Raw genomic sequence first — 57,671 nt, 5'->3', positions numbered from 1 at the left:
TCCCGTGACGACCGCGGCCTCGTGGCCATTCTAAGCGAAGAGCTGCACGAGAGTCCGGAACTGCGGGCGAAAGTGATGGGATTGCTGCCGGAAGCTGTCCGGTTGAAGGAATCGCTCGAAATGGTGTAAACAAATCTGTGTAAAGGCATTGGAATGAGGAGCATTTCACGTTATAATCGAGTATGGGCATTACATAGTACGAGATGCCGTTCTCGCCAATACACGCATAAGGAGCCGTATCATGGAAAAAACACTTATTTTCGGGCACAAAAACCCCGACACCGACACCATTTGCTCGGCGCTTGCTTACGCCGACTTGAAAACCAAATTAGGCCAAAACGTCGAAGCAGTCCGTCTGGGCAGCGTAAACGGGGAGACGCAATACGCATTGAACCAATTTGGCGTAGAAGCGCCGCGTTTGGTTGAAGCGGTAGCCGGCGAAGCGAAGAATGTGATCCTGGTCGACCACAACGAGCGTCAACAAAGCGCTAACGACATCGATCAAGTGCGCGTTGTCGAAGTTATCGATCACCACCGGATCGCAAATTTCGAGACAAGCCATCCGCTATACTACCGCGCTGAGCCGGTAGGCTGCACGGCAACAATCCTGAATAAAATGTACAAGGAAAACGGCATAGCCATCGATAAAAACATCGCAGGTCTGATGTTGTCCGCGATTATCTCGGATTCCTTGTTGTTCAAATCCCCGACTTGCACGGCAGAAGACGTAGCCGCCGCTCGCGAATTGGCCGAGATCGCCGGTGTGAACGCCGAGAGCTACGGTTTGGAAATGCTGAAAGCGGGAGCCGATCTGAGCGACAAAACGATCGCCCAGCTGATCTCGCTGGACGCGAAAGAATTCCAAATGGGCGCTTACAAGGTTGAGATTGCGCAAGTCAACGCCGTCGACACGAACGATGTGCTTGCGCGTCAAGCGGAATTGGAAGCGGCACTGAACGGCATTATCGCCGAGAAGGGTCTGGATCTGTTCTTATTCGTCGTGACGGATATCCTGAACAACGATTCCGTCGGACTTGCACTCGGTCGCGCGGCTCATGCGGTCGAGCAGGCGTACAACGTCAAGCTGGACGACAACAAGGCGCTGCTGAAAGGCGTCGTCTCGCGTAAATCGCAAATCGTTCCGGTATTGACCGAAGCGTTCAACAAGCTGTAAGTTTCATCATGAAGGCTGCCTGGCGAATATGCTCGGCAGCCTTTTGGCGTTGAACAAGGGTGGCAGCGTATGCAGGTGATTTCAAGGAAGGGAGCGCAAGCGGGATGCAAACTGCGGGAATCGATATCGGTACGACGTCGCTGTGCCTGATCATTGCGGATGTGCTTAGCGGAAAAGCGCTTCGGACGATCACGCGTCCGAACGATGCGGGGCTTGCGTCCTCCCGCAGTTGGGAGGCGCTGCAGCAGCCGGATCGGATTGTCCGGCTCGTGCAATCCATGATTGCCGAATGCGGCGACGAATGGCGGCATGTAGGCGCCATCGGCATTTCGTGCCAGATGCACGGCATCGTCTATGTCGACGGCAGCGGACAAGCGGTCGGACCGCTCGTCACCTGGCAGGACCGGCGCGGCGAGGAGCTTATCGATGCGGGGGGAAGCACGTACGCAGCCCGACTCGAAGCTTTGACCGGCTATCGCCTGGCGACCGGCTACGGGCTGGTCACGCATGCCTACAATGCCGCGCATGGCGAAGTGCCTGCTGAGGCCGTGGCGCTGTGCGCGATCGGCGACTACGTGGCGATGAAGCTTTGCGGCGCGGCCGCCCCCGTGACGGATGCTTCGAATGCGGCCGGCTTCGGGCTGTTCTCGCTCGGAGCGCAGCGATTCGATCTATCGGCGATGGCGAAGGCGGGGCTCGACGCCGCCATTCTGCCGAGGGTGGCCGGTGCCGGCGACACGGCGGGCCGGACGCCGGACGGCAAGCTGGTCGCCTGCGCGATCGGCGACAACCAGGCGAGTTTCCTCGGCGCGGTGAAGACGCTGAAGGGGAGCTTGCTCTTCAATATCGGCACCGGTGCGCAGGTATCCGCCTTCTCGCCGGAAGCGATGGAAGGTGAAGGCATCGAAGCGCGACCTTGCCCGGGCGGAGGTTATCTGCTGGTCGGCGCATCGCTCAACGGCGGCAAGTCGTACGCCCTGCTGGAGCGGTTTTTCCGGGAGACGTGCCGTGCGTTTATGCCGGAGTTTGGCGACGGGCGAAGTTTGTACGCGCGTATGAACGAGCTGGCGCTGGAGGCGATGGCGGAAGCGGGGCCGGACTTCCCGGCGGGGCTTGCGAATGGGCCGCAGGTCGGGACTTTGTTGTACGGGACGCGGCAGTCGCCGGGAGCGACGGGTTACATCACCGGCTTGCGGCCGTCGAACTTGACGCCGAAGCATCTGATCGTCGGATGGATGAACGGGATCATCGAGGAGCTGCTCGGGTTCGTGGAGGCGATCCCGCAGCAGCTGCGTGCCGGCGTGACGTCCGTCAGCGCTTCGGGCAACGGCATACGCCGCAATCCGGCGATGCGGCGGCTGCTGCAAGCGAGGCTGGGGCAGCAGCTATTCGTCGCAGACGTGGAGGAGGAGGCGGCGTTTGGCGCAGCCCTTCATGCGGCGGTGGCTGCGGGCTATTACGACGACCATGAAGCGGCTCTGCTCGGGATGCATAGAGGCTTCGATCAGACCTGACTCGAATAAGCGCACGGGCGTGTCAGGACAGTATCGGCTGGAAACATAGGGGTGGAACTTTTTCGCTGCCAGCCGCGTTTACGAAAGTGGAAGTGATCCGAATATAAAGGAGAGTTACGATGCATCCGCTTTGCAAACTCGGACTGATTTCAGCTTTGCTGCTGCTGGGGGCGGGCGTCCGGCAGCAGGAAGCGGAAGCGAGCTTCCCCTACCCGTCTGAAGTGGCGTTGAAGACGGAGACGCAGGTCTATGAGGCTCCGAACGAAAGGGCCGTATCCGACCTGCGTTTATCGCCCCAAACGGTGTACATCCGGGGGGTCGAGGACTCCCGTGGAACGGACGGTGTAACGTGGTACCTCGTGAACACTTGGCGCGGGGATAAATGGATACGGCTGCGCGACGAAGACTTCGCCGGTCAGGAGCAGCTCGCCGCGACCCATATCGCGCTGTTGGCGGAGACACCCCTGTACGATCGGCCCGACAGCGGCAGTCGAACCAGGATTACGCTATCGCCGCAGACCGTGCCGGCCCTTGCGATTGCCGGTTCGTTTTACAAGATCGACACGTGGCTGGGAGAAAAATGGATTCGCATCACCGGCGACCTGCTGCTCGATGTCCGGACGGAGGAGGAATCGCTCGCGCTAACCGGCGTTACCCCGGTGTTCGACCGCCCCGACGCCGACTCCCGGGTCGTCGCGGAGCTGACGCCGCAAGAGGTCGCCGCCTACGAAAGCGCGGGCGGCTGGTACCACATTCCGACCTGGCTCGGACCGAAGTGGGTGAATCCCCGCATCGCGCTGCCTGCGAAGGCGGATGACGTCAGCCGGACGATCGGGCTCACGCAGGAAACGAAGCTGTACCGATATCCGTCGTTCGAATCGAAGCCGCTCGGGATTGTGGCCCCGCAGCAGGTGAAAGTGGTCGGGCAAGCCGGCAATTGGGTGCGTATCCAGAGCGATTGGCTGGGCGACGTCTGGTTGTATCCGGTTCCCGACCCAAGCGCCTATCGCGCTCCCGTCGAAGGGCAGCCGCAGCGTGTGGCCGCCGAATGGAAGTTCAGGCAGCTGGAGATCGGTTCCTTGGGCGGACATACATACCCGTTATCGCCCTCCTTACAGCTGGAAGGGCTGACGCTGCCCGGCGCCGACGGCACGATTGAAATCGGGGCCATGCCTGTAGGGGAGGCTCTTAAGCTCGGCGTCTCGTTGACGAATACGAGTAAGCAAGCGGTCACCTTGACCGGCCCCGCCGAATTTGAACTGCAGCTGTACCGGATGGCGGGCGAGCGCAAGGTGCTTGTATGGAAGGGGCTGCTTCCGCCGCTGCCCGCGACGTCGATTCCCGGCAACGGCTCTTATTTCCTCGCAGACATTCCGTGGAACCAAAACGACTTGGATGGAAACCAAGTCCCGCAGGGCAGCTACTTGCTGCAGCTGCATGCGGTGAAACCGGTCGATTTCGTCGAGGCAAGCCGCGATGAAGAAGTGCGCCGGCTGGAGATGAGCGGCCGATTTGTTTGGCAGACCTTTGGCATTGTGATAGCTCCGGGAGGCTACCTTGGCACAGGCGGACTGCAAAGCGATCAAGGAAGAAGCCTGACCCGGTAACGGGGCATCCCGAATCCGACGAGAAGGACAGACGTATGCGACGCGTACGGCTGTCCTTTCGTCGGTTAGAGTAAACAGACTACCCTGTTGAGGAGGACTATGCATGCAGGAACTGGAACCGTCACAGGTCCGATCTATATCTTCGCTTGCCGCAGGCTGCCCCTGCTGCAAGCATCATCCGCTAACGCTGGACCGGATCGTTGTGGAAAGAGGTGCGCTGCTCGAAGCGGCGCCTTATCTGAAAGAACGCGGCTACCGCCAGGTCGCTCTCGTGTCCGATGAGAACACCTATCGCGCAGCGGGCGGCAGGCTCGCCTCAGAGCTTGCCGCAGCCGGTACTCGCACCGTACTCGCCGGGGCGAAGCCGGATGCGCAAGGAGACGTCGTGGCCGACGAAGCGGGCTTAATTCGGCTCATGCTCGACATCCCGCAAGAGGGGACCGATGCGCTGCTGGCCGTCGGGTCCGGCACCTTGCACGATATGGTTCGGTTTATCGCCTTCAAGATGGGCAAGCCGTTCATCTCTGTGCCGACCGCCCCGTCTGTCGACGGCTTTACTTCCGTTGGCGCGCCGCTCATCTTCGGCGGAGAGAAAATAACGATTCCTGCGATCGCGCCGGATGCTATCTTCGCCGACCTCGACGTGTTGATCGAGGCACCGCAGCCTCTGGTGGCGGCGGGCTTCGGCGACATGCTCGGCAAGTACACGTCGCTGTTCGACTGGCGCTTCGGCCATCTCGTTCGGGACGAGCCGTATTGTCCGGCCGCCGCGCAAATTACGAAGCAAGCGCTCCTCGCTTGCGTCCGGAACGCGGAAGCGATCGCGGAGCGAAGCACGGAGGGCCTACGCATTCTGATGAACGCGCTGATCGAGTCAGGGCTTGCGATGCAGCTGTTCGGGCAGTCGCATCCGGCGTCGGGGGCAGAGCACCATTTATCCCACTATTGGGAGATGGAGTATTTGCGTCTCGGCCGAAAGCAGCTGCTGCATGGCGCCAAGGTGGGCGTTGCCTGCGCGGTCATCGCGCAGACCTATCACCGGCTCGCCGCGGACGAGTCGTTCGACAAGCTTGCCGCGGGCCACGGCGAAGAGCTGCGGCGCGGTGTGCGCGAGATTCCAACCGCCGATGAACTGAAGCGGCTGCTGCTGCAAGCAGGTGGTCCGGAAACGGCGGATCAGCTTGGCATCGACGACGAATTGCTGTCCAGAAGCTTGCGCGAAGCGCCCCGGGTAAGGCCGAATCGATTCACGCTGCTGCATGCGGTTCATGCATCGGAGCAATCGTCATGTCGTTTATAAACTTAGAGATCCGTAATCTCATCCGTAATCTTATACTTTATAGTAAGCTTAGTCCGATTACCGCCGGCATTTTACTATTGCAACATGATAGAACTAGCAGGAGATAGCGGAACAATGGTGTCTTCTTTAAGGGCTCTACGCTGCATGCAGTGCTGGAAATGCTACCCATACCGCAGCAGAGAAACGGCAAGACTCGTTACCGTGGCTGCCTTTCAAGCACGATGAATAAATCAAGAATCCTGACGTTTTCAGCCAATTTTCAGCCAACGTTCAAGCAGCGCTCAGCTATCCTTCATGTTCGTTTAAGATTGGGCGCCTATACTTCAAAGTGTAGAACAAAAACTAAACGAAAACACAAAGGAGAAATGAACATGAATACGATTGGCAAAAAAATCGCAGCAGGTACGGTAGCAGCAGCTTTCTTACTCGGAGGCGCAGGGTTGTACTACACGCAGGCTTACGCGGCGGACACGGCGGCGGACACGAGCGTGACGGACGGCAGCAGCCAGGCGCAGAAGCCGAATGGCCAGCACGGCTTCGGCAAACGCGGTAATCGCGAAGGAGGCGAGCAAGGCTTCGAGCGCGGCGGGCGCGGAGGCTTCGGCATGAAGGGCGGCATCATCGAGGAAACGGCGACTGTGCTCGGAGTTGAGGCATCCGTGATCCAAAGCGAGCTTCAGCAGCAAAAAACGCTCGCCCAAATCGCGCAGGAGAAGGCGGGTTTAAGCGAAGAGGCGTTCGTGCAAAAGCTGGTCGAAGCGGAGACCCAAAAATTGGACGACGCCGTCAGCGCCGGTACGATCACGCAAGAGCAAGCCGATAAGCACAAAACGGACTTGGCGGATCGTCTGAAGCAGGCGGTTAACGGCACGGGGAAAGGCCCGGGCGGGTTCCTCGGAGGCAAGGGCGGACACGGCGGGCATGGCGGATTCGGAATGTTCGGCAATCCGGAGTCGTTGTCGACCCTGCTCGGCATCACCCAGCAAGAGCTGACTTCGGCCTTGCAGCAAGGCAAGTCGCTGTCTGAAATCGCGCAGGAAAAAGGAATTTCTCAAGATCAATTGATCGCCAAGCTGAAAGAAAACATGGACGAGGCCCTCAAGCAATTCGTCGAACGCAAGCATGACGGCCAAACGCCGCCGGCATCGTCTGCGGCGCCTGCGCCAGCCGAGTCTGCGCCTGCTGCAGCGTCGGGAGCGTAAGCGCGGCCTGACTGCGAATCCAACCTCATGAAAGCTCAAGCGGTCTGCCCAAGGGGCAGGCCGTTTTGTCATGGTCCAGACTTCAGCAAAGTATCCGGCAGCACAGGCGTGAATCGCCGCAGCGGAACTATGCACGTACTCACCAATCGGGGAGATCGCCCATATGTTAGTAGCAGCAGGCATATTGAGAGGGGAGCGTGTGAAGATGGCGTATGACGAGCGTAAAGCGACCGCTTGGGCGCAAGCCTTCCTGCCGGAGGGGGCGGAGTTGATCCGGTACGGGCAGACAGGACATCCCATGTGGGTTGCAGCGGATTTTGACGGGGACGGACGGTCCGAGATTGCGGCTGCGTATCGTAAGGGCAGCGATGCCCATGTTCTTGTTCTAAAAGCGGTCGGAGCGGACTGGCGGCCGGCAGCGGATTTGAAGGGGAACGGTTATTCGGTCAGTACGCTGCAGGCCGCTCCGGTCACCGGCCGAAACCGGATGGATCTTGTCGTCGGCTGGCAGGTCGGGGCTATAGGATCCGAGCTTTCCGTTTACGATTGGCAGGATGGTACGGCGAAGGACGTCGCTCCGGCGGGGGTATCGTTCACGTATGTGGAAGCGGCGGATTTGCCTGGCGCGCACGAACGTGACGGTATTGCAGAGCTTGCGTTATGGGCGCACGACACGGGAGAAGCTTACCATGTTGACGTGTACCGGCTTCAGGAAGGAGAACTCGTTCCCGCCTACGACGTATATCCGTATTATTTTCCGAAGGTCGCCCAGTACTATGAACGGTTGGCGTGGATGTATCCGGGTTATTCGTTCTACGGAGAACATCTGCAAGAGGCCCGGAACAAAGCCCGACAGTCCGAAGCTGGGGATTCCGCACAATCCGGGGAACTCATGCGGGCGGGCGAGCTCTATCCCGCAGCCGAGAAAACAAAGAACGGTACGAAGTGGGGATATATCAATCTCAACGGAAAAATGATCATCTCGCCGCAATACGATGAAGCGAATCCGTTTCAGGACAACGGACTGGCGATCGTCAGTGTGGACGGACGCAGCGGGGCTATCGACCGCCGAAACCAGTACCGCGTAAAGCCGAAGTTTGATTCGATATCCCCGTTCACCGAAGGCCGGGCGATCGCGATCGACCGCGACGGCTTTAAAGTGATCGACGAGCAAGGCTCCGTGCTGACGGCGAAGGCGTACAGCTTCATCAGTCCTTACCGTGACGGGCTGGCAATGGCTTCCGCGCCCGGTTCGGCCGCCGGCCCATACGGTTATTTGAACCTGCAGGGCGGCGAAGCGATTCCTTTCGTATATGAAAGTGCCGGAGATTTCAAGGACGGCAAAGCCGTCGTCAAGGTGAAAGACGGGGAGTATGCGCTAATCGGGCGTGACGGCAATCGTCTGCATACGTACAACCTTGAATATGCCGGTGGCCTTGGGGAAGGCTTGCTCACATTCAAGCGGGAGAAGGGCGGCAAGTACGGGTATATGAACGAGCAGGGCGAGGTTGTCATCGCTCCGCAGTATGTGTTCGCGCAGCCCTTCCGGGACGGGCGCGCGGTAGTAAATATGGAATGGGATCTGGGCGATCGGTACGGATTGATCGACCCGAAGGGCGAATACGTGCTGAAGCCTCAATACAACCGACTGGATCAGCTTGGCGAGCATCGGCTTGCCGTCGGTTACCCGATCGATGCCAGTCAGCCTTTTATCGGATCGAAATATGCGATTGCGGACGACCGCGGGCGTTTTTTGACGAAACCGGTTTTTTACGGGGTTCAGGAGTATGCCCAAGGACTAGCTTCGGTTTACGACGATCGAAACACCTATTTCATCGACACCGGCGGACGTCCGGCGCCGGGACTGCCTTCCGTCCCCGGCAGCGGGACGTTGACGTTGATGGGCCCGCTGATCCAGGCGAACGTCGACCGGCGAACGTCGTATTTGGACGCTGCGGAGCGCGTCGTCTGGGAACCGAGCCAAACGCTGAAGCTGCGCGGGTCGTACGAGCTGCATGAGCTCAAGTATAAGCCGAACCGCGACTATCTCGTTTATTACCCGCAGATCAAGGGCATGCAAAATTCATTGGCGCAGCGAAAAGCGAATCAAAAGCTGGCAGAGCTCTCGCAAGTGAAGCCGATCGGCGAAGAGCAGTTGATCTACAGCTATACGGGCGAATATGAAGTCGCGTTCTTCCGTAAACGGCTGCTCGTGCTGGAGCTTACGGGATACAACTACCCGTATGGCGCGGCACACGGCATGCCCAGCCGGATTTACCCCCATGTCGACCTGCAGAGCGGGCGGTTTTACGAGCTGAAAGATTTATTCAAAACCGGCGCCGACTATGTGAAGACGCTCAGCGCGATCATCGGCGAGCAAATCCGGACCGATCCGAAGTATGACTACGTCTTTCCGGACAGTTACAAAGGCATAGCGCCGAATCAGCCGTTTTACGTCAAAGGGGATGCGCTGTACATCTATTTCAATCCGTATGATATCGCGCCATATGCAGCCGGTTTTCCGACTTTCCGCATTCCTTACTCGAAGATCCGCAGCATTCTCGGCACCGATAAGCCATTCTGGAAGGCGTTTCATCGATAATGCGTGAAGAACGATCGCCGAGACCATTCGGCTGACGCCTGGAGCAGCCGAACGAACCTCCTCGGCGGTATTTTTATGAAGAACATGCTCAACCGGCAACCGGGATTCGTCCGGATGTATAGCGAATGAGGTATACTGTTTAAGCGGCAGCTTGCAAGAAATCGTCCCGGACAGGTTGACCGTATCTTTCTTATTATTTACGATATACTCAATCACTGAATGGCACGAACCCGGCAGCCCGTTATTAGCAAGCATTCGGCTGAAAGACGGGGAATGACCACATGGAAGTTCCGGAGGTTTACCATACACTTGGGGGAATAGAAACATGTATTCTTCGTTTCGAATGAGCGAAGCTTTGGCCGGAGCCATTGTGGAAGCTGCCAAAGAAGTCATCGGGCATGACGTTAATTTCATTAATCCGGACGGCAAAATTATCGCCAGTACCGACAAGCAGCGGATCGGCACGTTTCATCAGGCGGGGATGCAGGTGCACGGGGAAGGGCGGCCGATTGAGGTAACCGCATCCGAAGCTTATTTAGGCTCGCGTCAAGGTATCAATTATCCCGTTATCATTGACGGTCAGCGTATAGGCGTTATCGGCATTTCGGGGGACCCCGACGAATGCCGTTCCCTGGGCTTCCTGCTTACGAAAATTACGGAAGTTCTGATTAAGGAACAAATGCTGGCACGGGAAACGCAGTCGCAGGATGAGCTGCGCTCGGCGGTGACCCGGCTGCTGGTGTTTGGCGAGGCCGCGGAGGAAACGCATGGCTGGCGGGGAAGGCTGAGTCAGCTTGGCGTCGACATGGAAGAGGGCGCGTTTGTCCTTGTCGTTGAAGACCGCAGACCGGGACGAGAACGTTCGGGCAGCGCATATTCCATGCATGATGTCGTCCAGCAATGGCATTTAAAGCTGTATACGTATCTGTTCCCGAATCAATACATTGCGATAGCCGGGCAATCCCGTTATAAAGCCATCGTGCAGGACATATCGGCGCATCCGGCGCACGGGCCGGACAAGCTGACGGTCGGGATCGGCAGTATAGCGGCTTGGGAACAACTTTCTTTATCGTATCGGCACGCAAGGTTGGCTTTGCAGTATGCGGTATCCATCGGCGAGCGGATTTGCGAATACGAATCGCTGGAATTAGGGCTGCTGCTGGCAGGCCTGGATCCGGGGGTGAAGCGGGACTTCGCCGGCAAACGGCTGGGCGGGCTTACTTCGGAAGAGCGGATGCTGCTGAGGACGTATTTTTTGCATAATTTATCGCTTAAAGAAACCGCTGCCGCCTTGTATATGCACAAGAATACGCTGCAGTACAGGCTGGATAAAATCGCGGAAAAAACCGGGCTGGATCCAAGACAGTTCCGCGACTCGGTCAGCATGTACCTGGCGCTGCTGGTTCAAGATGAAGATGTGTAAGCGAGGGGAACATTCAGTACTTGTAACAAAAAGGAGGAGCAAGCTTTGGTACGCGGAACGTTCCGCTTCGGAACCTGTTCTCTTATAATGGGACTATTCATATATAATGGGTCTATTCATCAGGGATAAAGGGGCGGGATCATATGAAAGTCGTGATTGCGATCGATTCGTTCAAGGGCAGTGTTTCCTCCATGGCAGCCAGTACAGAAATCGCTGCAGGCATTAACGAGGTGTACCCGGAGGCGGACAATGTTATCCTGCCGCTTGCCGACGGCGGGGAAGGCACAGTTGAAGCGCTTGTGTCCGCTACGGGCGGCCAGATCCGCTCCGTTCAGGTGACAGGACCGCTTCAGCAGCCTGTACAGGCATCCTACGGTATTCTGGGGAATGGACTTACGGCAGTCATCGAAGTGGCGGCCGCCTGCGGGCTGCCGCTTGTGCCCGTAGAGCACAGGAATCCGCTGCGTACCACCACATACGGCGTGGGCGAGCTCATTCTCGACGCGATCGGTCAAGGCTGCCGCGAGTTTGTGATCGGGCTGGGCGGAAGCGCCACGAACGATGCGGGAATCGGCATGCTTCAAGCCTTAGGCTACCGGTTCACAGATGAAGCGGGGAACGATGCAGGCCATGGCGGGGAAGCCTTGCTGCGCATCCGCAGCATAGATGCGGCCCATGCCTGCCCGGAGCTAGGACAATGCGTATTCAAGATTGCTTGCGATGTAGACAATCCGCTGTACGGACCGGACGGTGCCGCTTATGTGTTTGGGCCGCAAAAGGGTGCGAGTCCAGAGATGGTAGAGGTGCTGGACGAAGGATTAGCCGGATTCGCCGGCGTCGTGCAGAGGGCGTTCGGCGTCAATGTTCAGAACATTCCGGGAGCGGGAGCGGCGGGCGGACTCGGTGCGGCTTTTGCCGTCTTTTTGCAAGGCAAGCTTCAGTCGGGAGTCGGGCTGGTGCTGGACATCATCGGCATGGAGGAGAAGCTGCACGGCGCCCATATCGTGATCACCGGGGAAGGAAGGCTGGATGGACAAACGTCCATGGGGAAAGCCCCTTCAGGTGTCGCCCGGCTTGCGCAAAAGCACGGCATACCGGTCATTGCGCTGGCAGGCGGGGTAACGAAAGAGGCTTCCGGCCTGAACGACTTGGGGATTACCTCGTTTTTTTCCATTGTCAACGGTCCCGTATCGCTCGAACAAGCCATGGAACCTGACGAAGCGCGTTATAATCTGAGGCGCACCGCCGAGCAATTGTTCAGATTGATCCAGGCGGTGAGTCCTGGGTGCAACAATGACAACAACGCAGGTGATAAGGGAAATCGTGCGTGAATCAGGAAGCGAAGCCGCTGGTTGTCATTCATACCCTCTTCCACCATACACCCGTGCATTCCGGGACGGTTTGCAGATTGGCGGCGCTTACTTTGTCCGCGATATCAGGGCCAAAGAAGAACCTCGATAACCGCTCCGCTTCGTCGACGGATGTGAATCGGTAATCCGTTCGAATCCAGGCATGTGAAAATCCGTATTCCGTCTCCAGCGCATGAAAATAACTTGTAAGGAAATCCGGTGGATTCGGTTGTTCGTCGCCGGTTCCGAAGTTTTCCATAATGATTGCCGTTCCCGACGGGCGTAAAATTCGTTGAATTTGCGCAAGGATCGTTTCCAAATGAACGTTCCATCGATCGACCTTGGAATTCGCCGAATAGCAAATCGTCCATCCGGCTGTCACGACATCAACGGAATGATCGGGCAGCGGCAAGCGCCGGTTATCGGCCACACAGGTTTCCCAATTCGTTAGTCCCGTACGCTTCAGTTTGTCTGCGGCGATGTCCAGCATCGCTTGCGAGGCATCTATGGCGACGACCGATTGGACATACGGAGCGAGCAAACAGGATAGTCTTCCCGTTCCCGCGCCTATATCCGCGACGTCCAGATGCTCGAGATTCGGGAGGAGCCTGCGGAAAGTTTCCATGATGTTGTGCCGGCAGTCCTCCCGCGATATGAGTAAATCGTACTGTGCCGCTTCGTTCGTGTAAATGTGGTCATGATCCGGCATCCCTGTCATCCTCCCAGTGCTTAGTCCTGCATCCAGAATGGGGGTTGACCTTGGGTGAAGGTCAAGGCTTTAATTTTTCCGGACGGCGTAGATCACATGGACCCATGGATTCATCTGATGTTGAACGGTAATGAATTCGTGGTTGTGGAACCACTCCAATAGTTTGGAGCGATCCGAGGGGTGTTTATCGGACCGTGCTTGGAAAGGGTTATGGTTATGATCGAACATGAGACCGGATATGCAAATTCGCCCGTTCGGTTTAAGAACCCTGTTCATTTCCTCCAATGCAAGCATTTGCTGCGCCTCGTCAAGGTGGTGAAAAGCAAAAGCGGTGACCACAAAGTGAAACTGCTTATCCAGAAAAGGAAGGGATAGCGCGTTGCCGAGTTTGGTCGGCAGCTGGGGGAACTTGTCCCGACACCGGGCAAGCATCTCCTTGGACTGGTCGATGGCGTGCATGGAAGCGCCTGTTGCCAGAAGCTTGCCCGCCAGATTGCCGGTTCCCGTGCCGATATCCAAACCCGCTTCGTCACGCTGCGGGGCCACCCACTGCCGCATAAATTCCAACACGGCTTCATATTCCTGTGCGGAAATAAACGGACCTGCCGCAAATAAAGGGGCGGATTGATCGTAATCGCCGGCTATGCGGTCGAAGCCCCATTTATCCTGCCATGCGGAGTGGCCTTTTTGATGTTTGAAATCTTCCGCAAGCTGGAACAAATCCTCGAGGTGCAGCCCCTGCTTGGCTTCAAGACGGGCAATTAATTCGTCGGTCATGGCAATGGCATATTTCAGCTCCACCCATTTTGAAACCATGGACATTCTTTGCATTTCAAGATCATGATGCACCTCTGCGGTGTCGCCCTGATCGTATTTATCCAGCAGCTTGCGGATTTGATTCAAGCCCAATCCGATTTCACGGAGTGAAGCGATCATTTGCAGCCGCCAAGCATCATGCTCCGTGTAAGTTCGGTAACCGTTGCCGGTGCTTCTCTGCGGTTTAAGCAATCCTTTCTGTTCATATAAACGGATCGCTCGCGGCGTTACGTTAACACGCCTGGCAAGATCATTAATTTTCATAGAGCCGCCTCCCCCAACTAGTATAAATGATGACCCAAGGTGAAGGTACAGCTGATCCGGTGCGGAAACGAATGGGGGGTGGACGTCGGCCGGAAAAAAAGGGCCGCTTTCGATTGTTGAATGTCGAAAGCGGCCTTCGTTATACAGGCCGGCCCAACGCGTACTCAGCGTTCCGTTATTTGCGCAAAGCGATCAATACGGCCAGCCATACGAGGCCGAAGACGACGGCGAGCCGATCGGCGCGGGTCCAGACAAGCAGCCGGCTGCGGCTCGAGACGAGCGGACGCCGTCCGATTTTTTTCATTTCCATGGCGATCGTCATATTCTCGGCGCGATGAAACAAAGACAGCAGCAGCGGCACGATCAGCGCCGGGATATCCCGTGGCCTGACGGTGCCCGGCTGCAGCGGAGCTTTGCCTCTGGCGCGCACGATGTCCGAGAAGCGCTGCCATTCGTTCAGGATCATCGGGATGAAACGAAAAATAAGCGATACGGCGAGGGCGAACGAATCGACGGGCAGCTTGGCTTTTTTGCCATAGGCAAGCGCCCAGTTTAAGCCTTCGACCATGCGGCCGTACGGCGTCGTGACGGCGAACCATAAGCTGGCGAGGGTGACGACGAACAGGCGGAATACGTTGAAGCCGGTTGTCATCGCCTGCGCCTGGGAGAAACCGATCCGGGGAAATCCGTCTCCCGTCGTTAACGTCACCCCCGCAAGCGTGACCGAGATCGCAAAAAATAATAGCAGCAGGCGGGCGAACTTCAGCAGGCCGGCCCATACCGGCCGAGGCAGGCCTGCGAAGCCGAGCAGCACGGGGATGAGCGCGACCGTAAGGCCGGTCCAGTGCTGCTGCATCATCGTGCCGATGACGAGCAGCACGTACAGCAGCCATTTCGACCGGGGGTCGAGCCGGTACCCGATTGAAGAAGGCGCGCTTTCTGCGGAAATGCGCGTCTGCGCGAGCTTCTCGCCGGCTGTGCCCGCAGGCGGAGCTTGCGCTGCCGGGCTAGCCGGGGCAGCCGCTTCCGCTTCCGGCACGGCCGTGCCCGCAAGCGCGGCGACGATCGCATCAGCCGCCGCTTCCGGCGTGAGCCGGTCGGCCGGCAGACGCAGTCCGTGCGCGGCGAACGCCTGCGCCAGCGCAACGCAGCTCGGCAGGCCGACGCCGGCGTCCTGCAGCGAACCGGGCTCGCGGCATAACGCCTCCGGCGTGGCATCGGCGACGATGCCGCCGTCCTGCAGCACAATGACGCGATCCGCGATAGGCAGGAATGTGTCGAGATCGTGCGTGGCGATCACGATGCCTCCGCGGCTCGCAGCACGTCTGCGGCGTTCGATGAACGCGAGCAGCTCCTGCACTGCAGCCGCTTCCAGACCTGCGGTCGGTTCATCCATCAGCAGCCAATCCGGTTTCGTCGCCGTCGTGCTCGCCAGGGCGAGCCGGCGGCGCTGGCCGCCGCTAAGCGCGAACGGGGAGCGGTCCGGCTCGAACGTGCCGCTATAGTCCCACTCCGCCCGCGCGTCGGCGATTCGCCGCTTGCAGTCCTCGGGCTTCAGCTTATATGGCCGCAGCGAGTATGCGAACTCGTGCCGGATGCTGCGGGCGAACAGCTGTTGCTCGGGAAATTGAAACACGAGACCGAGCCGAAGCAAATGAGCGCTGGCGACGCGGCCTTTCCGCCATAGCGGCTCCCCGTCAAGCCGAACCGCGCCCGAAGTCGGCGTCTTCAACCCGGCGAGCGTCTGCAGCAAGGTCGATTTGCCGGAGCCGGTCCGACCGATCAGCAGCGTGACGGTCCCGTTCGCGAGCGTTAAGTCGACGCCGTTCAGCAGCAGCCGCTGCGGATCGTTCGGCGCGGCGACGGCCACGCGCTCCAAGCTTAGCGGCATGGCGGCACCACCGCCTTCGCCAAGTCGTCCGCATGCAGCGGCAGCTCGCGCAGCGGCACGCCCCGCCGGAGCAGGGCCGCCGCCGTGCGCACGACGAAGGGCGGCTCAAGCGCCAGCCGCTCGCAAGGCGCGGCCGGAATCGCAGACGGCTGCCGTTCGAGCGATTCCGGCCGCTCCGCGCCGTACAAAAACAAGCGCGGCGAGCCGTCGAACGCGAGGGCGCCTTCGTTCAAAGCGATGACGCGCTCGCTTGCCGCGGCTTCCTCCAGCCGGTGTGTGATCCAGACGACCGCGGCGCCGTCCCGGTGCGCCTCGCGCACCGCTTCCAGCACCTGCCCGCGGGCGTCCGGATCGAGCATGGCCGTCGGTTCGTCCAGTACAAGCACATCCGGACGAACGGCGAGCGCCAGGGCGATGTTCAGCAGCTGCTTCTGACCCCCCGACAATTCCCCGATCGGCGTGGAAGCGGGCAGCGGCAGCCTGACGCGCCGCAGCGCTTCGTGCTGCCGCCGTTCGAATTCGTCCGCCGGCAGTCCGATGGCGCCGAGGACGAAGTGAAACTCTTCCTCGATCGTGTCGCCAAGCACCTGCGCATCCGGATGCTGCATCACGCCGCGTACGACGACGCGGCCGCTCGGGATGACGCGGCCTTGGGACAACGGGCAGCTGCCGAGCAATATGCCGGCCAAGGTGCTTTTGCCGCTGCCGTTGGAGCCGGTGACGGCGATCCATTCGCCGGGGCGGATGTCCAGCGAGAAGCCGTTTAATGCCTTGCGCACGCCCTCCGATTCGGAAGCGAAGTGAACGGAGGCGTCATGTATAGAAATCAGAGGGGAGAAAACAGACATAATAAACGACCTTTCCGTATAAAAAAAATGTTGTAGGCACTCTCGAATTGTTAACCACATTGTGTTAATATAGGTTAACGATATAACCATATCAAAAATGAGAGGGTCGTTCAATCATGAAATTATCGCTTCGTGGAATCGTATTTAGTGCGCTCCTTGCCGCTTTATTGGTGCTGTTCGGTTATGTGAGCATCCCGCTGGGCTTCACCCCGGTCCCCATTACGCTGCAAACGCTCGCCGTCATGCTCGCCGGAGGCTTGCTGGGCGCGTGGTACGGCTTTCTCAGCATGGCGCTCGTCGTCGTCCTGACCGCTATCGGATTTCCGCTGCTGCACGGTACGGGAGGCTTGCCCGTATTGTTTGGCCCGACCGGCGGCTACGTCATCATGTGGCCATTCGCTGCGCTGTTGATCGGCTTGCTGCTGCCACGCATTCGCATGAGAGGAGCGCTAGGTTATGCAGCCGCGTTCCTCGTTCTGGAAGTATTCGGCTCCCTGCTGCTGTATGTGACCGGCGTACCTTGGCTTGCTCACGTCACCGGGTTATCGTTCGAGAAAGCCATGATCGCCGGATGTTACCCGTATTTGCTGGGCGATGCGATCAAAGCGGCCGTGGCGACGCTGATCATCTCGCCGGTTCGTCAAGTGTTCCCGCCGGAGCGGTTAACGGGCTCTTCCGGAAGTCGCGTCATTTCTTTAGATTAACGGAAGCAACTAAAAAAGCAAGTGACGGAATTTGTTCCGCCGCTTGCTTTTTTTGGTAGGCGCTGCGTTTATTTCGGCACTTCCTCAAATTGCGGGGTTTTCATGCTGCGCAAAATGCTCACTTCCACCCGGCGGTTCTTGGACCGTCCTTCCTCCGTGTCGTTCGTGTCGATTGGATGGTACTCGCCGTACCCGATGGAACGGAAGCGGGCGGGGCCGATTTGATCGTTCTCGAGCAATATTTTCATAAAATTAAGTGCCCGCTTCGAGCTCAAATCCCAGTTCGTTTCGAATGCGGCGCTGCCGATCGGGACATTATCCGTATGACCTGCCACTTCGACCCGGTAATTCGGGTATTGCGCCAGCATCTCGGAGATGAAGCCGGCAAGCCGTGTAGCTTCCGGTTTTACCGTAGCGGAGCCGGAGGAGAACAAGGCGTTGTCTCGAATGGTAATCATCAGCAAATCGTCGGTCAATTGGGTGTCGAGCTCCGCAGACAACTGGTTGTCCGCTATGTATTGATCGAGCCTTTCCTTGAGCTGCTCCAAATCGTGCTGTTCCTTCTGAAACTGCTTCGCTTGCTGTTCTTGCTGTTGCTGCTGGGCCGTTGCCGGGTTCGACGGATCCTCGTACTTGCTCTTATCAACGTTCGGCGCCACCTGAAGCGGAATCATATTGGACACGTCAAAGGTGCCGGTACCGCCGGCGAAGGCAGAGTTCAGAGAGCGCATGATGCTGTCGTACTTTTTGGAGTCCACCTGACTGGAGGCGAACAAAATAATAAAGAGCGCGAGCAGCAGGGTTAACAGATCGGCGTAAGGGATGAGCCATGTTTCGTCGATATGCTCCTCATGATGCTCGCGGTGCTTTTTTTTACTCATCCCTGTCTCCCGCCTTGCTCTCGTTTTTCTCGTCCCGCTGAGAAGTCGGTATGAAAATCATCAGCTTCTGCTTCACGGCCGTCGACGAAATACCCGACTGGATGGAGAGCAGTCCTTCGACCATCATCAGCCGGATTTCCACTTCTTTCTTCGACTTTTGTTTCAATTTGTTGGCAATCGGATGCCAGAGGACATAACCCGAGAAAATCCCGAGCAGCGTTGCGACGAAAGCCGCAGAGATCAAGTGGCCGAGACTCTCGACATCGTTCAAATTGCTGAGCGCCGCGATCAGGCCGATAACGGCCCCGAGCACCCCGAGCGTAGGCGCGTAAGTGCCGGCTTGGGTAAAAATTTGCGCGCCTGAACGGTGCCGCTCCTGCATCGCTTGAATATCTTCCATCAAGACGTCGTGCACAAAGTCTTGATCGTTGCCGTCAATGATCATGCGCATACCGTTGCGCAAGAACGGGTCTTGAATTTCCTCCACCTTGCTCTCCATCGCGAGGAGCCCTTCGCGGCGGGTGATGGACACCCAGTCCGTGAACAGGTTGATCAGATCCATTTTCGGAATTGTTTTTTGCTCGGTGAAGGCAATCTTTATCAGTTTGGGGAAGCCCTTCAATTCTTCCAAAGAAAAGCCGATAAAGAGAGAGGCCGCCGTTCCTACGAAAATGATCATAAGAGCAGCCGGGTTGACGAGGGCAACGGGACTTGCTCCCTTCAGAATCATCCCCACAATGACTGCCACAAAGCCAAGAACAATACCGATAACTGTTGATTTTTCCATTTCGCTGAAAACACCTTCCGCCTGTTTATTTTCTCCATTTTCATGCATTTTCCAATTACTTCGACAAAAAGTGACAGTTATCCTGCTAGGGAATCCTTAGTTTTTTTGTTTAATTTTTCACATTTGGAATAATTGGAGTATAATGAGAGTTAATATGAATGAAGCAGATGGGCGCAGCCGCCGTTATTTTTCATGGCGGTCAGCCCGCGCGGAACGAGCGTGGCGCCCGGGTCAGCAGGGGAAATTGAAAGAAGACGTTCGCGAAGCGGTCATCCCTTGACGAAGCGGACGATGACCGTAACCGAATGAATGAAGAGAGGGGAACAAAGCATATGCAGGCAAATCATCTCCACGAGAAGACAAGGCTTGGACCGGTCCACTTGAAAGTGAGCGAGCTGGATCGGTCGGTGCGCTTTTATGGCGAGGTTGTCGGGCTGCGCGAGCTGCACCGCGCGTCCGGGAGGGCTGTGTTGACGGCCGACGGGGACGAGTCGCCGCTGGTCGTTCTGCATGAGCTGCCGAACGCTATCGTCATGCCGCGCCGAACGACCGCGGGGTTGTATCACTTTGCGCTGTTGGTGCCGAATCGCCGGGCGCTCGGTCTGTCGCTGCGCCACTTGCTGACGTGCGGCATTCATGTCGGGCATAGCGATCACTTGGTCAGCGAGGCATTGTACATTCAAGATCCGGACAACAACGGCATTGAAATTTATGCCGACCGGCCCCGTGAAACCTGGCGGCGCGACGAGAGCGGCCGTTATGTGATAACGACCGATCCGCTCGACGTGGACGGATTATTGAAGGAGGCGGGGGACTCGCCGTGGGAAGGGCTGCCCGCGGGAACTAGTATCGGGCACATTCATTTTCACGTATCCGACCTGCTTGAAGCACGGCGGTTTTATATCGAGACGTTAGGCTTCGACCTGATGGCGTCACGGGATTCGGCGATGTTCGTCTCGGCCGGCGGGTACCATCATCACGTCGGGCTGAACACCTGGGCCGGCGTTGGCGCGCCGCCTGCTGCGGACGATGCGGCGGGGCTCGCTTATTATACGCTGGTCGCGCCGACGCCCGAAGAGCTGGAGCGGACGACCGCCCGGCTGCGTCAAGCCGGGATCGCGCTGGAGCAGGACGGGGAAGCTTGGTTCGCCCGCGATCCGTTCGGCATTACCGTCAGGCTGACTAGCGAAGAGGCTATCCCTAAAGGGTAAAACCCAATGCGATCATCTTAACGGTACAACTTCGAAACCAAGTATAAAAGAAGAACCTTCAAAACCACTCTCAAAGTGGGATGAAGGTTCTTTTCATCTTCGATGCATGACAAAACCGTCCGGTCCAGGGGGAACGAACGGTTTGGCGATGCGATGTTCAGGCTAAGCCCGGATGCAGTACAAGCGGCTCGTCGCTTCCCAGATTTCGCCTTGCGCGAGCGAGAACAAACCGATCTCCTCGGCCGGCAAATCGACGTTCGGAGCGTTGACGAGATTCGTTTGCGGCTCGGGGCAGAAGAAGCCTTCGGTTGCATTGTTATTCCAGATCATCCAATGCTTGTAAGACGTGCCTGCGTCATAGACGAGCTTGACTCCAAGCCGGGAGTCGGTCAGTTCCATCCGGTTGCGGCCGTTCTGCGGCTCCGCCGTGTAATGGTTATCCATCGGCTCGAAGAACGGCGAAATGCCGCCCGATTTGATCGCTTCTTCTTCCGGCTTCAGCGTCTGGAATCTGCCCGTCGGCAGCATCCGTTCGCTCATCTCGCGACGCCGGCCGATCGTCATTGTAAAGCGGCAGTCGGCTGCGGTGCTGCCCGGAGCGAATGGCGCATTGACCGCTGTATGGAAGGCGAGCAGGCAGGGCATAAGTTCCGTGCCGTCGTTGCGCACGAGCACGTGCTGGCCCAATCCGTCTTCCGTCAGCGTATAGGTGAGCCGGAACGTAAAGGCGTGCGGCCAATAACGGTATACCGGATGGGCGGCGTCAACCTTCTGCGTGAGCGTCACGTAGCTGCTGTTCGAAGTCGTACCGTACGTTTCCACGACCCAGGGAATATTGAACAAGAAGCCGTGCAAATGGTTGCCTCGCGCCGCTTCGTTCACCGGGAATTGATAGGTGGCGCCGTTCCAGGGGAACTTGCCGTCCTCGATCCGGTTCGGCGGGAAAAGCACCGGCATGCCGTGAATCACCGGACGCGCTTTGAAGCTCTCCATCTCCTCAAGCGCAGGTTCGTGCAAAAAGCGGTAGCCGGCCTCCGTATCGCGGAATGCGATCAGATTGGCGCCGATTTCGGGCAGAACAGCCGCTTCGTAACGGCCCGCCTGCAGCCATACCGCCTTCTCGCCTTGATAAGTATCCTCATAAGCTTTGCATGCGAAAGTCACAATAGGTCCCCTCCGTCTAGTCTCGTCCATCCTACATCATAGCGGGTGGAAGGGCAGCTTGCCATTAAAATAACAACCTAAACTATTAATATTTAAACCTCGACGTCCGGCGAAGCGATACGCTCCCGATGCGTGTAAACGTTCATGGACGAGCCGCGGATGAAGCCGACGCACGTAATGCCGAGGTCGTCCGCCAAGGAGAGCGCCAGATCGGTCGGCGCCGACTTGGAGAGCATCACGCCGACCCCGATTTTCGCCGCCTTCAGCACGACTTCGGACGATAAGCGTCCGCTGAACGCGATAATTTTATCGCTCGTCCGCCACCGGTTGCGCAAGCAGTGCCCGAACAGCTTGTCGAGCGCGTTGTGCCGCCCGATATCCGCGCGCGTCGCGAGCACATCGGTGACCGAGCAGAGGGCCGCGTTGTGCAGGCCCCCCGTATTGCGAAAGTCAACCGAGCTTCGCTGGAGCGTCTCCATCAAGCTGTAAACCTGCTCGGGCTTAATACGAATTTGCGAGACCGATGTTTTTGCGGTCCGCACATCGTTTTGAAAATAAAACTGACGGCTTTTGCCGCAGCAGGAACCGATAAACCGCTTGGCGTAATATTCCTTGCCGACGGATTGGGGGCGTATCAATTCGGCGTAAGCGATGCCGCGGTCCTCGTCGACGGACATCGTCTTCAACTCGTCGGCTTGCCGAATAACGCCCTCCGACGCCAGAAAACCGACGACCAGATCAGTCAGCTCGGTCGGCGAGCAGACGATCGTCGCGAATTCTTCGCCGTCCACATACAAGGTTAGCGGGAACTCCTCGGCAATCTCGTCTTCTTGCTCGATTACGCCTTGACCGCTGAATTTCATCATATGCCAATGGGTCGTCAGCTTTCGTGTCATGGACTCGCCCTCCGATCGCTTCAGCCGAGCGTTTCCATTTCGAGCTCGGCGACTCGTTTCTCAACGTAACGCGTATCTTTCAAAGCATGATACGTTTCCGCTTTTTCCACCACGACGGCGGTATTGTATTCGGGGATGCCGGCGAAAGCCTCATACACGCCTTTGGGAAACAGCATGTTGCCTTCCGGCCAATACAGCTCCACATTGCCGGGGGCCACCTCCGCAGTTTTCGCCCGGCCGTGGAATGTGCCGAACTGGTTGTAAACGACAAGGGCATCCCCGTCTGCAATCCCCAGCTTCGCCGCATCGGTCGCATGCAGCAGCACGTCGTAACGGTCCGCAGCATTAAACGGGTCGTGGCTGCCGTAAATCATGGAATTAAATTGCTTGCCGCGCCGCGTCGTCGCGTAGAAATGCCCCTCCGGCTTGCGCCGCTCCGGCAGTTCTACCGGGATCAGTCTGCCGCGTCCATCCGGCGTCGGGCAAATTCCGTCCTCGCACAGCCACGCATTGCCCCATTGGAACACGTCGCCCTTCGCGTGCAGATGCTGGATGCCGTCGTAATTGGGAGCGGCTCTGGCGATTTCCTGGCGGATGCCCGCCGCATCCGTCAAGCCGAGCACAGAGGCGGAATCCGGCCGCACGAGCGCCGCAAGCTCCGCGTAGATGCTCCACTCCGCGCGCGCTTCCGGCATGCGCGGACCTTCGATTTCCGGCGAAAAGTAGACCATCCGCTCGGTGGAAGTGGACGTGCCGCCGCCCGGCTGTTCATAACGGGTCATCGCCGGCAAGACGATCACGGCTTCCCGGGCGTCGACCAGGGTCGAGGTGTTGAGCACGATGTCTTGGTGGACGCGGATGTCGACCTGCTCCAGGCAGGAGCGGACGAAGTCCGGCTCGGGCATCGTCTCGAGGAAGTTGCCGCCGGACGTGTAGAACACCTTCAGCTTCCTCTCATGATCGTCCGGGAGCAGCGCATTCTCGAGCGAGACGCCGACGATGTCGCCCTGCCACTTCGGCAGCTCGAAGCCCCACTCGCGCTCGATCCGCGCGATGTCGTCGCCCTTGAACTCGCCGCCCGGCAGGCTGAACGGATCGGCGCCCATTTCGCCCGAGCCCTGCACGCCGCTATGCCCGCGAATCGGCATCAGGCCGCAATGCTCACGGCCGAGAAACCCTCGCAGCAGCGCCAAATTGGCGACCTGCGAAATGTTATCCGTGCCGAAGCGGTGCTGGGTCAGCCCCATGCTCCAGACGAAGACGGCCGATTTGGCTTCCGCCAGCAGCTCGGCAAATTCCCGCATGCGCGCCTGGCTCAAACCGGAGGAGCGTTCCAGTTCCTGCCAATCCTGCTGAAGCACGTGCGCCTTCAACTCTTCGTATCCGTTTACATGCGCCTTGATGAAGGCGTGATTGACGGCCGATCCGGGAGCTTCCGTCTCCATCTCGAACCAGCTCTTCATGACGCCGTGCATGAAGGCGATGTCGCCGCCGATATGCACCTGGTAGAAATCGTCGGCGAGCTTCGTCCCGAACAGCGCCGATTCCGGAATCGACGGGATCCAGTAACCGTCCATCGCCGGCTCGCGATACGGGTTGATCATGATGATTTTCGTGCCCTTGCGCTTCGCGGCGTACATATATTTGGTGGAGACGGGCTGGTTGTTCGCGGCGACGCTGCCCCAGAAGACAAGCACGTCGGTGCCGATCCAATCTTTATAGGTGCAGCTGGAAGCTCCGATTCCGACCGAGCGCTTCAAGGCCGTCTTGGACGGTGAGTGACAGATGCGCGAGGCGTTGTCGATGTTGTTCGTGCCGATGAAACGGGCAACCTTGGCGGCGGCGTAATAAGACTCGTTCGTGATGCCGCGGGCCGTCAAATAAAACGCCAGCTGCTTCGGGTCGATGGCGCGTATTTTACCGGCGATCGTCTGCAGCGCTTCGTCCCAGCCTACACGGCGGAAGCGCCGCTCTCCCTTGCCGCGCATCAGCGGGTAGGGAAGCCGCCCGAGCTTGCGCAGCTGCGCGCTGTCCAGCTTGCGCAGCTCGTCGATATCGGCGTGCAGCATGTCCGGGCGGATCGCCGGCATCGTGTTGAGCCGCAGCACGTTCAGACGCGTCGTACACAGATGCGGGCCTTCCAGCGTCTGATCGTATAACCCGGACACCCCGAGCGCGCAGCCGTCGCAAACGCCCTGTGTCAGAATGCGGGCCGCATACGGCAAATTGTCGCGGTTCTCCCAGGCGACCTTCAGCGTATCGCGAATATGATGCGGCTTAATTCGTCCCAAGCCGAACGGCATTCGGCTGACCCAAAGCTTCGGGTCGGGCTTCCCAGGCAATTTTATGCGGCCGCTATGTTTCGTTTTTCCCATTGTACGTCCTCCTTAGAAGTGTCGGTCTGGTATAAGTTCAATAAAAAAACCGCCGAGACGTTACTTTTTCGCATGAAAAAGCTTCATCTCCAGCGGTTAGTCTCTAGCAGGTTCGCTGCCAAGCGCCAACGTTTGACGTTATCGGTCGCCGAATTTATTTTGGATGTTCTGATCAAACACGAAGATGGACATGCCGAAATCCTGATCGATGTCGATATCGACGAACAAATCGACGAATGCAGCTCCCAGCAGCTGCTCCATCTCGGTTGGAGGGTGACTGCGGTAAATATCCTTGACCCATTGCGTGCGGGCTTCCCGCAGCATTTGCTTCCCGTCGGCCGCGTTTGCGATAAATTTCTCGACCGGGGAGAGATTGCCTTCCATCTCGCAGATGGCCCAGTTCTTGCAGAAGGTGGTCGTGATCCGGCCCGGGCCTTTGCCCATATGACGCTTTCGGTACGCTTTGACCAAGTTGCTGAATTCGGCTTCGTATTTATTCATGCTTCGACCTCCGATAACCGTTAAACGGGTAACAGGTGCGCTGTCCCATATCTGACGGCAAGCAGCAAGATATAGTCTTAACAAAATAATCTTAACAAGAAAGCGTTACCGTGACAAGACAAGAAAAAACCTCCCGCTCGCACACACGGCGAACAGGAGGGGGCGGGGGACTACAGCAGCGCTTCGATATCGGCTGTTAACGCAGCCGGCGTAACGGGCGGTTCGAAACGTTTCACGACGTTGCCGCTGCGGTCAATCAGGAACTTGGTGAAATTCCATTTGATCTCATTGCCTTCAAGCAGCCCTTGCTGCTCCAGGAACGAGGCCAGCTTGCCGCCGGTCTGCGGGTCGATTCCTTCGAACGGAGCTTGTTCCGTCAAGTAGGCGAACAGCGGATGCTTATTTTCGCCGCGCACCTCGACTTTGTCGAACAGCGGGAAGGTGACGCCGTAATTCAGCGTGCAGAACGTGTTGATTTCTTCATTCGAGCCGGGCTCCTGCGCGCCGAATTGATTGCAGGGGAAGCCAAGGATTGTCAAGCCGCGGTCTTTGTACGTTTCGTACAGCTGCTGCAGCTCGTTGTATTGCGGGGTGAGTCCGCACTTGCTGGCCGTATTGACGATAACGAGCACCTTTCCTTTGTATGCCTCTAAAGAAACTTGCTCTCCGCGGATGTTGTTGGCTTTAAATTCGTATACGCTCATGGATTATTCCTCCGTTGTTTTGAGATGGACTTGCTCCAATAAGGAAGTGAGACGCAGACGCAGCGCTGTCGTTTCGTCTTCCGTCATGCCGGTGACACAAAATAGTTTCTCGGGAAGGTCGTAGGCCTTCTCTTTAAGCGCGGCGCCCTGCGGCGTCAGCCGGATGCGCACGTTCCTCTCGTCCTGCGGGTCGCGTATGCGGGTAAGCAGCTTCAAGGCCTCCAGCTTCTTCAAGAGCGGGGTCAGCGTTCCGGAATCCAGGTATAGCCGTGCGCCAAGCTCCTTGACCGTAATGTCATCCCGTTCCCAAAGCGCCAGCAGCGCTACATATTGCGTATACGTAATGCCCAGTTCGTCGAGGTGCGGGCGGTACAGCTTCGTAATTTCGCGAGCGCACGCATAAACAGCGAAGCAGAACTGATTCTCGAGCTTCAAAAGTTCATCGCGATTCAGGATTTGCAAACCTCCTTATATTAGATTGCTTGAAATTAAATTGTATAAAATCTATTTACTGAAACTACTTTACCATCCGTAATGAGCGAAGTCAATGTTTACGCTGCGAACGGTGTGAATTTGTATCGAACGACGTTTTCCCGACAGGTCCTATCCATCATAAAAAGGGCAAAGCATGGCGCCCTGCGCATGTAACAGTTGCATTAGAAAAATACGGATGGTATAGTGGAAAATGACCTCAGAACCCAATTGTTATTTTGGTCAGTACAGGAGATGGATAAATGGATCCTAAAAAAACGGCGATCTTGGATGCGGCGAAAAAATCGTTCTCGCTTTTTGGCTACAAAGGCACGACGATGGGGCACATCGCCAAAATCGCAGGAGTCGGCAAAGGTACTTTGTACTTATATGTGACAAGCAAGGAAGAACTGCTGAACGAGATTGTCAGCGTCTTGGTGGAAGATATGAAACGAACGGCGGAGGAAGCGATCGGGCAGGGCGCCACCGTCTTTGAGAAAATCCACGGGGCCATCTACGCCGCGCTTATGTTCAGGAAGGAACAGGAGCTGCTCATCAAGCTGGCGCACGAGGTGAACGAATTCGGCAGTCAGGTGACGGAGAACGCGCTCGACCAGATCGAGAATCAAATGGTCGACTACATTTCGCAGCTGATCGAACGCGCGGTCAGCACCGGGGGGATGAAGCCCTGCGATCCGAAAATTACCGCCTTTATCGTCTATAAGCTGTATCTGGCGCTCGTTTACGATTGGGAACGGCAGCATCCGCCGCTCACGGATGAACGCATTTTGGAGCTGCTGCAAACGTATCTAATGAACGGCCTATCCACGAAATAGGCTGCTTTTTTTCATCATCTTTTATGCGGAGGGGTATTTATGCGCTTTATTCGACCATTGGTTTATTCAGTGATGGCGGTGGCCATCGGTACGGGAGGCTTTCTGCTCACTACGAAGCAAGTAAACGGAAGCACGCAAGCCGGAGCTGCCGTGCAGCCGACAGCTTACATTGAATCGAACGAGGTTAGCGCCAGCTTTAAGATCGGCGGCCGCGTTACCGAGATTCTCGTGAAAGAAGGGGATACGGTCAAGAAAGGCCAAGTGCTGGCGCGTCTGCAAAGCACGGAGCTTGAGGCGAAGGTGGCGCAGGCCAAAGCGGCCGTGGCGCTCGCCCAGGGCAAGATTGCCGAGGCGCAGGGCGCAACCGCTACCGCTCAGGCGAAGAAGGCGCAGGCGATCGCCGGCGTGACGGCTACGGCCGATGCGGCGGATCAGCAAATCGCCCAGGCCGAAGCGGCGGTGAAGGCGGCGCAAGCGAAGGTCGACGGGCTGCGTAACGGCGCCCGTCCGGAAGAGAAGAAGCAGGCCGAAATTCAACTGCAGGCGACCAAGGAAGTGTACGCCCTCGCCGAGCAAAACTTGAAGCGGATGCAGGCGATGCTTGCGGAAGGCCTTGTGGCGCAGGCCGACGTCGATAAAGTGAACGTGAGCTATCAGGAAGCGAAAACGAAATATGAGCTGGCGCAGCAGCAGTACAACCTCGCTCAGCAAGGGCCGCGTGAGGAGGAAATACGCGCAGCGGAAGCGCAGCTGGAGCAGGCCAAAGCGGCGCTCGGCCTCGCCCAGGCAGGCCGCGAGCAAGTAGCCGTGCGCGAAGGCGACGTTGCCGCAGCGAATGCGGCCATACAGCAGGCGCAGGGCGCTGTGCAGTCGGCCGGCTCCGCCGAGCAGCAGGCCAAGGCGGCGCAGGCTGAAGCGGAAGCGTATCAGAGCTACACCGAGCTTATCGCGCCAAGCGACGGAGTGATCCTGGCGCAGGGTGCACAGCCCGGCGAACTGGTCGGCGCGGGCTTCCCGGTTTTTACCATTCAAGCGACAGACGGCCATTGGGCGAGATTTTATATGACCGAGACGTCGCTCGCCGGACTGAAGAACGGAGACCGCGTCAAGCTGAAGCTGATCGCGACGGGGCAGGAGCTCGAAGGCAAGATCCAGTCGATAGCGGCGGCACCGGATTTTGCGGTCAAGAAAGCGACGCAAACCGCGGGCGAGACCGACGTGCGCTCGTTCGGCGTGAAGGTTGAGCTGCCGCAGCTTCCGGAAGCGGCTGCGATCGGCATGACGCTGCAGTGGAACGGTAAAACGGAAGGGTGATCGGTCGTGACGGAGCTTAAAGTAGGCGGCGTCATTGCCGACGAGTGGAGACACATTATCAAAGACAGGCGGCTGTTCTTAATTCTTTTCATCGTGCCGGTCATGTATACGCTGCTGTTCGGCTCGCTTTATACCCACCACAAGGTGACCGAGATGACGACGATTGTCATGGACGAAGATCAAAGCCCGCTCAGCCGTCAAATCATTCAAGCTTTCGAGGAAAGCGAATCGTTCCAGGTGACGCGCGAGGCGCATACCGAGGAGGAGGTCAGGCGAGCGATCGCCTCCGGGGAAGCGAAGGTCGGGTTGTTCATTCCGAGCCGGTTCGAAGCGAGCTTGAAGCAGGGCCAGACGCTGCCGCTGCTCACGTGGGTCGACGGCAGCAACATGCTGTACTCGAATTCCGCGACCAAGGGCGCGAACGAAGTCATCACCACGTTCAGCATGGGCCTGTCAGCCAAAAAAATGAAGCTGCAGCAAGGCCTGCAGGACGAACAGGTGGCGAACGTGCTGTCGCCGATTCCGTTTCGCTATCGGGTACTGTACAACCCGACGTTTAATTACAGCGACTTTATGATGTACGGTCTGGTCGGAGCCATTTTGCAGCAGGTGCTGTTTCTCGGCATTTCGCTGACCGTCACGCGGGAGAAAGACGGCGGGACCTGGCAGCGTTATGCGGCATGGAAACGCGATCCTTGGCGGATCGCGTACGCCAAGACGGCGCCTTATTTCCTGATCAATTTGTTTAACACGACGATTGCGCTGCTGATCGCGTCGTATTTATTCGGGGCGCCGCTTGCCGGCAGTTTGTTCGCCGGGCTGGCGGTCGTGATGTCCTTCACGTTCGCGGTGTGCGGGATCGGGTATTTGATCAGCATGTTCTCGGGCAATCAGCTCGGGGCGACGCAGACGGCGATGCTGATCGCGGTGCCTTCGTTCCTGCTGTCCGGCTTTACCTGGCCGTTCGAAGCGATGCCGAGGGCGCTGCAGGTTCTGGGGCATCTGCTGCCGCTGACCTATTTCCTGGACGGGGTGCGCAGCGTATTCGTGAAGGCGAACGATTACAGCGCAATCGGTTACGATTGCCTGGCGCTCGTGATGATGGGACTCGTGACGTTCATGGCGGCGATGCTGCTGACGCGCTTTGCCGTGTTTCGCAAGACGACGCCGGAGGATGCGGCTGCGCCGGTTGCGGTTCGCGCCGAGCCTGCGGGAACGGGAACCGCAACCGGAAACGGAAGCGGGCTTACCCTATAATATTGAGGGAGATGGAACGAGAATGAACCGAAGAACATTTGCGGGCTTTTGCGCCGCACTTTTGATTGCTGCCGCTGTCCAACCGGCCGTTTATGCCGAGACGGTAACGGAAGATCCGAAGCAAAACCTGTACTTGAGCGCCCCGGTCCTGGAGACGGTCGCTTCGATCGACTTGCCGTCGGTGCTGGAACGTGCGTTGACGGACTCGAACAACCTGCAGCTGCTCCTGTTGAAATATGCGGCGTTAAACTCGAAGGAGCAGGATTTAAAAGCACAGCGGGAATCGCTGGTAGGCGGCTCGTTCACAGGCGGACATTTACCGGATACGCCCGAGGAGATGGTCGCCGGGATGAATGCGCAAGGAGTAGCCGTCGATCCGGCGGACAACCTGTGGCTCGGGCCGGTGACGACCGTCACGAATAAGGCGATCAATCAGCTTATCCAAGGCATGGGTACGATGAGCGCCGGCATGAATGAGATCATCCAGCAGCAGCGCGAGCAATTGAAGACGACGGCGCACCAGTTGAGCACGGACCAACGCAACGCGCTGCTGCAGAAGGACGAGGCGGTTGAAGCCATCCGGCTGCAGACGACCGCCCAATACGTGCAGCTGCTCGGCTTGAAGAAGCAGCTTGCCTTTATGCAGGATTACGCTTCCGTGCTGGACAAAGAAGTGAAGAAAGCGATGCTTTTCCGCGAACAAGGGCTGGCCTCGAACGAAGACGTGCTGACGGCGACCAAAGCGCTGAACAAGCACAAGGACGAGCTCGCCCTGCTGAACCAAAATTACAAGCTGGCGCTGGTGCAGCTTTCGTTCGACATCGGGATCGCGTACAATCCTTCGCTGGAAGTGAAGGACATCGCGATCGTCACCGTAGAACCCGTGCAGCGAGCGGATACGGAAACGATCCTGAAGAACGCCTATCAGATGAAGATGAGCGCGAACAATATCGACGAAGCGGCGTGGCAGCAGTCCAATACGGTAACCCAAAATACGTATGGGGGCAACTATTTGAGCGTAAACCTGGCGATTTCGGGCATGAAGAACGAGCAGACGCAGCTGGAGCTGACGAAGAAAATCGAGGCCGTGTACACGGAAGCGGAGAACGCCTATCTGGCCTATACGACGGAAGCGCGGAATACGGCCGAAGTGAAGGCGGACTTGAATAAAATGAAGGTGCGTTACGACGCAGGCGTCCTGTCCAGGCACGATTTGCAAAAGTTCGAGCTGAAGGTGCGCGGGCAAGAGACGACGCTGGAAGCCGCGAAGCTGAAATATTTCGTCCTTCGCGAGAAATCGCGCGCGATGGAGAAAGGGTTTATCTCGTAATGGGAAATGGGCTGTGCCGGGCTGATCAAGCCGGCGCAGTCTTTTTTTTGTGAGCGGCAGCGCCGGGCCGGATACGTGCCGCCTGCCCGGCCCCGGCATGCCTTCGCTTGAAGGCATGCCGGGGCTTTTGGCACGGAGCGGAGGCGACTTCTTTCGCTTGCGCGGTTGCCTTTACTGGAACCGGCGCCGGTATTCGCGAGGCGTCGCGCCGACATATTTCACGAAGCAGGAGGTGAAGTAGGCGGCTTGATTAAACCCGACGTCGTCGGCGATGCGCGTGATCGGCAGATCCGTTTGCAGCAGCAGCAGCTTGGCCTGCTCCAGCCGGTAATGCATCAAGTATTCGAACGGCGAGCAGCCGAACTGCTTCTGCATGCAGCGCGCGATATAAACCGGATGAAAATTCAACGCTTCGCCAAGCGCCTGAGCCGACACGTTCTCGTGGTAATGCTGCCGCAAATAAGAGGCCGCCTGATCGGCGCATCTGGCGGAGGACGCCGTCTCGTCGGACTGCCAGGACTCATGCAGCCGCTCCAGCAGGTTCTGAAACAACGTCTGCTGTTTCCAGCGGGACAAGCTGTCGGAACGGGCGCCCAGTTCGATCATCTGATCCATAAGCGCGAACAGCTTGGCCGGCTTCGGGATATGAAAAGATTGGGGGATATGAAATTTGATGGTTTGCGGAATGAAAACCCGCAGCCGATCCGGAATCTTTTCCTCCCGGTCATCGCTCGTTTCCGATTCGTTCGGATCAGACACGCGCCACTCGCCGGACGTTTGGAAGTGGAGCCAATAATACAACGTTTCCTCCTGACAGGGTGCCGTCGGATAATGATGTTTATCCGGGCGCAAAATCAACATGTCACCGGCTGAAACCTCGTATTTCCGGTCTTCTTCGGCGATGTACAAGCAGCCGCTGCGCACAAGCAGCATATCGAACACACCGATATTCCGACGGTTCGGATGTTTGAAGCCCGGCTCGTTCGCCGCGAAACCGTTCACAATGAAATAGGGCATCGGCGGGACGGACAACTGTAGCACAGACAGCGCTTTCACCCCCTTACTATAGGCATGTAAAGTTTGAATTTTAATAGTTCTGGTTGCAAATATGATATATGAATCCCAGTATACCATCTATAATGTGTAATGACGACAGGAGGGATTTACGGACATGACGGATACGCACAAAAAAATGACCTTATGGGCGCTTGCGTGGCCCGTTTTTATTGAAATGTTTTTGCAATTTTTGCTCGGGACGGCGGATACGTTTATGGTAAGCCGCATATCCGACGATGCGGTGGCCGTTGTCGGGATCTCAAACCAGCTGTTTAACGCGGTGACGATTTTATTCGCCGCCGTGGCGGGCGGAGCCGGCGTGCTGATCGCTCAGCGGATCGGGGCGCAGCGGAACGAAGATGCGCGCAAGATCGGCATCATGACGGTGAAAGCGTCGATCGTGATCGGGCTTGGCTTGAGCGTGCTTCTTTACTTCGGCGCGGCCCGCGTAGCGGCCTTGCTGCAGCTGGAGGTGTCGCTGCTGCCGCTTGCCAAGACGTATATCGCCATCGTCGGGGGCGGCATGGTTTTGACGGCTGTGATGTCGACGCTCAGCACCGTCATCCGCAGCACGGGCGACACGCGCACGCCGATGTTCGTCGCCATTGGGATGAACGTCGTTCATATTATTCTGAACTATTTGCTGATCTACGGCACATTCGGGTTCCCGGCGTTAGGTTTGGAGGGTGCGGCCCTATCCACGGTCATGAGCCGATTGGTCGCTTCGATAGTGCTGTTCATCGTTTGGGCCGGTGCCTTTTCCCGTCGGCTCGAGTGGAGCGACTGGAAGCTGTATGACCGCCCGATGTTTCGCGAAGTGCTGCGTATCGGTTGGCCGCTGGGCCTGAACATGGCCTCCTGGTTTTTCTCCCAGCTGGTCATTTATGCGTTCGTCGCCAAATTGGGCGCGTCGGCCTTAGCCGCAAGAACGTATATGAATACGCTGGAATCGTTTTGCTTCCTGCTCGGCTTCTCGGTGGCCTTGGCCGTCCAAATCCAGATTGCCTATTTATACGGCGCCGGGCGCAAAGAAGAGGCCTACCGCAGCGCATACCGGGCAACCGGCAGCGGTTTGGTTATCGTCTTGATCGGTGCGCTGCTTCTTTATGTATTAGGCGAGAGCATATTGTCGTTCTTCACTCAAGATGCGGGCATCTTGGCGATCGGCTTGTCGCTGCTCGGGTTGAATTTGATTTTACAGCCGGGCAAAATGGTCAACATGGCGGTGGGCAATGCTTTAATCGCGATCGGGGACACCCGCTTCGTCGTATATAACGGCTTTTTCTCCATGTGGATCGTCGCCGTAGGGCTGTCCTATGTGCTCGGCATTCAGTCGGGGTGGGGCTTGATCGGCATCTATGCGGCGATGATCGCCGACGAATATTTGCGCGGCTTGCTCGTTACCGTCCGCTGGAGCAGCAAAAAAGCGCTGAACAAAGCCTTGACGCCTCCGGACGCGGCTCAAGTTGCCGTTCATCCTTAGCTTCGTTATAATTAAATAAGCGTATCGGATAAGAAGCATATCCGATTAGGTCAACAAGAGGCTTTATACCGGAAGAGGAAGACCGGGTAAAGCCTCTTTCCTATGTGAAGCGCATGCTGAAGAAGCCGAAGGAGGAACCGAACATGAGTTTGATCGCGGACTGGGTCCGATACGGGCCGGAAGGAGCGTACACCGGGTATGCGGCAAGACTGGCTACGGCACAAACGCCGCTTCCCGCCGTTATCGTGCTGCAGGAAATATGGGGCGTGGACGAGCATATCCAGGACGTCACGCGGCGTCTGGCGCAAGCGGGCTACGCTGCCTTCGCACCCGACCTTTTCGCGAAGGACGGCGAACGATTGCCGGCGCTCGGTGCCGGTCAAATCGAGGCGGCGAAGCAGTTCCTGAACACGCTTCCGCCGTCCGCATGGCGCAATGCGGAAGAACGGGATACCGCGCTGGCGCGGCTCCCCGAGCACGAGCGGTCGGGGATCTCCGCTACGCTGAACCGGCTCTTCGACCTGGGCGGGCTGCAGGACGCGTTTCGCACGCAGGCTGCCGAAACGGCCGTTTACTTGCGCGAGGTGTGCGAGCACTCGCGGGGACAGCGCGTCGCTTCGGTCGGCTTCTGCATGGGGGGCGCACTGTCGGCGGCGCTGGCCGTGAGGGACGAGCAGCTTGCAGGAGCCGTCATTTTCTATGGCTCGGCTCCAGCCCTGGACGCGCTGTCCTCCATCCGGTGTCCGGTGCTTGGTTTATACGGAGAGAACGATAAGCGGATTACGGACGAAGTTCCCGCGTTCGCCGAGGCGATGGAGCAAGCGGGCAAACGCTTCGACTACCGGATTTATCCGGACGCCCCGCACGCCTTCTTCAACGATACGCGCCCGAGCTACCACGTTGCATCGGCCAGAGCGGCCTATGCCGAGACGCTTCGATTTCTGCAGGAGACGCTGAGCTAGGATGCAGCCTCTGGAGCCGCCCTTCATGCGGAGCCGGAGGCTGCTTTATTTAAATCTGCCGGAAGAGCGAATCGGGCGCGCCATGATACCGTTGAAAAGCGGAATGTCACCGCGTATAGTTGGAATGAAGAACCAATTTTCCAGTGAATAAAAAAGGATGATGATGATGCCGTTAGTTGACATGCCGCTTGCCCAATTGCGTACCTATGAGGGCCGCAACCCCCGGCCGGCCGATTTTGAAGCTTATTGGAACCAGGCGCTTGAGGAAATGAAAGCGGTAGATCCGCAGGTGGAGCTCGTGCCCGCCGAGTTTCAGGTCCCGTTCGCGGAATGTTTTCATTTATATTTCAACGGGGTGAGGGGCGCTCGCATTCACGCCAAATATGTCAGGCCGAAGCAATCGGAGGGACCGCATCCGGCCGTCCTGCATTTCCACGGGTACACAGGCAGCAGCGGCGACTGGACGGATAAGCTGGCGTATGCGGCGCTCGGATTTTCCATCGCGTCCCTCGACGTTCGCGGACAAGCCGGCTTGTCGGAAGATTCGGGCGGCGTCTTGGGCAATACGCACCACGGTCATATCATTCGGGGCTTGAACGATCCGGACCCGCACAATCTGCTGTTCCGCCACATCTTTCTCGATACGGCGCTGCTGGCCTCCGTCGTCATGGGCTTCCCGGAAGTCGACGAGGCAAGAGTCGGCGCCACCGGATGGTCGCAAGGCGGCGCGTTGACGATTGCGTGCGCCGCCCTCGAACCGCGTATCCGCAAGGCGGCGCCGGTTTATCCTTTCCTGAGCGACTACAGACGCGTCTGGGAAATGGATTTGTGCAAAGACGCTTACGCCGAGCTGAAGACGTTCTTCCGCCATGCCGATCCGCAGCATATTCGGGAGGACAAAATTTTTACGAAGCTCGGTTATATCGATATTCAACATCTGGCGTCCCGCGTCGGGGCGGACGTCCTCGTCGGCGTCGGATTGGCCGATACCGTGTGCCCGCCTTCGACGCAGTTCGCAGCGATTAATAAGATGAAGACGACCGTCCGCACGGAAATTTATCCGGACTTCGGCCATGAGAACTTGCCGGGGATGCATGATAAAATTATTCGTTTCTTAAGCGCGTTGTAAAGCTCCAGAAGGTCAACGGTGCAGAGCCGGGCTTTCCCTTGGCGGGAGGCTCGGCTCTTTGGTTTGCTTCGGAAGGGGTATAGCCGTATCGGTGCAAGGGAACGCTGAAATATTGCGGGAAAGAAGAGCGGGAAAGGATGAGGGGTATGGCGGAAGCCGGCTTTCGGATAGAAAAAGATTTTTTGGGAAGCAAAGAGGTTCCTATTCATGCATACTACGGTGTACAAACGTTGCGCGCGGTAGATAATTTCCCGATCACGGGCTACCGGATTCACCGGGAATTGATCGTGGCGTTGGCGATCGTCAAGAAAGCCGCAGCCCTTGCCAATATGGAAACCGGGCAGTTGAAGCCGAAGTTCGGCGAAGTGATTGTGAAGGCAGCCGACGAAATGATAGCAGGCCTATGGCACGACCAATTTATCGTTGATCCGATTCAAGGCGGCGCCGGCACTTCGATCAACATGAACGCCAACGAAGTGATCGCGAACCGCGGGATCGAGCTGCTTGGCGGGGAGAAGGGCAACTACTTCATGCTGAGCCCGAATACGCACGTCAACATGGCGCAGTCGACGAACGATGTATTTCCGACCGCGATTCATATTGCGGTGCTGCGTATGCTGGACCAGCTGATGGCCGCGATGCACGACCTGCACGAGAGCTTCCGCGCGAAGGCCGTTGCATTTGACGGCATTATCAAAATGGGCCGCACCCACCTGCAGGACGGGGTACCGATCCGGCTCGGCCAGGAATTCGAAGCGTACCGGCGGGTGTTCTCCCGCGACATGACCCGAATCGGTCAGGCGCGGCAGCATTTGTACGAAATTAACATGGGCGCGACCGCGGTCGGCACGGGACTGAATGCCGACCCCCGCTATATCAAACGGGTGGCCGAGCTGTTGGCCGAGCTGACGGGTTACCCGCTTGTGAGCGCAGAGCATCTGGTGGACGCTACGCAAAATACGGATGCTTACACGGAAGTGTCCGCGGCCTTGAAGGTATGTATGATCAACATGTCCAAGATCGCCAACGATCTGCGGCTGATGGCTTCGGGCCCCCGGGCCGGACTGAACGAGATTAACCTGCCCGCACGGCAGCCGGGATCGTCGATCATGCCCGGCAAGGTGAACCCGGTGATGTGCGAAGTTGTGAACCAGGTCGCCTTCCAAGTGATCGGTAACGACCATACGATCTGCCTGGCTTCGGAAGCGGGGCAGCTCGAGCTGAACGTCATGGAACCGGTGCTCGTCTTTAACCTGCTGCAGTCGCTCGGCATGATGACACAGGTGTTTAAAGTATTCAAGACGCACTGCCTGGACGGCATCGAGCCTAACGTGGAGCTGTGCCGCAATTACGTGGAGCGCAGCGTCGGCGTCATTACGGCATTGAACCCGCACCTCGGGTATGAGCCGGTTGCGCGAATCGCGCGCGAGGCGATCGAGACGGGCAAATCGGTGCGGGAATTGTGCCTTCTCTACGACGTGCTTCGCGAGGACGAATTAAACATCATCCTCGACCCCTATGAAATGACGAAACCCGGCATTGCCGGCGCGTCGCTGCTGCATACGGAACCCCCGGCAGGAAGCGAAAAGCCGAAGCCGTGAGCTTCAATTGAATAATGACCGAAGCCGACCTCGCCGGAGAAGTCGGCTTATTGACGCTGGAAATGGCGTTTATCGCCAGAGGCGCATGCCGCGGCGGTTCTTGGCAAACAATAAGGCCGATGTGAATCGTTACCTTCAAAGGAGAGAGAAGGTTTGAATCGGGCCCTACCATTACTTCTGTGCGTTTGGTTGCTGCTTGCAGGATGATTACCCGCCCCGGCTTCGGCTGAAGCGGGTAACGCCGCGCCTCCGACCCGACAACAAGCCGATGCGGAGCTGCTCATGGGCTTGCAAGAGGAGGGGGTGTACCTGCTCATTGAAAAAAAGGCAAACCGTCTGTCCCTTATCCACAACGGACGTGTCTATCGCTCGTTTCCGGTGGCGACCGGACGCCGCAGAGAGCTGACCCCGACGGGCACCTTCCATATTGTGACGAAAATCGTGAAGCCGTGGTACGTACGAAAGCAAATTCCCGGCGGCCATCCGAAAAATCCCCTCGGGACGCGATGGATGGGCATCAACGTGCCAGGTAGCGGAGGTTATACGTACGGGATTCACGGCACGAATCGGCCGTATGCGATCGGGTCGAGCGTTTCGTCGGGCTGTATCCGCATGTTGAATCGGGATATCGAATGGTTGTATCGGCATATCCCGCTCGGGACGGTCGTCGTCATTCAAGATTGAAAAAAATAGGCCCCCGAAGTGTATGGAACGAGGCTCATCTGCGCAACATAGGATCAACGGTGAAAGAGAGAGGTGTGGTTCCGTTGAGCAAATTAGCGGGTTATACCAAGGAAGTTGTTGTTGAATCGAGATAGAAGCGGAGGGATGTGCCAAAGACACGTAAGGGTAGTACAACGTACTGCAAGACGTGACCCGAGGTAAGACTCATGCTTTACGCAAGATTCATGGCAAGCGACCATCATGAATTCACCGTTGGAAAGGACTCCGCAAGGAGTCCTTTTTCCTGTGGCGTTCTTCCGGGCAAGCTGGAAAGCCATGAGCCATTCCATTCAGGTTCGAAGCAAGAGGCAAGAGGCAAGGGGCAAGTCTTCGATCGGCAGCTTCGTTACTTGGCAGAAGGATCGGGTTTCCCCAGGAACGTCCAGAACGCGCCGCCGAGCAGTCCTTCCACGTCGCGGCGAATTTCGTCTTCCTCCAGGCGCCAGCCCGCCCGCAGCAAATCCGTGTATTTATCGCCAAGCACCTTAGCGATAATCGTCCGGGAATGATCCCACTTGTAGAGCAGCTGATCAAGCACCCGGCAGTCGGAATGCTGGGGAATGACGCTGCCGCCGAGCAGCTCAAGCCGCATCCGGGTTATTTCTTCGATGAGGCTCGGATTGTTCAGAAACCACCAGCAGCCAAAGATGAGCAGATTGCGGTTTTTTCGCGCCGTCACGGCCAGCTCGTGCTGATTTTCCCGCGATAGCATCGTCACCAGAAATTTGACGTTCGGGTGTCCGCTCACGATCCGTTCGACGGCCCCGATGTCGCTGTAGCCCAGACTGTCCCCCGCGTCCTTCAGCGAAGGGTTGACCTTCCGTTTGACGCCGATCATAAGCGCGAACGGAATGCCCGCTTCCTCGGCAACGGGAAGGATGCATTCGTCAATGACCCGTCCCCGCAATGACGGCTCGGGGTAGGCGAAATCGTTCGGCAGCGAAACGGCCATGTACAGCGGGTTCATTCGGCCGATCCAATCGTGAAGAAAGCGCCTCACCTCCGCTGCCGTGTCTCCCGAGAAATCTTGCGTTACCGCATATCCTTGCTGCTGGAGCTTCATATAGGCCGAATCCCAGCCGTTCAGCAGCGGGTCGATGCGCAGCGCGGCCAAAAACCGCGGGTCGGTGCTGCCTCCGCCGGACCAACGCTCCCGCTCGTAGTCGTCGAACGGATCGTTCGTCATGACTACCGTCTTGACACCCGCCAGCTCCAGAATCCGGTCGATATAATCGCTAGCCTGCACTTCCCGGAAGTAGGCCCGGTACGATTCCAAATCGCGCGTGGACAAGTCGAAGCCGAGACGGTTCAGCACCGTGACGACGCCGCGGCATGCTTCGCTGTAAGGAGAGTGATCGATAAACAATGTTTGCCAAATCAGATCGGCGCGCTCCGTTTTGCTCATCCGCCAGAAATCGTCGTAAGACAGATCGGGACGAAACCGGAACATTTCAGCGATCAAATAGTGATACGTCAGCAGGTCGTCAACCCCCCATAACAGCAGGTCGCCGAACGATTCGGCGAATAAGTGGGTGTGAATATCGGCGACGGGGGTAAGGCGAACGGTCTCTTGAACAAAAGCGATCAGCTGTTCTTCGGTACGAATGGCCATGATATTCGAAGTCCTCCTAAGAAAAAGGCATATGTTCACGTGAACAATGGCATTATATCACGTTCTTTGTCATCTGAATAGACGGTCATTCCGTATCGTTAATGGGCGAGTGACCGGTTCGCCGGACCGGGCGTACGCATAGGATGGATGGAGGGCCAAAAAGTTAGCGGAAGGAAGATACGATGGTCGCATACGAATCCGTGGTGCTTATTCTGGTGCTGTTTATTTTGCTGTTGGTCTTACTGCTGATATGGATATGAGGATTGTCGATTAAAAGCCCGGTTGCTTCTCCTTGGCGGAGAGGCGGTACCGGGCTCTTATTTGTTCTTCAGGCCAATATTAGAAGCCTTTATACTGCGGTTCTTCGTTCTCGAGATCTTGAACGCGAGAATTCACTTGGTCGACAATTTGCTGAGTTTGCTTGGCGCAATTCTCGAACAAGGTTTTGGCTTCCTGGTTCTGGGTGCCAAGAGCGAACGTCTCCAGGCTGGCTTGAGCGCTTTTCAAGGATGCGAGCGTCGTTTTTACTTGCGATGCCACTGTCATGCGAATCACCTCCCGAACTCTAATGTGCTCAAATTTTCTTAACTAATGAATGGGAAAAATCACCAGACGACGGCACCGGATAAATGGAAGTCGATTCGGTACATAATTTATATCGTTCGCCTTGTTTTGCAAGGTCAAATAAGTGCTTGTTAGCAGGGAGAGGGAAGCTTTGCAGGATTTGATGCATATCGCATTACGTTCGTTCACGGCCCTCGTCATCTTGTTTGCGATAACGCGCATTTTAGGTAAAAAGCAAATTTCCCAGCTGACGTTCTTCGAATATATAACGGGCATCACTCTCGGGGAGTTGGCCGGGTTTATTTCGACCGATTTGGAAGCTCATTATTTATACGGCTTAACGGCTATCGCTGTCTGGTTTCTGGTGCCCTTCGTGGTCGAGCTGTTTACGTTGAAAAGCTTGCGGCTCCGAGAATGGCTCGAGGGCAGGGGAACCGTGTTTATCCAGGAAGGAAAAGTGCTGGAAGACAACCTGAAGCGGGAGAGGTTTACCGTGAACGAATTGCTGGAGCAGCTGCGAACGAAAAGCGTGTTTAACGTGGCCGACGTGGAATTCGCGATGCTCGAGGCGAGCGGCGATTTGAGCGTGCTGTTAAAAAGCGAAAATCAGCCGTTGACCCCGAAGCATCTCGGCATGCGGGTAGCGCGGGATCGCGAGACGAAGGCGGTCGTAATCGATGGCAATATCATGGACGAGGCGCTTGCTGCGGCGGGGCTGAGCCGGGAATGGCTTCACACGGAATTGGAGAAGCTAGGGGTAACGCTGGAGAATGTTTTTATCGGTCAAGTCAACGCTTGCGGTCAGCTGTATGTCGATTTGTACGACGATAAGCTGCAGGTGCCGCAACAGACGGACATGCCGCTGCTTCTGGCCACTTTGAAGAAATGCGAGGCTGATTTGACGCTCTTCAGCTTAAGCACGGCGAGTCCGGAAGCGAAAGCGATGTATGAGCAAGATGCACAACAATTGCGACGCATGATCGATCAAGTCGAGCCCATACTAAAGAGATAGAAATTCGAAAGGAGACCGTCCGCATGTCCACGAAATCGAAGATGAAAAAGTTAACTTGGGTGCAGCAGGAGTATCAGGAATTAGCGAAGACGCGGGAACCGGCAAGACCGGTGCTGAAAAACTGCATACGCGCTTTTATCGTGGGTGGAGCCATCTGTTTCGTCGGACAGGTGATTAGTGAAATATTCATTCACGGGTTCGGCTTTGACAAGAAGACGGCCGGAGATCCGACGGTAGCCGTCCTGATTTTCATCTCTGTCGTACTGACAAGTCTCGGGGTATACGATAAAATCGCACAGTGGGCCGGCGGGGGCTCGAGCGTTCCGGTCACAGGGTTCGCGAACTCGGTGTGCTCTGCGGCGCTTGAACACAAAAGCGAGGGCTTTGTGCTTGGTGTCGGCGGCAATATATTTAAGCTGGCCGGCTCGGTCATCGTTTTCGGCGTAGTCGCGGCATTCGTTGTCGGCCTGATCCATCTGATACTTGGCATAGGGGGGCAATAAAATGCTAATCGGACATCAGAGCTGGGAGTTCCGCAACCGGCCCGTCATTCTAGGCACGGCCACCGTCGTCGGCCCCGATGAAGGGGAAGGGCCGCTGGGCAATGAGTTCGACATTGTGCATGCCGATGCCATCCTTGGCCAGGACAGCTGGGAGAAGGCGGAGAAGAAGATGCTCGAGGAAGCGGCGAAGCTGGCCGTGGAAAATGCGGGCCTGACCAAGGAGAAGATCGAGTTCTACGTCGGCGGCGATCTGATCAACCAGATCATCAGCAACAGCTTTGCGGTCCGGACGATGCAAATTCCGTATCTCGGCATCTTCGGCGCATGCTCCACCTCGATGGAAGGACTGGCCATCGCCTCGATGATCGTCGATGGGGGTTACGCCAAGCACACGATGGCGGGAACGTGCAGCCATAACAGCACCGCGGAGAAGCAGTTTCGCTATCCGACGGAGTACGGCTCGCAAAAACCGCCTACCGCGCAGTATACCGTCACGGGTGCAGGAGTCGCCGTCATCGGCAAGCATGGCCGCGGCCCTGTCGTGACGGGGGCGACGATCGGCCGTGTTATCGATATGGGGATCAAGGACCCGTTCAACATGGGCGCGGCGATGGCCCCGGCGGCGGTGGACACGCTGCAGTCGCATTTTCGCGATTTCGACCGGCAGCCGGAGTATTACGATCTGATTGTTACCGGCGACCTCGCGGAGGTCGGATACGGGATTGCCCGCGAGCTGCTGAAGAAGCATCGGGTCCCTATCGAACAGACGACTTACAAGGATTGCGGGCTGATGATTTACGACTTGGAGAAACAGAAGTCGCTTGTGCAAGCCGGCGGCAGCGGCTGCGGCTGTTCGGCGACCGTGACTTACGGCCATTTGTTGAGACGTTTGGCGAAGGGCGAGTTGAAGCGCATTCTCGTCGTAGCGACCGGCGCGCTGCTGTCGCCGTTGTCGTTCCAGCAAGGCGAGAGCATCCCGTGCATCGCGCATGCGGTAGCCATAGAAAGCGGAGAGTGATCGAGAATGGACAATTGGATCCAATTTATATGGGCTTTCCTGATCGGCGGCGCCATTTGCGTCATCGGACAAATCCTGATGGACGTGCTCCGTTTGACGCCGGCGCACACGATGAGCACGCTTGTCGTCGCCGGCGCCCTTGTCGAAGCGATTCCTTACAAAGATAAAGGGCTGTACGACCAATTTATCGAATTTGCCGGCGCCGGCGCCACCGTGCCGATTACGAGCTTCGGCAACTCCCTCGTCAACGGGGCGCTCAGTTCCTTGAAGGAGGACGGGCCGATCGGCATCATCGGGGGCATTTTCGAAGTGACCAGCGCAGGCATATCCGCGGCCATCATCTTTTCCTTCCTGGCCGCGCTCGTATTTCGCCCGCAAGGCTAGATCGTTTGAGATCGCAGAACGGCATCAAGACCTGTTTCAGCCCCTAATCAGGGGCTTTTTTGCATTTCTACAAACAATTTCATCAGTTTTACACGTATACGGCGAATTTTGAATCCGGTACAATGAAAATTACACCATACAAGCGAACTTTTTTCAGTCGCTGACGTATATGAATTAGTATGGATCATACAGAGGTACGACATAAAGGAGGCCCGGACGATGGAAACGATGATTCGAGAAGATGTACAAGCGTTAAAGCGCATACAGGCGAATTTGGAATCCTGCATTCTCGGCAAAACCGATGAAATCGCTTTGCTGCTTACGGCGATGCTGGCAGGAGGACACGTGCTGCTTGAAGATGTTCCAGGCACCGGCAAAACGGTCCTGATCAAGGCGCTTGCCAAATCGGTCCGCGGCCAATTTCGCCGCATTCAATGCAACCCGGACTTGCTGCCCACCGATATTACCGGTGTTTCCATCTACCATCCGAAGGAAGAGGCGTTCATATTCCGCCCGGGTCCGATCATGACGCATATTTTGCTGGCGGATGAAATTAACCGCGCGACGACGAAGACGCAATCCGCGCTGCTGGAAGCGATGGAGGAGCGTCACGTCACGGTGGACGGGGAAACGTATGAGCTGCCGAAGCCGTTCCTGCTGCTCGCGACGCAAAACCCGATCGATTTCGAGGGGACGTACACGCTGCCGGAGGCTCAGCTGGACCGCTTCATGATGAAGTTCAGCCTCGGCTACCCGGATGCGGAGACGGAAACGCAGATGATCGTTGCGCAAAACGTGACGCACCCGCTCGATACGCTGGAAGCCGTTTCGGGCGTGGAGCAAATATTGGCGCTGCAGCATCAGGTGAAGCTCGTGCACCTCGACGAAGCCGTCGCGGCTTACCTGGTGGCGGTGTCGCGTGCGACCCGCAACCATCCGGCCGTATATCTCGGCGCGAGCCCGCGGGCGACGCTGGCGCTGGTGCAAGCCTCGAAGGCCTATGCTCTGCTGCAGCAAAGAGAGTACGTCATCCCGGATGACATTAAATTTTTGGCGCCCTATGTGCTGGGACACCGGTTGATTCTGCAAGCGGAAGCGCGGATGGAAGGAGCGTCTGTTTCATCCGTCCTGCAGTCGGTGTTTCAACAAGTGAAGGTGCCGGTACGTTGGGAGAAGTGACCAGGGTGAGGACGTCGCTCGTTCAAAAATGGATCGAACGCCCCCGTTACAGCCGAAAATTTTGGGCGGTGGGCGCCGCTTTTTTAGGAAGCCTCGGGTACCTGTTGTTTCAAGGCGGCAAGCTGGCGCTGATGTTATTTGTCATCATGCTGATCCTGAGCGTATATTTGCTGCTCGGCCAGTGGAGCGGCATCAAGCGGACGCAGGGGACCCGTGTTCTTCATACGGCGGAAGGAGCGACCACCCTTGAAGCCGGGAGCACGCTCGGCGTGAAGGTGCAGCTGCAAATTCCGGGCTTTTGGCCGATCCCGTACGTGTTCGTGAAAGACCGTCTCTACCATAAGAACGGGCGCGAGCTGACGTTCGAAGCGACGCTCGTGCCGGATTGGCGCCGCCGCGCCGATTGGGAATACCGGACGCCGGCGATGCGGCGGGGACATTATACGTTCGGGCGGACGGAATGCGTGACCGAGGATATATTCGGCTTGTTCGAGCATCGGGGTGAGCTGGAGCTGCCGCAAACGATTTCCGTGCTGCCGCAAACGATCGCGATCCGCGATTGGCAGCAGTACCACCAGATGGTGAAGGGCGCGAACCATCATTCCTCGACGACCCGGGCTGTGCGCGAAACGACGCAAATCAACGGGGTTCGGGAGTATATATACGGCGACCGCATTTCCCGGATTCACTGGAACGCAACGGCCAAGACGGGCACGTGGAAGTCGAAGGAGTTCGAGCGCGAATCGCTGCCGAAAACTTATATCGTGTTGGACCGGGATCAGCGCCTTTACGGCGAGTCGGACGAATTCGAGCTTGCGGTTTCCGTCACCGCCTCGCTGTTTCAATATGGCTCGCAGCGAGGGCTGGCGCTTGGTCTCGTATCCGCGGGCAAAGACAGCGCGTACTTCGAGCCGCGCCAAGGACAGCATCAGCATCAGCTTGTGCTGCGGCATTTGATGGACGTCGAGGCGGACAGTCCGGACACGATCCGTTCGTTATTGAAAGACAAGGCGCAGAAGCTGGCGCCCGGCAGCTTTGTGACGATCGTCAGCGCTTCCTTCGGCGAGCCGATGCTGCAGGTGCTGCTGGGGTTAAAGAAACAGCAGATGAATCCTTGCCATATTTGGATCGTGCCGCCGGCTGTACGCAAGGAAGCCTGGGCTAGCCAGCTGCAGTCCCGAGGGATTACTTGCTATGCGATCGGTCAATTAACCGATCTGCCTGTCCAGTTGGGAGGTCGGGCCGGATGAACGGGAAACCTCTCTCTTGGAAAAAGCGGCTGTTGTTCGAGGAGTGGCCGTATCGGCTAACGGTGCTGCTTAGCGGCATATTTTTGCTTCAACTCCTCCTTTGGTTTCAGAAGGAGGATTACTGGCTGCTGCCGGAGACGGTGGCGGTCATGGCGTGGACGCTGCTTGCCGTTTGCGTGCTGGAGCACATTCCGTGGATGCACTGGATGCTGCGCGGGGTACTGCAGTTCATCGCGATCTTGACGATACAAGTGACGGTGCTGGAGCGATACGAAGCGATCGAACCGATGACGATTGGAAGTTTTTTTTCATCCAAACTGTTTCTGAACTTATACGAACTGACGCCTTATTTATGGTTCGGCCTGGGGACCTGGGTCGCCTACCTGACGATGATCTGGTGGGTGGAATCGAAGTGGCGCATCTACGCGCTGCTTGTCGTGAGCGTGCTGGCGCTGTGCATCCGCGATTCGTTCTCGGGCGTATACTTGTGGCCGCAGGTCGTCATCATGGTTGGCTGCGGGCTGTTCCTGCTGATTCTGGCGCACTTCCGGCGGCTGCGGATGAAGGATCCGTCGGCTTGGAGACAGCTCGCGGAAAACCCGTTCTCGATCGTCCTGCCGGTGACCGGTCTGATCGGCCTGACGCTGCTTGCCGGCGCGGCGATGCCGGAAGTCGGCCCGATGCTGACCGATCCGTATACGGCCTGGCGAGCCTACCGCGGCGAGCCGATGAACTTCGCCACCGGCAAAGGGGAGCAGGTTGCCCTTGCGACCGATGCGATGGACGCGTCGTCCGGCTACAGCCGGAATGACCGATTCCTTGGCAGCGGATTCCAGTTCGATTATACGCCGGTGATGACCATCGACACGACGCACCGCGGGTATTGGCGGGGCGAGACTCTCTCGTTATATACCGGCAGAGGGTGGCAGGAAAGCGAGCTCGATCGCGCTTCCTGGGGGCCGGTCCGGCCGGATGCGGTCTTGCCGGCGGATACGCGATTGCCGGGCGACCAAATGAAAACGATCGAGGTCACGCAAACGGTGACGCTGCTGAACGATGACCGGTATCCGGTTCTATTCGGCGCCTATTCGATACAGAAGGTCGTAGGGATGAACGGAGCGCGCAGCGGGTTTGAAGGACTGATGTGGTCGGCGCAGCAGGGCGAGCTTCGTTTCAGCGAGCGTCAGCCGTATCCGAAGACGTACACGATCGTGTCGCAAATGCCGGTCATCGACGAAGCGGCGCTGCGCAAGCTGCCGCATCAATGGCCGAGGCCGGAATTGGCGCCGTTCCTGCAGCTGCCGGATCATTTGCCTGAGCGGGTGCGCAATCTGGCTTTCGAAATTACCAAAAATGCAAGCAGCGATTACGATAAGGCGAAAGCGATCGAGCAATATTTGTCGATGAATTACGCGTACACGAATAAGCCCGACTTGACGAAGGGCCGCAGCCGCGACTTTGTCGACCGGTTCCTGTTCGAGATTAAAGAAGGCTATTGCGATTATTATTCCACGTCGATGGCCGTGCTGTCGCGAGCGGTCGGCTTGCCCGCAAGGTGGGTGAAGGGCTATTCCTCCGGCTCGACGACGCTCGACCAGCAAGGTTTGGGCGGGTTCGCGCCGGGCGAGCTGTTTGCCGATCCGAATGCCGCCGGCGAGTATACGGTGCGCAACTCTGACGCGCATTCCTGGGTCGAAGTGTATTTCAGCGGATACGGCTGGGTGCCGTTCGAGCCGACGTCCGGATTCTCCATGCCGCGGGCCGTTCCGGTTGAAGAGCCGGTCGCCGAGCCGCAGGCGGTCGAATCGCTGCCTGCGGTTGCGGAAGAAGAGGCGGCTCCGGCGGTGCAAAGCCGTCACTACCTGTTCGGCGGCTCGCTGCTTGTCGCGCTGCTGCTGGCCGGCTTTGCCGCATGGCGCTGGCAGCTGGTCGATCTTGTGCGGGAGCGCGCCCGCCGCCGCAGGGCCTTGCAGCTGAAGCAGAAAATCATTGTGGAATGCGAACGGCTGCTGCGCATTTTCCGCAGGCACGGCTACGCGCGCGAGGAGCACGAAACGCTCCGTGAAGCGGTGCGGCGATGGACGGCCAAGAGCAGCTGGATGAAGGGCGAGCTGGATGTCGTGCTGCACCATTTCGAGAAGGCCAAATACGGCAAGGACGATATGACCGAAGAGGAATTCCGTGAAACTACGCAAATTGTGGAGAAGCTTCGTTCCCAAATGTAAATGAGGCCAAGGGCTGAGGGCCCGCTGCCGGAAGGCGGCGGGCTTTTTGAAGGTAAAGAAGCGATTGGCACTCCCTCTTTGAACACACCGGACAAGTGTGATATAGTTTGACGTATATAGCCATTGTTTCCCTGAGGTGAACGTTTTGCTGAAAAAGCTAATCCCGCGTGAGCAAGTGAACAGCATCTATGAACTTGAATTGGATACGTTATGGAAGCAGGGGTATCGGGGCATCATTACGGACTTGGACAATACGCTGGTCGGGGCCAAAGCGCCGTTCGCAACGCCGGAACTGATCGAATGGCTCAAAGTGGTGGGTCAGATCGGCTTTCAGGTTGTGATCGTATCGAACAATCAGCGCACCAGAGTAACCAAGTTTGCGGAGCCGCTGTCCCTGCCTTTTATTTACCGGGCCAAAAAGCCGACCCACGCCTCGTTCCGCAAAGCGCTGAACATGATGCGTCTGGAGGCGGGGCAGACGATCGTCATCGGCGATCAGATGCTGACCGATGTGCTCGGCGGCAATCGCCTGGGGTTATATACGGTGCTGGTCCGTCCGATTTCGCCTACGGATGAGGGCTTTTTTACGAAAGTGAACAGGACGCTCGAGAAAGCGGCGTTAAAGATGATGAAAAGGTAGGGAACGTATGACGCTTGACCATGAAAACAGGCAAGAGGACGACCGCTGCGCAGGCTGCGGCGTCACGCTGCAAACCGCAGACTCCGAACGGCTCGGCTATGTGCCGGCCCAAGCTTTGACCCGGACGCCGATCATTTGCCAGCGGTGCTTCCGCATCAAGAATTACAACGAGTCCTCCAGCATTACGCTGAATCAGGACGATTTCTTGCGGCTGCTGTCGCATGTAGGCTCGACCGAATCGCTGGTCGTGAACATCGTCGATCTGTTCGATTTCGAAGGCAGCATGATTTCGGGGCTGCCCCGATTCGTCGGCAAAAATCCGATCGTGCTCGTCGTGAACAAGATCGATCTGCTGCCCAAAGTGACGAACTATAACCGGATTTTGAACTGGGTGCAGCGTCAGGTGAAGGAAGCCGGGCTGCGGGTCGTCGAGGTAGTGCTTTGCTCGGCGAAAAAGAACATGGGCTTCGAGCGCGTTATTGAAGCGCTGGACGAACACCGCGAAGGGCGCGACATCTATGTGGTCGGCGCGACCAACGTCGGCAAATCGACGCTGATCAACCGGCTGATTCGCGATTACAGCGACCTGGATGCGGAGCTCACCGTCTCCCAGTACCCGGGCACGACGCTCGATTTGGTGCGCATTCCGATGGACGACGGCTCTTCGATCATCGATACGCCGGGAATCGTGTACAAACACCGCTTGACGGAGCTCGTGAACAAAAAAGATTTGATGAAGCTGATGCCGGACAAACCTGTGAAGCCGCTCGTGTTTCAGTTGAACGAGAAGCAGACGGTGTTTTTCGGCAGTTTGGTGCGTTTTGATTTCGTGCAAGGGGAGCGGCAGTCGTTCACGTTCTATACGTCCAACGGCTTGAAAGCGCACCGTACGAAGCTGGAGCGAGCCGATGAGCTGTACGCCGAGCATAAAGGGGGGCTGCTGTCGCCGCCGACGCTTGAAGAGCTGGAGGAGCTGCCGCCGCTCGTGAAGCACACGATCCGTATTCCGAAAGGGAAGCCGTCGGACGTCTCGATATCCGGTCTCGGCTGGGTCAAAGCGAACAGCGAGGCAGGCGCGGATCTCGTCATCCATGTGCCGAAGGGCGTCAAGGTGGCGCTGCGCGAATCGCTGATTTAATTCTTTCGTGCCGCATGGGGCGAGGGAGAACCGGATCTAAGATGAATATGGGGGGAACAACGGCCAATGCTAACGTCGCATAAGCTGGACAGTCATACGATCCTTTACGGCGTGTTCGGAGATCCGATCCGCCATTCCAAATCGCCGATCATGCTGAATCGGGCGTTCGAGGTTACAGGCGTTAACGCCGCTTACGGCGCGTTTCATATTGTGCCGGGGACGCTGAAAGACGCCGTTGCCGGCATCCGCGCGCTGCAGTTTCGCGGCGTAAACGTGACGGTTCCGCATAAAGTGGAAGTGATGGAATACTTGGACGCTATCGATGAAGGCGCGCGGATGATCGGCGCGGTGAATACGATCGTCAACGACAACGGCAAGCTGACCGGCTATAACACGGACGGCATCGGGTATATCCGCTCCTTGAAAGAGGAAACGGGCATCGACCTGCGCGGCCGCAAGGTGCTGATGATCGGCGCGGGCGGCGCCGCCCGCGGCGTCGGCTACGCGATCGCCAAAGAAGGCGCGGCGCATATTTACATCGCCAACCGTACCAAAGAGAAGGCGCAGGAGCTTGCCGCTTCGATGAGCGAGTTCTCGAGCGTCTCCGGCCACGGGCTCGACGAAGTCGCCGCTCTAGCCGGCGAAGCCGCGCTGATCGTCAACAACACGTCGCTCGGCATGCACCCGAACGTCGACGACGTTCCGATGGACGTCTCGCTGATCCGTCCGGACACCGTCGTCAGCGACCTCATCTATAACCCGCTGCTGACCCGATTTTTGCGCGAAGCCCGCGACCAGCGCGGCGCCGCGATCCACAGCGGGTTAGGCATGTTCATCTACCAGGGCGCTTACGCGTTCGAATATTGGACGGGCCAACCCGCTCCCATCGAAGCGATGCGCGCGGTTGTTTTGGAGTCCTTCGAGGGTTAAGCTCTGTACTTGGCTTTCGGTTTTAGTTTTAGGTAGGCTTTAAAGTCTTTTAAGGCTTTTAATCCTTTAAGGGCCGGATGGCCCCTTAAAGGGGGTGCGGCAGATTCGCCTCAGCATGAGCAGATTGCCGCCACCCCCTCTCTCGCCGTTAGCTTTATGACGCAGTCATAAGGCGGTACCACGGTCGAACGAAACGTTAGAAGTCCAGCATTCCTGTCTGCACGTGATGCAGGCAATAAGTCCCGTACGAGCGCCTAACGTAAGCGTGTCCCTGCCGTGTCAGCCCAAGGGGCTGACACGGCAGGGACGATAAGCGCTCCCAGCACAGACATTCCATCAACGACGGCCCAGTCGCTCATCCGCCACCATCTGGGGTCCAGGGGCAGCGCGCCCTGGTCCTCCCCCTTCGGGAAGGGGGAAAGAGGGGGATGCGATACAGGCAAGAAAGGTTTTGAATATGATGTTAACAGGCAAACAAAAGCGTTTTCTGCGCTCGCAAGCGCACCACCTCACTCCGATTTTTCAAGTCGGCAAGGGGGGCGTCAACGATCACTTGATCCGGCATATCGAAGAAGCGATCGAAACACGCGAACTCATGAAAGTGTCCATTCTGAACAACTGCATGGAGGACCGCCACGAAGTGGCCGAACAACTGGCAGAGGGAGCGGGCGCGGAGCTCGTTCAAGTCATTGGCAAAACGATCGTGCTGTATAAGGAATCGCGGGATCATAAAACGATCGAGCTTCCATAACGAAACGCTAGTTTTCCGATGGAACAGGAGGAGAGCCGGATGAAGGTTGGCATCATGGGGGGCACCTTTGATCCGATTCATATCGGCCATCTGCTGGCGGCGCAAAGCGTCTGCGAGGAGCTCGGTCTGGATGAAGTATGGTTCATGCCGACCAATGTGTCTCCGCATAAGGAGCAAACGCAAGGCGCCACGGCGCGGCAGCGCTTGGAGATGGTCCGTTTGGCGGTCGAGGGGCACGAGGCGTTCCGTGCAAGCGATATCGAGCTGGTGAAGGGCGGCGTCTCTTACAGCATCGAAACCGTCAGCTTGCTCCGGGAACGTTATCCCGACCATCGGTTTTACTACATTATCGGGGCGGATATGGTCCAGTATTTGCCCAAGTGGCATCGGATCGACGAGCTCGTACGGCTTGTGACGTTCGTCGGTCTGCAGCGCCCCGGCTTTGACGCCGATCTCGAAGAGCTGCCTGCGCCTATGAAGGAAGCCGTCATGCTCGCCTCCATGCCGCAAATCGAGCTGTCCTCCACCTTGATCCGTGAACGCCGGGCTGCAGGCCGGCCGGTGCGTTATATGGTGCCCGACCGGGTAAACAACTATATCGAGGTGAATCGTTTATATGAAACGTGAAGACATCATCGCATCGGTGAAGCAGCAAATGCCGGAGCGGCGCTGGACGCATACGGAAGGCGTGATGGAGACGGCAGTCATTCTGGCGAAGCGGTACGGAGAGGATCCGGCGAAAGCCGAGCTCGCCGCGATTTTGCATGACGTGTGCAAGTATTGGAGAGTCGACGAGCAGGCGCGCGTGATCCGTGAGAACGGGCTACCCCAAGACTTGCTTGGCTATGATAAAGAGCTGTGGCATGCTCATGCCGGGGCGTGGGTGGCCGAGCATCAATACGGCGTCAAGGACGAAGCGGTGCTGGACGCCATCCGTTACCATACGTCCGGGCGAGAGCGGATGACGAAGCTGGACAAAATCGTCTGTCTAGCCGATTATATGGAACCGGGCCGGGATTTCCCGGGGGTGCATAATATTCGAGAAATCGCCGAACATAGTTTAGAGAAGGCGCTTATAGCCGGTTTTGACGGAACGATTCGCTTCTTGCTGGAGAAGGGCAAGCGAATTTACCCGCTCACCCTGTTCGCCCGCAACGGGCTGATCGAGGAACTGGAGCGGCAGGAGGAACACTACGATACGAACAGACACTAAGGGAGGAAATGGAATGACCATTCAACCGGACGAACTGATGACGCTCGCCGTCGAAGCAGCGGAAGACAAAAAAGCGATGAACCTGGTTACACTGAATTTACGGGGAATTTCCTTGATTGCGGACTATTTCGTTATTTGTCACGGGAACTCCGAAACGCAGGTCCAGGCGATCGCTACGGAAATTCGCAAGCGGGCGGAAGAACGAGGAGCGCGTGTTCGCGGTTTGGAAGGCATGGATACGGCGCGTTGGGTACTGCTCGACCTCGGCGACGTGGTCGTGCACGTGTTCCATCGCGACGACCGGGAATACTACAACATCGAGCGCCTGTGGTCCGATGCGAAAGTGGTTGAGAAGGTATGAGGCTGGAAGCCGGAGTGGTCCGCAAGCTGGAGGTGGCCCGGGAGGTATCGCCGCACGGGTTCTTTCTTACCGATGGGGAGCAGGATGTGCTGCTGCATTATAGTGAAAAAGTCGGCGAAGTGAAGCCGGGCGATCAGGTGGACGTGTTTATTTATCACGATACGGAAGACCGGCTGACCGCTACGATGAAGAAGCCGCTGCTGACGCTCGGCGAAATCGCGCTGCTCGAAGTGGCCGATTTTCATCAACGGTTTGGCTGTTTTCTGGAAATGGGGCTCGGACGCCAGTTGCTGCTGCCGTTTCGCGAGCTGCCGGAGCTGCCGGAGCTGCGTCCGAAGGTCGGCGACAAAGTATTCGTCAGCCTGGCGCACGACCGTCAAGGGCGTCTTGTCGCGAAGCTCGCGAAGGAAGAGGAGCTGCGCAAGCTTTGCTTTGCCGCGCCGCAGGATTGGAAAAACCGCCGTGTGGACGCGCGGGTATACAAGACGCTGCAGATGGGTACGTTCGTCGTTTGCGACGGCGGAGTGTTAGGCTTCGGCGTGATCGGGCTTATTCACGCGACTGAACGCACGCGTCTGCTGAGGCTCGGCGAAGCGGTGAACGTTCGCGTTGCCTTCGTCCGCGAGGACGGCAATGTGAATTGCTCGATGCGCGAGCCGAAGGAAGTCGGACGCGGCGAGGACGCAGAGAAGCTGCTCGCGTTCATGCGGGAGCGCCCGAACGGGGCGATGCCGTACTCCGACGAGACGCCGGCTGACTTGATCAGCCAACGGTTCGGGATGAGCAAGTCGGCGTTCAAACGCGCCGTCGGCAAGCTGATGAAAGAAGGGCTTGCTTATCAGGATGGCAGTTGGACGTATTTAAAGAAGGATGAATCGAAACCGGTTGCCGACTGATCCAGAGGGCAAGCGGTTTTCTTTTGCGGGAAGGCGGTGGGCGTGAAGATGGCTTATGAGCGGTTTTCTTATGTGTACGATCGGCTGATGGAGGATATGCCTTACGAGGAATGGCTGCAGTTTGCGCGGCAATGCTGGGATAAATACGGAACCCCTCGCACGGTGGTCGATTTGGGCTGCGGAACGGGCAGCCTGGCCATACCGCTGGCGAAGCTCGGCCACGAGGTGATCGGGATCGATTTATCCGGGGACATGCTGACCATTGCGCAGCAGAAAGCGGATACGGCGCAGCGGGAAGCGCCTTTCGCGAAGGGCGGCAAGCTCACGCTGCTGCAGCAGGACATCCGGGAGTGGACGATCGGGAAGCCTGCAGATGCGGTTGTATCGTTCTGCGACTGCTTGAATTATTTGCTCGAGCCGGACGACCTGGCGGATGCGTTCCGGCAAACCTACGCTGGTTTGGCGCCGGGCGGAATATTTGCATTCGACATGCACACGCCTTATCAGCTTCAATCGTATTGGGAGTCACAGCCTTTCATGCTGAACGAGGACGATGTGGCTTATATCTGGACGTGCGATTTCGATAGCGAGCGCTGCGAGATTGAGCATGAGCTGACGGTGTTCGTCAAGGAGGACGAGGGCGCGAAGAGGGAGTCGGCAGGCGAAAGGTTCATCCGGGTCGACGAGACGCATCGGCAGCGGGCCTATCCGCTGGATCAAGTGACGCTCCTGCTGAAGGCAGCGGGCTTTCACGACATCTCGGTATATGCGGACTTTCTATGGAAGAAGCCGACGGAGGACACGCAGCGGGCGTTTTTTGTCGCGGTAAAAAAATAACGGGTTCGACCGCGCGCATGTTTACTTTCCGAGCAAGTGAAGTATGAGCTGCAGCAAGCAGAGCACGATGCCCCACAGCGGCAGCGACAGCAGCAAACCGTTGACCAATCCGCGCATGGGCGAATCCTCCTTGCACCCTTTTACCTCAAGTATGGTCTGATGGGGGAAGCCGTAATCATCGACGGCTTGACATGCGGGATTTATTTTACATATAATGAGGGATAATTGGATTCATATTGAAGGCTGTGACAAGAAATAGTAGCGATCATGAGCGCATGCAGAGAGCCGGTGGAAGGTGCGAACCGGCGGCGGCGTGAAGCGAACTCGTCTTGGAGCCAGATGGCGAATGAAGGTGTATCGGCAGCTTGAAGTTAGCGGCAGCCGCACGTTCGTAACCGGATCGAGCGCCCCGCGTTAAGGGGATCGAGTGGACGAGGGCAAAGCATGCCCGTCGTCAACTAGGGTGGTACCACGGGAAACCAAAGCTTCTCGTCCCTAGCGTCAGCTAGCGACGGGGGCTTTTTTGCTTGCTCGCAAATCGAAGGAGGATCAACTCGACATGACACAGGAAACAAGAGAAAACCAAGGGTACAACCCTTTGGTCATTGAGCCGAAATGGCAGCAGGTATGGGACAAAGAGAAGACGTTCAAGGTGCTTGAGGACGACGAGAAGCCGAAATTTTACGCGCTCGACATGTTCCCGTACCCTTCCGGAGCGGGGCTGCACGTCGGACACCCGGAAGGATACACGGCTACCGATATCGTATCGCGTTATAAGCGGATGCGCGGTTACAACGTGCTGCACCCGATGGGGTGGGACGCGTTCGGCCTGCCGGCCGAGCAGTATGCGCTGGATACGGGGAACGATCCGCGCGATTTTACGAATAAAAACATCGATACGTTCCGCCGTCAAATCAAGTCTCTCGGCTTCTCGTACGACTGGGACCGCGAAATCAGCACGACCGACCCGGATTATTACAAATGGACGCAGTGGATTTTCATCCAGCTGTATAAGAAAGGCCTGGCTTACGTCGACGAGGTGCCGGTGAACTGGTGTCCGGCGCTTGGCACAGTGCTCGCGAACGAGGAAGTCATCGACGGCAAGAGCGAACGCGGAGGTCATCCGGTCGTCCGCAAGCCGATGCGTCAATGGGTGCTTCGCATCACCGAGTACGCGGAGCGTTTGCTCGAGGATCTGGAAGAGCTCGACTGGTCGGAGAGCATCAAGGATATGCAGCGCAACTGGATCGGCAAGTCGAAGGGGGCGGAAGTGACGTTCCCGATCGAGGGGCATGCAGGCGAGGGACTCAAGGTGTTCACCACGCGCCCCGACACGTTGTTTGGTGCGACGTACTGCGTACTGGCGCCGGAGCATGAGCTGGTGGAGCGCATTACGACGGCGGCGCAGGCGGATGCGGTGAAGGCGTATCAGGAGCGCGCGGCGCATAAGAGCGACCTGGAGCGGACGGATTTGGCGAAGGAGAAAACAGGCGTATTTACCGGGGCCTATGCGGTGAACCCGGTGAGCGGCGGCAAGGTGCCGATCTGGATTGCCGATTATGTGCTTGCCGGATACGGAACGGGCGCGATCATGGCGGTGCCGGGTCACGACCAGCGCGACTACGAGTTCGCGAAGCAGTTCGATCTTCCGATCGTCCAGGTGGTTGAAGGCGGCGACTTGACGAAGGAAGCGTATGCCGGGGACGGCCCGCACGTGAACTCCGGGTTCTTGAACGGCTTAAACAACGAGCAGGCGATTGCCGCCATGATCGAATGGCTTGAAAGCAACGGCAAAGGGCAAGGCAAGGTGACGTACCGTTTGCGCGATTGGCTGTTCAGCCGTCAACGCTACTGGGGCGAGCCGATTCCGATTCTGCACCTGGAAGACGGCACGATGACAACCGTTCCGGAAGACCAGCTCCCGCTGCTGCTCCCGCAAGTGGACGAGATCAAACCGTCAGGTACGGGCGAATCGCCGCTGGCGAACGTCGAGGATTGGGTCAATACCATCGAGCCGGTAACGGGCATGAAGGCGCGCCGCGAGACGAACACGATGCCGCAATGGGCAGGAAGCTGCTGGTACTACCTGCGTTTCATCGATCCGAAGAACGATAAAGAAATTTGTTCGCCGGAGCTTCAGAAGAAATGGCTGCCGGTTGACTTGTATATCGGCGGCGCCGAGCATGCCGTGCTTCACTTGCTGTACGCCCGCTTCTGGCATAAGGTGCTGTATGACATCGGTGTAGTCGATACGAAGGAGCCGTTCCACAAGCTCGTCAACCAAGGGATGATTCTCGGCGAGAATAATGAGAAGATGAGCAAGTCGCGCGGCAACGTGATCAATCCGGACGAAATCGTAAACGAGTACGGCGCGGACACCCTGCGCATGTACGAGATGTTTATGGGTCCACTTGAAGCGACGAAGCCTTGGAACGTGAACGGTGTAGAGGGCACGTACCGTTTCTTGAACCGCGTATGGCGGTTGTTTGTCGGCGAAGACGGCGCCTTGAGTTCGAAGATCGATGCGAACGAGGAGCTTGGCAGCGAAGCGTTCAAGCGCACGTGGCACCGTACGATCAAGAAAGTGACGGAAGATTTCGAGGCGCTTCGTTTCAACACCGCGATCAGCCAGCTGATGATCTTCGTCAACGAGGCTTACAAGACGGACCGCTTGCCGAAATCGGCGATGGAGCATTTCGTGCAAATGTTGTCCCCGCTCGCTCCGCACATCGCGGAAGAACTGTGGGAGAAGCTCGGTCACAGCGACAGCGTGACGTACGTGGCATGGCCGACTTACGAAGAGGCTTGGACGGTTGACAACGAAGTGGAGATCGTCGTTCAAGTGAACGGCAAAATCGCCGACCGTGCGACAATTGCCGCCGACGCGGACGAAGCGACCATGCAGGAGCTCGCATTCGGGCTCGATAAAGTGAAGGAAGCGACGTCGGGCAAGACGGTGCGTAAAGTCATTGTAGTCAAAGGCAAACTCGTCAATATCGTTGTCGGGTAATATGAAAAAAAACCGCATGCCTGTGTTGCACCGGCATACGGTTCATAACGGAAAACGTGAAAGC

At 57.5% G+C, this 57,671-nt stretch carries 53 protein-coding genes (1 of these 53 only partly in view); 38 read left to right on the top strand and 15 right to left on the bottom strand.

The features are described 5' to 3' along the window. From PVA01S_RS09150 to PVA01S_RS09110, 9 genes are all read left to right on the top strand, one after another. On the top strand, positions 1-129 hold the final stretch of the coding sequence (locus tag PVA01S_RS09150; protein WP_127607003.1) for an ATP-dependent DNA helicase. The gene continues 1,830 nt to the left of window position 1, outside the view; the window shows 129 of its 1,959 coding nt (coding positions 1,831-1,959); its start codon lies beyond the left edge, outside the window; the stop codon is at positions 127-129. A gap of 112 nt (positions 130-241) precedes the next feature. After that, on the top strand, positions 242-1,174 hold the full coding sequence (locus tag PVA01S_RS09145) for a manganese-dependent inorganic pyrophosphatase (RefSeq protein WP_127607001.1): 933 nt from the start codon (positions 242-244) through the stop codon (positions 1,172-1,174). Positions 1,175-1,278: 104 nt separating this feature from the next. Further along, the gene (locus tag PVA01S_RS09140; RefSeq protein ID WP_127606999.1) at positions 1,279-2,688 is read left to right on the top strand and encodes a sedoheptulokinase; all 1,410 of its coding nucleotides are present in this window, start codon (positions 1,279-1,281) and stop codon (positions 2,686-2,688) included. A 119-nt stretch (positions 2,689-2,807) separates the two neighbouring features. Further along, entirely contained in the window at positions 2,808-4,295 is a 1,488-nt protein-coding gene (locus PVA01S_RS09135; protein ID WP_127606997.1) for an SH3 domain-containing protein, read from the top strand. 103 nt (positions 4,296-4,398) lie between these two features. Next, on the top strand, positions 4,399-5,595 hold the full coding sequence (locus tag PVA01S_RS09130; protein WP_127606996.1) for a sn-glycerol-1-phosphate dehydrogenase: 1,197 nt from the start codon (positions 4,399-4,401) through the stop codon (positions 5,593-5,595). A 371-nt stretch (positions 5,596-5,966) separates the two neighbouring features. Beyond that, entirely contained in the window at positions 5,967-6,797 is an 831-nt protein-coding gene (locus tag PVA01S_RS09125) for a hypothetical protein (protein ID WP_127606994.1), read from the top strand. A gap of 163 nt (positions 6,798-6,960) precedes the next feature. Then, positions 6,961-9,399, top strand: a complete 2,439-nt coding sequence (locus tag PVA01S_RS09120; protein ID WP_244932929.1) for a WG repeat-containing protein — start codon at positions 6,961-6,963, stop codon at positions 9,397-9,399. A gap of 325 nt (positions 9,400-9,724) precedes the next feature. Next, positions 9,725-10,822 carry a CdaR family transcriptional regulator gene (locus PVA01S_RS09115; RefSeq protein ID WP_127606992.1) on the top strand — a complete coding sequence of 366 codons (1,098 nt, stop codon included), beginning with the start codon at positions 9,725-9,727 and terminating at the stop codon, positions 10,820-10,822. A 143-nt stretch (positions 10,823-10,965) separates the two neighbouring features. Further along, positions 10,966-12,153, top strand: a complete 1,188-nt coding sequence (locus tag PVA01S_RS09110) for a glycerate kinase family protein (protein ID WP_127606990.1) — start codon at positions 10,966-10,968, stop codon at positions 12,151-12,153. Positions 12,154-12,181: 28 nt separating this feature from the next. Here PVA01S_RS09110 and PVA01S_RS09105 read toward each other — a convergent pair whose 3' ends face one another. The 4 genes from PVA01S_RS09105 to PVA01S_RS09090 form a co-directional block, all read right to left on the bottom strand. Beyond that, entirely contained in the window at positions 12,182-12,889 is a 708-nt protein-coding gene (locus PVA01S_RS09105; RefSeq protein WP_127606988.1) for a class I SAM-dependent methyltransferase, read from the bottom strand. Between the two features lie 60 nt (positions 12,890-12,949). Further along, positions 12,950-13,960: a MerR family transcriptional regulator gene (locus tag PVA01S_RS09100; protein ID WP_127606986.1), complete on the bottom strand. Its 1,011-nt coding sequence runs from the start codon at positions 13,958-13,960 to the stop codon at positions 12,950-12,952. A gap of 175 nt (positions 13,961-14,135) precedes the next feature. Further along, complete coding sequence (locus PVA01S_RS09095; protein WP_127606984.1) at positions 14,136-15,851, bottom strand: ATP-binding cassette domain-containing protein; 1,716 nt, start codon at positions 15,849-15,851, stop codon at positions 14,136-14,138. Continuing rightward, positions 15,842-16,699 (bottom strand): ATP-binding cassette domain-containing protein, encoded by an 858-nt coding sequence (locus PVA01S_RS09090; RefSeq protein ID WP_127606982.1) that lies wholly within the window; start codon positions 16,697-16,699, stop codon positions 15,842-15,844. Before PVA01S_RS09090 ends, PVA01S_RS09095 begins: the two co-directional genes overlap by 10 nt. A 116-nt stretch (positions 16,700-16,815) precedes the next feature. Between PVA01S_RS09090 and PVA01S_RS09085 the strand changes: the two genes are divergently transcribed. Next, entirely contained in the window at positions 16,816-17,403 is a 588-nt protein-coding gene (locus tag PVA01S_RS09085; RefSeq protein ID WP_054800392.1) for a biotin transporter BioY, read from the top strand. Between the two features lie 68 nt (positions 17,404-17,471). Here PVA01S_RS09085 and motB read toward each other — a convergent pair whose 3' ends face one another. Together motB and motA are read right to left on the bottom strand one after the other, a co-directional pair. Then, positions 17,472-18,284, bottom strand: a complete 813-nt coding sequence (gene motB / locus PVA01S_RS09080; protein ID WP_054796740.1) for a flagellar motor protein MotB — start codon at positions 18,282-18,284, stop codon at positions 17,472-17,474. After that, the gene (gene motA, locus PVA01S_RS09075; RefSeq protein WP_127606980.1) at positions 18,277-19,071 is read right to left on the bottom strand and encodes a flagellar motor stator protein MotA; all 795 of its coding nucleotides are present in this window, start codon (positions 19,069-19,071) and stop codon (positions 18,277-18,279) included. The genes motB and motA overlap by 8 nt, the downstream gene beginning before the upstream one ends. A gap of 332 nt (positions 19,072-19,403) precedes the next feature. On the opposite strand from motA, the gene PVA01S_RS09070 reads away from it, so the two are divergent. Next, positions 19,404-20,282, top strand: coding sequence for a VOC family protein (locus PVA01S_RS09070; protein ID WP_127606978.1), 879 nt, complete (start codon positions 19,404-19,406; stop codon positions 20,280-20,282). A gap of 162 nt (positions 20,283-20,444) precedes the next feature. Here PVA01S_RS09070 and PVA01S_RS09065 read toward each other — a convergent pair whose 3' ends face one another. From PVA01S_RS09065 to PVA01S_RS09040, 6 genes are all read right to left on the bottom strand, one after another. Next, the gene (locus tag PVA01S_RS09065; RefSeq protein WP_174817573.1) at positions 20,445-21,476 is read right to left on the bottom strand and encodes an aldose 1-epimerase; all 1,032 of its coding nucleotides are present in this window, start codon (positions 21,474-21,476) and stop codon (positions 20,445-20,447) included. Positions 21,477-21,538: 62 nt separating this feature from the next. Then, positions 21,539-22,342: a formate dehydrogenase accessory sulfurtransferase FdhD gene (gene fdhD / locus PVA01S_RS09060; protein WP_127606974.1), complete on the bottom strand. Its 804-nt coding sequence runs from the start codon at positions 22,340-22,342 to the stop codon at positions 21,539-21,541. A gap of 20 nt (positions 22,343-22,362) precedes the next feature. Further along, the gene (locus PVA01S_RS09055) at positions 22,363-24,717 is read right to left on the bottom strand and encodes an FdhF/YdeP family oxidoreductase (RefSeq protein WP_127606972.1); all 2,355 of its coding nucleotides are present in this window, start codon (positions 24,715-24,717) and stop codon (positions 22,363-22,365) included. A 138-nt stretch (positions 24,718-24,855) separates the two neighbouring features. Then, positions 24,856-25,218, bottom strand: coding sequence for a Na-translocating system protein MpsC family protein (locus PVA01S_RS09050; protein WP_054796737.1), 363 nt, complete (start codon positions 25,216-25,218; stop codon positions 24,856-24,858). Between the two features lie 170 nt (positions 25,219-25,388). After that, positions 25,389-25,922: a glutathione peroxidase gene (locus tag PVA01S_RS09045; RefSeq protein ID WP_054796736.1), complete on the bottom strand. Its 534-nt coding sequence runs from the start codon at positions 25,920-25,922 to the stop codon at positions 25,389-25,391. Between the two features lie 3 nt (positions 25,923-25,925). Next, the gene (locus PVA01S_RS09040) at positions 25,926-26,375 is read right to left on the bottom strand and encodes a MarR family winged helix-turn-helix transcriptional regulator (protein ID WP_054796747.1); all 450 of its coding nucleotides are present in this window, start codon (positions 26,373-26,375) and stop codon (positions 25,926-25,928) included. 281 nt (positions 26,376-26,656) lie between these two features. Between PVA01S_RS09040 and PVA01S_RS09035 the strand changes: the two genes are divergently transcribed. From PVA01S_RS09035 to PVA01S_RS09020, 4 genes are read left to right on the top strand one after another with little or no spacing between them, the layout of a single operon-like run. Continuing rightward, positions 26,657-27,229, top strand: coding sequence for a TetR/AcrR family transcriptional regulator (locus tag PVA01S_RS09035; protein WP_127606970.1), 573 nt, complete (start codon positions 26,657-26,659; stop codon positions 27,227-27,229). Between the two features lie 39 nt (positions 27,230-27,268). After that, positions 27,269-28,543 carry an HlyD family secretion protein gene (locus PVA01S_RS09030; RefSeq protein WP_127606968.1) on the top strand — a complete coding sequence of 425 codons (1,275 nt, stop codon included), beginning with the start codon at positions 27,269-27,271 and terminating at the stop codon, positions 28,541-28,543. 6 nt (positions 28,544-28,549) lie between these two features. Next, positions 28,550-29,800, top strand: coding sequence for an ABC transporter permease (locus PVA01S_RS09025; RefSeq protein ID WP_127606966.1), 1,251 nt, complete (start codon positions 28,550-28,552; stop codon positions 29,798-29,800). A gap of 22 nt (positions 29,801-29,822) precedes the next feature. After that, a complete protein-coding gene (locus tag PVA01S_RS09020; protein WP_127606964.1) occupies positions 29,823-31,130 on the top strand; it encodes a TolC family protein in 1,308 nt (435 codons plus the stop codon). Between the two features lie 171 nt (positions 31,131-31,301). Here PVA01S_RS09020 and PVA01S_RS09015 read toward each other — a convergent pair whose 3' ends face one another. Then, entirely contained in the window at positions 31,302-32,171 is an 870-nt protein-coding gene (locus PVA01S_RS09015; RefSeq protein WP_236595848.1) for an AraC family transcriptional regulator, read from the bottom strand. A gap of 130 nt (positions 32,172-32,301) precedes the next feature. On the opposite strand from PVA01S_RS09015, the gene PVA01S_RS09010 reads away from it, so the two are divergent. The 5 genes from PVA01S_RS09010 (at position 32,302) to PVA01S_RS08990 (ending at position 38,045) form a co-directional block, all read left to right on the top strand. Beyond that, entirely contained in the window at positions 32,302-33,669 is a 1,368-nt protein-coding gene (locus tag PVA01S_RS09010) for an MATE family efflux transporter (protein ID WP_127606962.1), read from the top strand. Positions 33,670-33,812: 143 nt separating this feature from the next. After that, a complete protein-coding gene (locus tag PVA01S_RS09005; RefSeq protein ID WP_127606960.1) occupies positions 33,813-34,631 on the top strand; it encodes a dienelactone hydrolase family protein in 819 nt (272 codons plus the stop codon). A 166-nt stretch (positions 34,632-34,797) separates the two neighbouring features. Beyond that, entirely contained in the window at positions 34,798-35,760 is a 963-nt protein-coding gene (locus tag PVA01S_RS09000; RefSeq protein WP_127606958.1) for an acetylxylan esterase, read from the top strand. 146 nt (positions 35,761-35,906) lie between these two features. Then, complete coding sequence (aspA, locus tag PVA01S_RS08995; protein WP_127606956.1) at positions 35,907-37,361, top strand: aspartate ammonia-lyase; 1,455 nt, start codon at positions 35,907-35,909, stop codon at positions 37,359-37,361. A 282-nt stretch (positions 37,362-37,643) separates the two neighbouring features. Beyond that, positions 37,644-38,045 carry a L,D-transpeptidase gene (locus PVA01S_RS08990; RefSeq protein ID WP_127606954.1) on the top strand — a complete coding sequence of 134 codons (402 nt, stop codon included), beginning with the start codon at positions 37,644-37,646 and terminating at the stop codon, positions 38,043-38,045. Positions 38,046-38,430: 385 nt separating this feature from the next. On the opposite strand, the gene PVA01S_RS08985 is transcribed toward PVA01S_RS08990, so the two are convergent. Continuing rightward, entirely contained in the window at positions 38,431-39,696 is a 1,266-nt protein-coding gene (locus PVA01S_RS08985; RefSeq protein WP_127606952.1) for a glucuronate isomerase, read from the bottom strand. Positions 39,697-40,035: 339 nt separating this feature from the next. After that, complete coding sequence (locus PVA01S_RS08980) at positions 40,036-40,242, bottom strand: DUF1657 domain-containing protein (RefSeq protein WP_054796732.1); 207 nt, start codon at positions 40,240-40,242, stop codon at positions 40,036-40,038. A gap of 169 nt (positions 40,243-40,411) precedes the next feature. Here PVA01S_RS08980 and PVA01S_RS08975 point away from each other — a divergent pair, with 169 nt between their 5' ends. The 18 genes from PVA01S_RS08975 to leuS all read left to right on the top strand — a co-directional run bounded on the left by PVA01S_RS08975 (position 40,412) and on the right by leuS (position 57,607). Next, on the top strand, positions 40,412-41,272 hold the full coding sequence (locus PVA01S_RS08975; protein WP_127606950.1) for a DUF421 domain-containing protein: 861 nt from the start codon (positions 40,412-40,414) through the stop codon (positions 41,270-41,272). 23 nt (positions 41,273-41,295) lie between these two features. Further along, positions 41,296-41,775, top strand: coding sequence for a stage V sporulation protein AC (gene spoVAC / locus PVA01S_RS08970; protein ID WP_127606948.1), 480 nt, complete (start codon positions 41,296-41,298; stop codon positions 41,773-41,775). 1 nt (position 41,776) lies between these two features. Continuing rightward, complete coding sequence (gene spoVAD, locus PVA01S_RS08965; RefSeq protein WP_054799766.1) at positions 41,777-42,793, top strand: stage V sporulation protein AD; 1,017 nt, start codon at positions 41,777-41,779, stop codon at positions 42,791-42,793. Between the two features lie 18 nt (positions 42,794-42,811). After that, on the top strand, positions 42,812-43,177 hold the full coding sequence (gene spoVAE, locus PVA01S_RS08960) for a stage V sporulation protein AE (RefSeq protein ID WP_054796744.1): 366 nt from the start codon (positions 42,812-42,814) through the stop codon (positions 43,175-43,177). A gap of 219 nt (positions 43,178-43,396) precedes the next feature. Then, positions 43,397-44,356 (top strand): AAA family ATPase, encoded by a 960-nt coding sequence (locus PVA01S_RS08955; RefSeq protein WP_127606946.1) that lies wholly within the window; start codon positions 43,397-43,399, stop codon positions 44,354-44,356. Further along, positions 44,353-45,606: a DUF58 domain-containing protein gene (locus tag PVA01S_RS08950; protein ID WP_236595853.1), complete on the top strand. Its 1,254-nt coding sequence runs from the start codon at positions 44,353-44,355 to the stop codon at positions 45,604-45,606. Before PVA01S_RS08955 ends, PVA01S_RS08950 begins: the two co-directional genes overlap by 4 nt. Next, entirely contained in the window at positions 45,603-47,831 is a 2,229-nt protein-coding gene (locus tag PVA01S_RS08945) for a transglutaminase TgpA family protein (RefSeq protein ID WP_127606944.1), read from the top strand. The genes PVA01S_RS08950 and PVA01S_RS08945 overlap by 4 nt, the downstream gene beginning before the upstream one ends. Positions 47,832-47,976: 145 nt before the next feature. Then, entirely contained in the window at positions 47,977-48,471 is a 495-nt protein-coding gene (locus tag PVA01S_RS08940) for a YqeG family HAD IIIA-type phosphatase (RefSeq protein WP_127606942.1), read from the top strand. Positions 48,472-48,478: 7 nt separating this feature from the next. Beyond that, positions 48,479-49,609 (top strand): ribosome biogenesis GTPase YqeH, encoded by a 1,131-nt coding sequence (yqeH, locus tag PVA01S_RS08935; RefSeq protein WP_127606940.1) that lies wholly within the window; start codon positions 48,479-48,481, stop codon positions 49,607-49,609. A gap of 66 nt (positions 49,610-49,675) precedes the next feature. After that, positions 49,676-50,539: a shikimate dehydrogenase gene (aroE, locus tag PVA01S_RS08930; protein WP_054796729.1), complete on the top strand. Its 864-nt coding sequence runs from the start codon at positions 49,676-49,678 to the stop codon at positions 50,537-50,539. A gap of 460 nt (positions 50,540-50,999) precedes the next feature. Continuing rightward, positions 51,000-51,290, top strand: coding sequence for a ribosome assembly RNA-binding protein YhbY (gene yhbY, locus PVA01S_RS08925; RefSeq protein ID WP_127607047.1), 291 nt, complete (start codon positions 51,000-51,002; stop codon positions 51,288-51,290). 39 nt (positions 51,291-51,329) lie between these two features. After that, positions 51,330-51,917, top strand: a complete 588-nt coding sequence (locus PVA01S_RS08920; RefSeq protein ID WP_127606939.1) for a nicotinate-nucleotide adenylyltransferase — start codon at positions 51,330-51,332, stop codon at positions 51,915-51,917. Beyond that, positions 51,907-52,503 (top strand): bis(5'-nucleosyl)-tetraphosphatase (symmetrical) YqeK, encoded by a 597-nt coding sequence (gene yqeK / locus PVA01S_RS08915; RefSeq protein WP_054796728.1) that lies wholly within the window; start codon positions 51,907-51,909, stop codon positions 52,501-52,503. The genes PVA01S_RS08920 and yqeK overlap by 11 nt, the downstream gene beginning before the upstream one ends. Before the next feature lie 13 nt (positions 52,504-52,516). Then, positions 52,517-52,864 carry a ribosome silencing factor gene (gene rsfS, locus PVA01S_RS08910; RefSeq protein WP_054796727.1) on the top strand — a complete coding sequence of 116 codons (348 nt, stop codon included), beginning with the start codon at positions 52,517-52,519 and terminating at the stop codon, positions 52,862-52,864. Continuing rightward, positions 52,861-53,760, top strand: a complete 900-nt coding sequence (locus tag PVA01S_RS08905; protein WP_127606937.1) for a CvfB family protein — start codon at positions 52,861-52,863, stop codon at positions 53,758-53,760. The genes rsfS and PVA01S_RS08905 overlap by 4 nt, the downstream gene beginning before the upstream one ends. A 48-nt stretch (positions 53,761-53,808) precedes the next feature. Beyond that, a complete protein-coding gene (locus PVA01S_RS08900) occupies positions 53,809-54,597 on the top strand; it encodes a class I SAM-dependent DNA methyltransferase (protein WP_127607045.1) in 789 nt (262 codons plus the stop codon). Positions 54,598-54,892: 295 nt separating this feature from the next. Further along, positions 54,893-55,015 (top strand): hypothetical protein, encoded by a 123-nt coding sequence (locus tag PVA01S_RS27485; RefSeq protein ID WP_280531812.1) that lies wholly within the window; start codon positions 54,893-54,895, stop codon positions 55,013-55,015. Between the two features lie 141 nt (positions 55,016-55,156). Further along, complete coding sequence (gene leuS / locus PVA01S_RS08895; RefSeq protein ID WP_127606935.1) at positions 55,157-57,607, top strand: leucine--tRNA ligase; 2,451 nt, start codon at positions 55,157-55,159, stop codon at positions 57,605-57,607. The last annotated feature ends 64 nt before the right edge of the window (positions 57,608-57,671 follow it).

The sequence above is a fragment of the Paenibacillus validus NBRC 15382 genome (genome assembly GCF_004000985.1).
Classification (GTDB): Bacteria; Bacillota; Bacilli; order Paenibacillales; family NBRC-103111; genus Paenibacillus_G; species Paenibacillus_G validus.
This window is presented reverse-complemented; position numbering and strand designations above follow the sequence as displayed.

What these genes read in the sequence shown, in the direction of transcription:
- PVA01S_RS09110 (WP_127606990.1), top strand. Translation starts at nt 10,966, where the DNA reads ATGAAAGTCGTGATTGCGATCGATTCGTTCAAGGGCAGTGTTTCCTCC.
- PVA01S_RS08985 (WP_127606952.1), bottom strand. Translation starts at nt 39,696, where the DNA reads ATGGCCATTCGTACCGAAGAACAGCTGATCGCTTTTGTTCAAGAGACC.
- PVA01S_RS08945 (WP_127606944.1), top strand. Translation starts at nt 45,603, where the DNA reads ATGAACGGGAAACCTCTCTCTTGGAAAAAGCGGCTGTTGTTCGAGGAG.
- PVA01S_RS09020 (WP_127606964.1), top strand. Translation starts at nt 29,823, where the DNA reads ATGAACCGAAGAACATTTGCGGGCTTTTGCGCCGCACTTTTGATTGCT.
- leuS (WP_127606935.1), top strand. Translation starts at nt 55,157, where the DNA reads ATGACACAGGAAACAAGAGAAAACCAAGGGTACAACCCTTTGGTCATT.
- PVA01S_RS09120 (WP_244932929.1), top strand. Translation starts at nt 6,961, where the DNA reads ATGTTAGTAGCAGCAGGCATATTGAGAGGGGAGCGTGTGAAGATGGCG.
- aspA (WP_127606956.1), top strand. Translation starts at nt 35,907, where the DNA reads ATGGCGGAAGCCGGCTTTCGGATAGAAAAAGATTTTTTGGGAAGCAAA.
- PVA01S_RS09035 (WP_127606970.1), top strand. Translation starts at nt 26,657, where the DNA reads ATGGATCCTAAAAAAACGGCGATCTTGGATGCGGCGAAAAAATCGTTC.
- rsfS (WP_054796727.1), top strand. Translation starts at nt 52,517, where the DNA reads ATGACCATTCAACCGGACGAACTGATGACGCTCGCCGTCGAAGCAGCG.
- motB (WP_054796740.1), bottom strand. Translation starts at nt 18,284, where the DNA reads ATGAGTAAAAAAAAGCACCGCGAGCATCATGAGGAGCATATCGACGAA.
- PVA01S_RS08900 (WP_127607045.1), top strand. Translation starts at nt 53,809, where the DNA reads ATGGCTTATGAGCGGTTTTCTTATGTGTACGATCGGCTGATGGAGGAT.
- PVA01S_RS09125 (WP_127606994.1), top strand. Translation starts at nt 5,967, where the DNA reads ATGAATACGATTGGCAAAAAAATCGCAGCAGGTACGGTAGCAGCAGCT.
- PVA01S_RS09145 (WP_127607001.1), top strand. Translation starts at nt 242, where the DNA reads ATGGAAAAAACACTTATTTTCGGGCACAAAAACCCCGACACCGACACC.
- PVA01S_RS09010 (WP_127606962.1), top strand. Translation starts at nt 32,302, where the DNA reads ATGACGGATACGCACAAAAAAATGACCTTATGGGCGCTTGCGTGGCCC.
- PVA01S_RS09105 (WP_127606988.1), bottom strand. Translation starts at nt 12,889, where the DNA reads ATGACAGGGATGCCGGATCATGACCACATTTACACGAACGAAGCGGCA.
- PVA01S_RS09090 (WP_127606982.1), bottom strand. Translation starts at nt 16,699, where the DNA reads ATGTCTGTTTTCTCCCCTCTGATTTCTATACATGACGCCTCCGTTCAC.
- PVA01S_RS09045 (WP_054796736.1), bottom strand. Translation starts at nt 25,922, where the DNA reads ATGAGCGTATACGAATTTAAAGCCAACAACATCCGCGGAGAGCAAGTT.
- PVA01S_RS09050 (WP_054796737.1), bottom strand. Translation starts at nt 25,218, where the DNA reads ATGAATAAATACGAAGCCGAATTCAGCAACTTGGTCAAAGCGTACCGA.
- PVA01S_RS08905 (WP_127606937.1), top strand. Translation starts at nt 52,861, where the DNA reads ATGAGGCTGGAAGCCGGAGTGGTCCGCAAGCTGGAGGTGGCCCGGGAG.
- PVA01S_RS08955 (WP_127606946.1), top strand. Translation starts at nt 43,397, where the DNA reads ATGGAAACGATGATTCGAGAAGATGTACAAGCGTTAAAGCGCATACAG.
- PVA01S_RS09005 (WP_127606960.1), top strand. Translation starts at nt 33,813, where the DNA reads ATGAGTTTGATCGCGGACTGGGTCCGATACGGGCCGGAAGGAGCGTAC.
- spoVAD (WP_054799766.1), top strand. Translation starts at nt 41,777, where the DNA reads ATGCTAATCGGACATCAGAGCTGGGAGTTCCGCAACCGGCCCGTCATT.
- yqeK (WP_054796728.1), top strand. Translation starts at nt 51,907, where the DNA reads ATGAAACGTGAAGACATCATCGCATCGGTGAAGCAGCAAATGCCGGAG.
- PVA01S_RS09140 (WP_127606999.1), top strand. Translation starts at nt 1,279, where the DNA reads ATGCAAACTGCGGGAATCGATATCGGTACGACGTCGCTGTGCCTGATC.
- aroE (WP_054796729.1), top strand. Translation starts at nt 49,676, where the DNA reads ATGCTAACGTCGCATAAGCTGGACAGTCATACGATCCTTTACGGCGTG.
- PVA01S_RS09070 (WP_127606978.1), top strand. Translation starts at nt 19,404, where the DNA reads ATGCAGGCAAATCATCTCCACGAGAAGACAAGGCTTGGACCGGTCCAC.
- spoVAC (WP_127606948.1), top strand. Translation starts at nt 41,296, where the DNA reads ATGTCCACGAAATCGAAGATGAAAAAGTTAACTTGGGTGCAGCAGGAG.
- PVA01S_RS09085 (WP_054800392.1), top strand. Translation starts at nt 16,816, where the DNA reads ATGAAATTATCGCTTCGTGGAATCGTATTTAGTGCGCTCCTTGCCGCT.
- yhbY (WP_127607047.1), top strand. Translation starts at nt 51,000, where the DNA reads ATGTTAACAGGCAAACAAAAGCGTTTTCTGCGCTCGCAAGCGCACCAC.
- PVA01S_RS09055 (WP_127606972.1), bottom strand. Translation starts at nt 24,717, where the DNA reads ATGGGAAAAACGAAACATAGCGGCCGCATAAAATTGCCTGGGAAGCCC.
- PVA01S_RS09115 (WP_127606992.1), top strand. Translation starts at nt 9,725, where the DNA reads ATGTATTCTTCGTTTCGAATGAGCGAAGCTTTGGCCGGAGCCATTGTG.
- PVA01S_RS08990 (WP_127606954.1), top strand. Translation starts at nt 37,644, where the DNA reads ATGGGCTTGCAAGAGGAGGGGGTGTACCTGCTCATTGAAAAAAAGGCA.
- PVA01S_RS08980 (WP_054796732.1), bottom strand. Translation starts at nt 40,242, where the DNA reads ATGACAGTGGCATCGCAAGTAAAAACGACGCTCGCATCCTTGAAAAGC.
- PVA01S_RS09100 (WP_127606986.1), bottom strand. Translation starts at nt 13,960, where the DNA reads ATGAAAATTAATGATCTTGCCAGGCGTGTTAACGTAACGCCGCGAGCG.
- PVA01S_RS09030 (WP_127606968.1), top strand. Translation starts at nt 27,269, where the DNA reads ATGCGCTTTATTCGACCATTGGTTTATTCAGTGATGGCGGTGGCCATC.
- PVA01S_RS08920 (WP_127606939.1), top strand. Translation starts at nt 51,330, where the DNA reads ATGAAGGTTGGCATCATGGGGGGCACCTTTGATCCGATTCATATCGGC.
- PVA01S_RS09135 (WP_127606997.1), top strand. Translation starts at nt 2,808, where the DNA reads ATGCATCCGCTTTGCAAACTCGGACTGATTTCAGCTTTGCTGCTGCTG.
- motA (WP_127606980.1), bottom strand. Translation starts at nt 19,071, where the DNA reads ATGGAAAAATCAACAGTTATCGGTATTGTTCTTGGCTTTGTGGCAGTC.
- PVA01S_RS09065 (WP_174817573.1), bottom strand. Translation starts at nt 21,476, where the DNA reads ATGGACGAGACTAGACGGAGGGGACCTATTGTGACTTTCGCATGCAAA.
- PVA01S_RS09000 (WP_127606958.1), top strand. Translation starts at nt 34,798, where the DNA reads ATGCCGTTAGTTGACATGCCGCTTGCCCAATTGCGTACCTATGAGGGC.
- PVA01S_RS09095 (WP_127606984.1), bottom strand. Translation starts at nt 15,851, where the DNA reads ATGCCGCTAAGCTTGGAGCGCGTGGCCGTCGCCGCGCCGAACGATCCG.
- fdhD (WP_127606974.1), bottom strand. Translation starts at nt 22,342, where the DNA reads ATGACACGAAAGCTGACGACCCATTGGCATATGATGAAATTCAGCGGT.
- yqeH (WP_127606940.1), top strand. Translation starts at nt 48,479, where the DNA reads ATGACGCTTGACCATGAAAACAGGCAAGAGGACGACCGCTGCGCAGGC.
- PVA01S_RS09130 (WP_127606996.1), top strand. Translation starts at nt 4,399, where the DNA reads ATGCAGGAACTGGAACCGTCACAGGTCCGATCTATATCTTCGCTTGCC.